We start from the raw sequence: 57,671 nt of genomic DNA on the forward strand, positions 1-57,671 counted from the left end.
CAGATCGGCCCAGGGATCATTCTCGCCGGAACGATCATCGGTTCGGGAGAACTGATCCTCACCACCGCGCTGGGGGCGGAATATGGATATCTGTTCCTGTGGCTGATCCTGTTCAGCTGCTTCATTAAGGTCTTTGTTCAGCTCGAACTGGGGCGATACGCGATCTCCTCCGGACAGCCGACTCTGGGGGCATTGAACAACCTGAAGGGCCCCCGGCTGGGAGCACACATCCTGGTCTGGTGGTGGCTGTTCATGATGCTGGCGACTCTGTTTCAGATTGGTGCGATGGGGGGAGGTGTCGGCCAGTCGCTGAATCTGGCATTCCCCCAGCTCGCGACCAGCACCGCCCATGCGCTGGGGGGAAGTTGGAGTGAAACGATCCGGGCGCGACCGGAGATCCCGTGGGCCTTCGTCACCTGTCTCGCGGCCATTGCCCTGCTCTGGAGCGGATCGTATCGCCGGATCGAGCACATCACGACCTTTCTCGTCGTCGGCGCGACCGTGCTGACGGTGACTGCCGTGCTGGCTCTCCCCTCCACCCCGTATCCCGTCAACTGGTCACAGGCTGCGGGAGGACTCATCCCTTCGGCACAGAACGCGAATCAAGCGGCGCTGCTCGCTGCCTTTGGCGTCTTCGGGATCACGGGCGTCGGTGCCACGGAGCTGTTCTACTACCCGTACTGGTGCCTTGAAAAAGGGTATGCCCGCGCGGTCGGCCGGGTCGACGACAGCCCGGAATGGGAACGCCGTGCGAAAGGCTGGATCCGCGTGATGTACCTCGATGCCTGGGTGAGCATGGTGGTCTTCACCATATCGACGGTCGCCTTCTACTTCATGGGGGCTGCCGTTCTGCACCCGCAGAACCTGCATCCCAAGGGACCGGCGATGATCGAGACCCTGTCGCGGATGTTCATCGATTCCATCGGCCCCTGGACGCGGGTCGTCTTCCTGATCGGAGCAGGCTCGGTCCTCTTCAAGACGCTCTATCTCGCCTCCGCAGCCAATGCACGGCTGCTGGCCGATTTTCTGAATCTGGCGGGCTTCGTCCGGCTCGGTCAGGCGACGCGCCGAGCCACCTGGATTCACTGGCTGTCGCTGCTGATTCCCATCGCCTCGCTGGTGCTGTTCCTGCAGCTGAAAGACCCCAAGCTGATGGTCGCGATCGGGGGTTGCGCACAGGCCCTGACGCTGCCGATGCTGTCGATCTCCGCGCTCTATTTCCGTTACCGCAAGACGGACCCCCGTCTGGCTCCCTCCCGGGCGTGGGACGTGCTGCTGTGGATCGCGGTGCTGTCGATTACCATCGCCGCGATGTATGCGGTGGGCCAGTCGACGCTGGGGCTGCTGCAGTTGCTCCGTCCGGCTGCCGCGTCGGCTCCGTGATGTATGGCGTCACCGTGAAGCGTGATCACGCAGGCAGAGCGAGACTGACAGACAGCCTGTCGTTGCGGATTACTGCTGGACCCCTTTGGTCAGCTCCATGAACGCCGTCTCGAGGTTCACTTCTTCTTCCCGGAACTGCTTCAGCTTGAATCCCTGTTCAATCAGCAGCGACGGCAGGAAGCTGTAATCGTCTTTGCCCGGTTTGAGTGTCAGGAAGATGGTATCTCCCTCGACATTGATTTTGCCGACATCACCGTGCTGTTCCAGCAGCTTGGCAGCCTGTTCGGTCCGCTCCATGACCTTGATCTCGAGCATGATCGCCTCGCGGGCCTTCCGCATCACTTCGTCGACGTAACCATCGACGAGCATCACCCCCTTCTCGATGATGCCGACGCGGGTACAGACATCAGCCAGTTCGGGCAGAATGTGGCTGGAGACAATGACGGTTTTATTCATTGCCCCCAGTCGACGCAGCAGGCCTCGCATTTCGATCCGGGCGCGGGGATCCAGTCCGCTGGCTGGCTCATCGAGCAGCAGCACCTGCGGATCGTGCAGCAGAGTGCGGGCCAGGCCGACACGCTGTGTCTGCCCGCGCGACAGCTGGCTGACCATGGCGTCCCGCTTGAAGGACATATCGACCAGTTCCAGCTTCTCTTCGCAGATCTTCCGACGCGTCGGCCCGTTGATGCGGTACGTCGACGCGAAGAACTCCAGATACTCCATCACCGTCATGTCATCGTAGACGCCGAAGAAATCCGGCATATAACCGACCAGCCGGCGAATCTCCTGCGGATCGGTATAGATCGACTGGCCGCAGACATAACATTCCCCGTAGTCCGGGTTCAGCAGCGTGGCGATCATCCGCATTGTGGTCGTCTTGCCGGACCCGTTCGGTCCGATGAAGCCAAACACATCTCCCGCCTTGAGCGACAGGTTGATTTCATTGGCAGCGATCAGATCGCCGTAACGCTTTGTCAACTTGATGGTTTCAATCACAGCTGAACTCTCTGTCTCGGAATCGGGCTGTCTCGGAATCGGGCGACGTTGAGCGGCGGACATCGCGGCTCAGTCGCGTGGCTTCAACAAATCGGGAGACGGGGCCGAATCGGACGACCGTACGCTCCGCTTGACCGGCAGGATGATCCTGACAAACGTATCCTGATTCTGCAGTGCGGGGACCTGACCGTCGACTTCCACCGTCGTCGGAGTCGACTTCAACTGGCCGAAGATCACCGCCCGATGCAGCACCAGCAGATCAGACAGATCAAACTTCTGCCGCTGCCCCAGGTTGAGTTTCGTATAGTCGGAACCGCCCGCCTGTTTATGGAACGTGAGCATCCGGGCCACGTTCAGCGGATCGCGGCTCATCGGGTCATACAGTTGCCGGGAGGTCATCTCCAGCAGGCGGCCCCGCAGCACGTTTGATCGACTCTGTTTGAGATCCCAGGTCTCCCCCGGTTTCAGTGGCGGGACGTCACCATTCGCATCGAGGCGAGGGAAGTAACCGAAGTCTCCATATGCCAGGAACCAGTTGGTAATTTCTCCGGAGAGATGGTGACTGAACGTCCCCTCCACCCGCAGTCCCCCGCTGTCGCTCAGGTCGGCGGTGGCGACGGCGTCAGGAACCGTTGAGACCGCCTCCCATTCCGCGGAGCAGCTGCCGATCGACCACACAGGTGTCGGCAGATTCTCGATTCCTGATCGATTCTCGGGAAAATTGTACGAGGGCTTTGAGGAGTCGATCCCTCCGTTGCGATACATGCCCCGGAAGCCCTCTTCCGGAATTCCGATCCAGCTGACCCGGAGCAGATCAGGAGCGGCCGACGCGGGGGCTGCGGCCGGCCGCACGGTGATGGCATCCCGGCGGGTTTCCGGACTGTAGAATCCGAACAGGGTCTGGGCACGGACGCTGTTAGTCGTGCCATCGGCATCGACGAGATCGATCTGCCGCGCGGCAAATGGCCGGGCATTCATTTCGTCAGCGCGGGAAATGGCGAAGATCGAGGCCAGTGCGATCCACACTGGCAGCGTGAACCAGGTCCATTCCGGTCGCTTCACCAGCTTGTGCAGCACCAGATAGTCGACCGGTCCGATCAGACAGGCGAACAAGGCGATCCAGCCCATCACCACCCAGTGCGACGGCCGGGAAACCCCTTCAAACTGGTCGAGACAATAAATCAGCTGGGTTTCCAGATCGCTGATTCCCGTAGGACTCACCTCCGCGTGGGACTCCACTCGGCGGTTTCTCAGGGATGCATTTTCCCAGGGGGCCGGCACATCAGCGAGAAATGCCGCAAACTCAGCCCGCGATTCCCAGTTCGACAACGGAGGTTGATCCAACTGCACAGCCAGCATCGTGACCTGCCCGATTCCATAAGCAGCCCGAATGGCCAACGGCCCGGTCAGACCCGTTGCCAGCACCCGCCCCTGTTGGGGATCGAGTTCCGCAGCCGGCAGATTCTCCAGAGACATTCGCAGGGCTGCCCCTCCCTTCAGAGCGGCGCTGAGTCCACCGATATTGCGAAGATCGGTCTGCCCGATGGGCCGCAGCGGAACCCAGCTTTGCAAGGGACTGTGCGCGAAGGCTGCGACTCCATCACCCACCGGAATCACCAGTCGCCCCCCTCGTCGCACCCAGGCCTGCAGGGAACGGGAGGTCGTCTCCGAGATTTTTGCGTCGGCATTCAGGACAACGACCTCGATTCCGTCGAGCTGTTCCGAGGACCAAATCTCTTCCAGCTGGGCTCCCGCCAGAATGACCTGCAGCAGATTGGGAACGAGTCGATTCCAGCGCTCGGGGCTCACTTCAAATGCGGGCTGATCGCCGACGACCAGCCAAAACGGATGCGATTGACGAAACGATTTGACCGATGGGGTCACACCCGGACGGGCGGTGACACTTCCAGCGACAGCACCGTCGACCATCAATTCGACAGTGATGCTCCCCTCCAGCTTGCCCGAGCGAAACAGTCCTCGCAACGGCAGCTTTCCGTTCTCTGGAACTGTTGCCGGGGCTCCCGGGAGAAGTGTCGCCTGTCCATCGGGGTCGGCGGTCCTGAGCACAGGAGTCACAACCGTCCCGGCGGGACCCGTCACGTCACACTGCCAGCCGGTCCAACATCCAACTTTATAGCGACCGTCAAAACTGATCCGCAGATTGTCCACCTGCAAAGCAGGAGGAGGGGCAGCGGCCAGACTGACCGTAGTGAACAGAAACAATCCCGCGAAATGAAACAATACGAGAAGAGTGCAGACGCGCCGCAGCCCCCCAGCCAGCCCCGGTAACGGGGAATTCAGAAACCAAAAGGCTGTTCTGGAGCGATCAGCTGCATGCGGACGGCTGGACATGTGGGATTGGATTACTCGACAGGATTGCGCATCTTGCACGGGCAAGTTCCGTGAAGTGGACCGGGCTACACCACTTCGCCCTGTGCCGAAATGAAAATTCGGCACCGATTTCTAAGTCGATGTTCCAACAGTTTTAGCTGAGCGACGTATTGGAGGGAACCGATTCCCTCGTCTCCTGGTCTCATTTTCAAATCCTCTCTCCCATTTTCAGTGATTCTGAGTTCTGTTTCTTCACAAATACCGCCTTCAGGATGATTTCGGACTGACCCAGTGCCCCTTGTCCGCCCCTTCCAGAGGCGGGGCACAGGCAGGAGAGGCTTTGACCTCCGGGGGGCATTCCGGTATGACGACAGTTCTTATCCCGGGCTGACTTCATGCATTTCCTCGCACTCGACGTTCGTGTGGCGCGTATGAGAAAACTCTCGCGACGGCTGCTGGTGCCGATCCTGTTTTTCTGCCTGCTGCCGACCGTCCAGGCTGCGCTGCAGGTGGAAAGAGCTCCCTCCTGGGGATTCGACGGCAAGATCCGGCTGCAGCGCTTCAATCTGCTGACGATTGAACTCGTCAACGCCTCCGAAACACCGTGGGAGGGAGATCTGCTGATCGAACCGGTGGTCGGACTTTCGGGCGGCGACATGCCGATCGTGCAGCCGGGCATGTACGTCGAACCGCACGGAAGACGTCGGGTCCAGTTCCTGCTCTACACCCCGCAGATTCAGCAGTATCGCCTGAAATGGGGCCGCAGGGTTGACGAAACCTATCTGATCGACGAGCCGACCGCCGCAACGGACCCGGCCGTGGTGGAGTTCATCCCCGAGAGTTCACTCACCTCGTTACGCAGTTCGTATCCCCGATTCATCGAGAACGATTTTCCCAACTCTGCTGCCGGGCTCGAAACCCTCGGGGGAGTGCTGCTGAATCACGTCCCCGCCTGGAACGAGGCACAGCAACGGGCCTTCCGGGACTGGCTGTGGGCTGGCGGCCGACTGGAACTCTTCCAGGGAGCAGACGGGCAGTTCCCGCAATTCGGTTCGCAGCTGGCGGAGTTGAATGATCCGACCGACCTGTATCATCCGGGAAGCGGGACCGTCGTTCGCCGCCACAAATCCATTCAGGGGGAAGCTCCCCCGCGTCAGCCACCGGGCCAGTCGAACTCTATTTCCTATTCTGAATGGTCGCTCCCCCAGACGATCCTCTCTACGCTGCAGTCCGTGACGAAACCGGATCACGACTGGTCAGCGATTTTTCTGCTGGCCATCGTTTACGTGCTGTTCCTGTTTCCGGGCTGCTGGTTGCTAGGCCGAAAGCGGGGAGACTACCGGATCGTGGTTCTGGCGGTGCTAAGTGTGGTCGCCCTCTTCAGTATGGCGTTCCGGAAAATCGGCGCTCGGGGCTACGGAGAAGAGACCGCCGTTGATTCCGTGGCCATCGCCCGCATGTCGGCTGATGACCGGGCGCTGGTCACGCAGTTTTCGAATCTTTTTGTGACCGAAGGTGATCAGTACCTCGTCACACACACCCAGGAAGGCCTGACGTATTCCAGTGGACAGCAACATGAATCCGTGCTGGGACGAGTGCTGAACCGCCCCCGGGGTTCGATGTTTGTCGACATTCCTTCGTTCTCGGGCCGAACATTCGTCAGCTGCGGTGTCGCCAGGGATCCCCTGCCCCGTCCAACGATCACCGCGTTTTCCCAGATCGGGACGCTGCTCGAGCTTCAGCTCGAGTTTCCGGACAACTCACTCTGGAAGGACGATTCAGCAGCCAAGGCCATTCTGATTCACGGCAACCATGTCTATTCCACAACCTTGTCGGGCAAGTCGTTCCGGTTTGTGACCGGTGGGAGCACCGATCTGGAAACCGCAATGGAAACCCGGCTGATGCACAATGCTTATTACGGCCGGTACTACGGTAGCCAGAATGACGAGCGGGATTTGATGTGGCCCCTCATCGCGCAGGATCTGGGCATCGACAGCGACGCCGAACGGAATACGTTTGAACTGCCGGACGACCAACTCGTGCTCTATCTGTGGACCCGGATGCCGGAGTCATTTCATGTCGGCGGGGAACAGTTCCCCAAACAACGGGGGCGGGTGCTCCATTCCTGGCGGCTCTATCCAGATGGACTGCAGCCTCCCCAACCGACCCCGACCAAAGAACGGGACGACGATGAGGCCCCCCCGGCTCCGACCTGACAAGGGTGTCGCGGCGGGAGTCGCCCGCTCTACCGCAAGAGCGCCGCACTCCGAACTGTGCCGCCGCAACAAGAGCGTCGACTCGAACACAACGACTCCGGCAACAGAGAGCATTTCTCGCAGCGAGGGAATTCATGGGACCGATCATCGACCTGAATAACGTGACACACACCTTCAAGCAGCATCGCGCTCTGGATGGAATATCGTTTCAGGTCCACCCCAAATCGCTGCATGGCTTCGTGGGCCCCAACGGAGCGGGCAAGACCACGACCCTGAAGCTGATCTGCACGCTGCTCCAACCACAGCAGGGCCGGATCAAAGTCTTCGACATGGACGTGCGTGAAAACGTCAAGGCGATCCGCAAGCGGATTGGTTACATGCCCGACCACTTCAGCATGTACCGACAGATGACGGTCTTCGAATATCTCGACTTTTTCGCCGCGGCCTACGGGTTCAACCTGGCCGCACGCAACCGGATTGTGGCGGACGTGCTGTCTCTGACCGATATGGATGGTCGCAAAGGGGATCTCATTCAGGGGCTGTCCCGCGGTATGCAGCAGCGGGTGAGCCTCGCCCGCGTGCTCGTCAACGATCCGGATCTGCTCCTCCTCGACGAGCCGGCATCCGGACTCGATCCTCGCGCCCGCATTGAGCTGATGGAGATCCTGCGGGAGCTGCGACGCATGGGGAAAACCGTCTTCATCAGCAGTCACATCCTGAGCGAACTCGCCGAACTGTGCGACAGTGTCACCATCATCGACCGGGGTCACACCAAATACAGCGGTCCCATGGAGGGCCTGCTGGACCAGCAGACCGAACAGCCTGTCTTCCGCATCCGGTTGAACACCGATCCGGAAACCCAGCTGTCCTGCCTCTCCGGGCTGCACGGGGTGCTGGGAGTGGAACCTGTTGAAGGGCGTTCGGAAGTCCGCGTGAAGATCGATCCGGCCCTGACCGATGGGGATCAGCTGCTGAGGCAAATCCTGAATCAGAATCAGTCCATTATCAGTTTCGGTCGGGATCAGCGCCAGCTGAACGAAGCCTTCATGGACCTGACCGAACGGGGGGTTCGGACGTGACATCCAAAACGTTCGCCTTGATGCGCAGAGCCCTGCAGGTCGAAACCCGCGAGGTCAAGCCCTACCTGTTTCGCGCAGCGCTCGCCACGGTGATCCTGACGATCCTGTGGTTCACCTGGATGGAACCTTTCTCCATCAATGCGCCGGGGCTGAGGCTGTTTGGCTGGATCGCCCATCTGAACTACTGGTTCATTACCTTTGCCGGAGGCTCGTTCTTCGCCTCGACAATTACCGAGGAAAAAGAAGAGCGGACCCTCTCGCTGATGAAAATGGCCGGGGTCAGTCCGCTGTCGATTCTCCTGGGAAACTGGCTGCCGCAACTGAGCAATGCCGCGCTGCTCATTGCCATCCAGATTCCCTTCACGGTGTTGTCGATCACGCTGGGGGGAGTGTCGTGGCAGCAGATCGTGGCGGTCTACGTCGCGCTCTTCGCCCACCTGCTGTTTGTCGGCAATCTGGGACTGCTGATGTCCGTGCTCTGCAACACGACCACCACCGCGTGTGGCTGGACAATGTTCATTCTGTTCCTCTTTCACTTCCTCCCTTATCCCCTGCAGGCGGGGGCCAACGAACTGATCGTGAACGGATTTCTGGTCACACCGATGGCGTGGCTGTCGTCCGTGTGCGGCACGCTGATCGACATGACCGCGATGTACCGCCTGTACGCTGCCCTGTCGACGGGGTTTAATGATCCGGCCCTCTCGTTTCAGGTCGTTTCGAACGTGGTCGCCGGGGTGGTCCTGTTCGGCATTTCGTGGATGATTTTCGAGCCCTGCACCCGCAATGAGGTCGAGCCGGGCCAGAGCCTTCCCTGGCATCTGGGCATCGGCAATCTGCTGAAGCGGCGCCAGGCCTCGCAGCCGCGGCGGGCCTGGGGATGGGCCATTGCGTGGAAAGACTTCACCATTACCTCGGGCGGCTTCCCCGCGACGATTTTCAAATTCATCCTCTACAGCGCGCTGATCCTCGGTTTCACGTGGCTGAGTGCCGACAACTACAACCTCTTCGCTGCCAGTCTGAAGTCGCTGGCCGGTATCGCGTTTGCCGTGGCGATTCCGGCCGCCGTGATCGAATTTCTGGTTCAGACCTCCCGGCTGTACCGTGCGGAACTTTCCGACAAAACCTGGTCAACGCTCTGCATGTTGCCCTATTCGATCCCGAAGCTGGCTTACAGCAAACTGGTTGGCGTGCTGCTGAGTCTCTGGCCGGCACTGCTGTGGATCTGTTTCGGTATTCTCGTCATCTTCCCCGATTTTCTCGAAGGCCTTGGTGAAGTGTTTTCTCGTATCGAAGGAATCGGTGCGATCACCTACGCCGTGTTGCAGGTGCTGGCCGGTTTGCATGTGGCCATTTACCTTTCGATCTCGACCCGCTGGGCGATTTGGCCGATCGCCCTGTTCAGCGGCGGACTGATCGTCATGCTGATCAATATGCTGATGATGGCCTGCCTGATGGGGGTCTTCAGTGGAGGGGGCGGTGATGGGCTACTGGCGATGCTTGATTTTTTCTGGCTCTGCGGAGTTATTTTTCTGCATCACCTCGTGCTCGAAAAGCTGGAGGAGCGCGCTGCGGAATCGTGAGACGACTGCCGGAAGAAGCCAATCTTTCAGTCGTGGGTGTGACCAATCTCGGGGAGATTGCCTTCCGCATCGAACGTCATTTCCGACGGACCGGAAAGAACCTCAAACGGAAAATCGGCCCCTTCGCGTAGAAAGGCATCACTGACCATCATCTCCGCCAGATGCAACGTATCGGCAATCTGAATGATCCGCGCATCGGGCGGCTCAGTCAGACCGATCGTCAGCATGGCGTCTTCAATGGCCAGCCGATCGTTGACATAAGCAAACGGCAGCATGCAGGCGGTCGGATGGCTGGAGGTCATCGCGTTGATACGTGTCGTCTCCAGATTGAGCTTGTCGACGCAGCGACGGGTGGTGAATTCCGCAATGCCGATCCCTAACCCGTTCCCCTTGGTTTCATACGTGAGATCGCGAACAAAGATCCGCTTGCAGTTGACGCGATCATGCTCGGTGGCGACGTGGTCGTTGTACTTGCGACCGACGATGTTGGTATCCATTCCGGTACCGCTGATGTTCTTGCCGATCCGGTCGATGACCAGCAGATCGATTTCCGTGAAGGGCAACTGCGGCATCCAGGCGAGCGCCTGCTGCAGCAGCTGTTGCTCGCGTTCGTAAAACCGCTCGGGAGGAATCGCCTCAATCAGCGCGGTTTCATCGTACGAATTCTCGACGATCGCAATCCCGGCCACCACGCGACACTTCTCGATCACCGCCGACGAAACGGCCTTGATGATCGTTCCGAACGGGTAGTTCCGGATCGCGCGATGATAAAGCAGCGCCCCGGTATGCTTGGACAACCCGATCAGCATCATTTTGTGCAGACCCGATTCAATCTCCCCCACAAACGTCGTATGCGGCTTCACCCGGTTCATCACAATCAGATGATCGGCCGAGCAGGCATGCTTGTCGATATGCACCGGCAACCCCTGCGCAGTCTCGGCGACGACAACCGTCTCCATGGAAGATCGGATTTCGCAGCCAAGAAACTCTTCGGTCACGCCGAACCCGGCCAACACCGCCCGTTGCCCTTCCGCAGTCGCTCCCCCATGACTCCCCATCGCCGGCACCACGAACGGCACCGCCCCCAGAGCTTTCATCTCGTCGACAACCGCTTTGGCCATCACCGCAATATTGGCAATGCCGCGGCTGCCGACGGTCAGGGCCACGGTCTGACCGGGCCGGATCTTCCGCTCCAGCGACAACGACTTCAGCTGCCGGGAAACTTCCGCAGCCACATCGTCGATGCGCGGCCGTGGGAACGTCTGACGGATGCGATACATTTTCGGCAGCAACATCACTTTTCCTTACGGCAGGCAGCACATCAAAACAGCAGTCAATCGCAGAGGACACCACGCGGGAATCTGACGAAAGCCGATTGAGGGGAACTGCGGTTCTCTCGCGGGAGTGGTCCTCCCCATTTAAGATAGCCGCATCAGGGCTCTCTCACCAGAACCGGGGGAGATCCGCAGAGGGGCGGGCTGCCAACTTTCCTGAGAGCAGGTGACTCTTGCCCAGTCCCCGCGCGGCAAGCCTTTCGTATGGCGACAGGCTGACATCCGCGTGGCGAGGACGGGGCAATCTAAAGTCAGTATGCTCTCGATTTGCACGCAATACCTAATCGACCTGAAGAGGGGCTCCATGAAACTGGCGACATTACAGACCGCATCCGGACCGGAAGTCGTGGCTGTCGAGACCATCGGCGCGGTCCCGCGGTTCATTCCTTTGAACCGGATCGATACCACGCTGCCCCGCTCCTTACGCAGTCTGCTGGCGGAAGATCCCGATCTGTCTCGCAGCCGCAGAGCGCTCCAGCAGGGTCTGGCGTCCCATCAGACGGTTGAGGGGCAGCTGCTGGCTCCCATTCCGGATCCCGGCAAAGTGCTCTGCATCGGGCTGAACTACCGCGAGCACGCTGTCGAGTCCCGGATGGAAATCCCCTCGGAACCGATCTGCTTCAGCAAGTTCAGCAGCGCGGTGATTGGTCCTGAAGAGGCGATTCAGCTCCCCCCGGCATCGAACCAGGTCGACTATGAAGCTGAACTCGTGGCGGTGATCGGTCGCCGGGCGAAACATGTCTCCGTTGGAGATGCACTGAGCTACGTGGCTGGTTATTGCAACGGCAACGACGTCTCCGCACGCGACTGGCAGATCGGTCGACCGGGCAAGCAGTGGCTGCTGGGAAAAACCCCCGACACCTTCGCTCCGATCGGACCGTGCCTGGTGACCGCCGATGAAGCGGGCAATCCACATGATCTGGCCATCTCGCTGCGTCTGAATGGTGAGACGATGCAGCAGTGTACGACGAAGGAATTTATCTTCGGTGTCGATGCCGTGATCGCCCACGTCTCTCAACTGATCACGCTGGAACCGGGTGACTTGATCTTTACCGGCACCCCCTCGGGCGTCGGTATGGGTCGATCTCCACAGGTCTGGCTCAAAGCGGGCGATACGGTCGAAGTTGAAATTGAGGGACTGGGCACGCTGCGGAACCCGGTCACCGGCTGAGCAAACGGCAAACGCTGTGGAGAGCCGCACGCTCTCCACAGTGCATTCGCCACGAACCCTACTCGTCGGTCCCCTGCTTCAGCGCATTCCGCACGGCATGCGCTGCTGCCTCATCGGTTGTCGGCGGACGCATGACGGATGTTCCCGCTTTCAGTTGTGGGCCGGTCTTGTGCGCATCGAGAATTACCTGCAATTCCTCGGCGTTCATAATTTCGCGCTCGATCAGCTCTTTGGTCATCTGCTCCAGCACGGCCCGGTTGGAACGGAGAATTTCCCGCGCCACCGTCATCGCTTCATCAACGATACGACGAATCTCGAGATCAATCTCCCGCAGCGTGTGCTCGCTATGAAAGTAATCGGCCCCTCCCTGCGATGAGCCGCGTAAAAACGGCGAGCGTTTCGATTCGCGATAGTTCACCCGCCCGAGTTTGGGGCTCATCCCGAACTCCATCACCATCCGACGGGCCAGCTCGGTCGCCTGCTCCAGATCGTTCTGAGCTCCGGTCGATGTCTCCTCAAAGACCGCTTCTTCCGCAGCAATCCCCCCCAGGGCGACACAGATCCGGTTCTGGATCTCGGTCTGGGTAATCAGATGCCGATCATCTTCCGGTCGCTGCAGCATGTACCCAAGCGCACCGAACCCGCGCGGAATGATGGAAATCTTGTGCACCGGATCGGTCTGCGGCAGGCTGCAGGCGACGAGAGCATGTCCGCATTCGTGATAGGCGACGCGTTGCTTCTCGTCTTCATGAATCAGGCGCGACGACTTTTCCAGTCCCGCTATCACCCGCTCGATCGCTTCTTCAAACTCATGCATGGAGACGGCGGTCTTGTCGGCACGGGCGGCCAGCAGAGCCGCTTCGTTCACGAGATTCGCCAAGTCCGCACCGACGAAGCCCGGTGTCAGCTTCGCCAGCCGGGCCAGATTGACGTCGTTGTCCATCTTGATCTTGCGTGAATGGACCCGCAACGTCGCTTCCCGTCCCTTATAGTCGGGCCGGTCCACCAGCACGTGGCGGTCGAATCGTCCCGGTCGCATCAGCGCGGGATCCAGTGTCTCGGGCCGGTTTGTCGCTCCCATCACAATGACACTCTGGTCGGAGGAGAAGCCGTCCATCTCCACGAGCAGTGCGTTCAACGTCTGCTCGCGCTCATCGTGTCCCCCTTGGGAACCGCTGCCACGCACCTTGCCGAGGGCATCGAGTTCGTCAATGAAAATGATCGCCGGTGATTTCTGCACCGCCTGCGCAAACATGTCTCTGACGCGCGCAGCTCCGACACCCACAAACATTTCAACGAAGTCCGAACCGGACAGGCTGAAGAACGGAACGCCTGCCTCGCCTGCCACCGCCTTCGCCAGTAACGTTTTCCCCGTTCCCGGCGGACCGACGAGCAGCACCCCGCGAGGAATTCGTCCTCCCAAAGCCTGATATTTCCCCGGTGTCCGCAGAAACTCCACGATTTCCCGCAGTTCCTCAACCGCCTCTTCAATCCCCGCGACATCATCGAAGGTGATGCGGACATCATCGTCTGCATACAGCTTGCCTCGGCTGCGGCCGAATGACATGGCCTGTCCGGGGCCTCCCATCCGCCGTAACATGAGGACAAATGCCAGCACGAGTGCGGCGAACAGCAGGATCGTGACGACGTTGCTCCAGGATGTCCCCTGAGTCGTGCCGTCGTAATCAATGTTGTTCTTGCGGAGCAGCGATGTCAGATTGGCAATTTCTTCCGGAGGAAGTCCTCCCCGCGGAATGCGATAGCGGACGCGTGGTTCTTTGGACGTCTCAGCCGCGTCTGCGGCTGCCTCGGATGCGGGAGTCCCAGATTCGGCTTCGGCCTTCCCGGAATCGGGAGTCTTACTGGGAGCAGGCTGGTTCTGATAGGTGATGAACTGCTCGCCGAATTTCAGTTCGTGAACGTTCTCACGACTCAGCTTGCCCGATTCGATCCCGGCGACGAATTCGCCAAATGAAATTTCTTTGGCCAGTGAAGAGTCGTACAGCCAGGCCCAGCCGAGTGCCGCGACAATAAAGCCGATCAGCAAATACCAGAATGTTGCCCCGTTCCCCTTGTCCTTGCGTCTGGGGCCGGGTTTTCCCTCGGGCGGAGTTGTTTCAGGGGAGGGTTGCCCGGTCGCCATAAAATGCCTCAGGTCAGATTGTCGGAACTGTCACTTCAACTCTATGGGCGATCTGTCGGGGGGTCAATGATTTCAACTTCCCGCTTCATCATTCATCTTGACCCGGACGGCCAACTTGGCCACATTCCAGCTGTCGAAAATTCCCCTCGCTCTCTTTTCCGAAAGCGGAGTTTTCAGTCGCTGCGAAGCGGTTTCGCAAGGAAAATTGCTGTCACCCCCCCGTTGAAAAGCGCCGCATCTGTTTACCGGCGAGAACGCGCGTTGTCGCGTTGATTCTCGGGACGACATCCAATATGACCCGTAGAGGTCACAACCAGGTCTTGTACTTTGGTGGGATTTCATCATGAGCTCGTTTGAAGCTGCAGATCGATATTTTCAGCAGGCCGCTCACATCATGGGGCTGTCTGACAACATGTCGAAGCTGCTGTCGACCCCACTTCGCGAAGTCAAGGTCCAGATTGCTCTGGAGATGGACGACGGCCAGATTGCCACTTACATCGGCTATCGCGTCCAGCACGACAAGGCCCGCGGTCCGATGAAAGGGGGCCTGCGCTATCACCCGGAAGTCGACGGGGGTGAGGTACTGGCACTGGCCTCGCTCATGACCTGGAAGACCGCCGTGGTCAACATTCCTTACGGCGGCGCCAAAGGGGGGATTGCCATTAACCCCGCCAAGTTCAGCCAGGGCGAGATTGAACGGATCACCCGGAAGTTTGTCGACGAGATCCACGATGTGATCGGCCCCGACAAAGACATCCCCGCCCCGGATATGGGAACCAACGCCCAGACGATGGCGTGGATCATGAACCAGTACGAAAAATATCACGGCTTCAATCCCGCCTGCGTGACCGGCAAGCCGGTGGAACTGCATGGGGCCGATGGACGTGAAGAAGCCACCGGCCGGGGTGTGGCGGTCATTACTCATGCGGCGCTGGAACGAATGAAACGTCCCGTCGCGGGAGCCACCATTGCCATTCAGGGTTTCGGCAATGTGGGGAGCCACGCAGCCCGGATCCTGCATGAAATGGGGGCAAAGATCGTGGCCATTACAGACGCCACGGGGGGCGTGCGCAATGCCGAGGGGCTCAATATCCCCGCCCTTCTGGAACACATGGCCTCCAAGGGAAGTCTGGCTGGCTTCCCGGAAGCAGAGAAAATCACCAATGAAGAACTGCTCGCCTCCGCGACCGACGTCCTCATCCCAGCAGCGCTCGGCGGTGTGTTGACCAGACAGAACGCCAGCGCTGTGCGGGCCAAAATCATCGTCGAAGCTGCCAATAACCCCACAACGCCGGATGCGGACGAGATTTTCGCCCAAAAGGAAATTCTGGTCGTCCCCGACATTCTGGCCAATGCCGGCGGTGTGACCGTCAGCTATTTCGAGTGGGTCCAGAATCGTCAGCACTTCCGCTGGGAACTTTCGGAAGTGCGAAAGCGACTCGACAAGATCATGGGAGACAGTTTCGACCGGGTCTGGAAGATAGCGGAAGAAAAGAAAGTCTCCATGAGAACCGCCGCCTACGTGTTGGGAATCGGCCGCGTCGGCCGGGCCACGGTTCTCGCGGGGATCTGAACTGACAATGGATTCATCATCCCCTGACGTTGGGGGGCAAATGTCTGTCGACCTTTTGTGATGACAGCACGGCTGCAGACAAGAACCTGTTTCATCCATTTCGAATTGCAGGCTGACCCGTCGCCTGTCACGCGTCGTCGCCCCCTTACACGGCACGAGACCCACACAGCGAGGGGACAGTCACGAGTAACCGAGTCGAGAACTGACACAGTGTTGTGCCCCCCGCGGGGGTTGCATCTGATTAAGGAATTTGCCTCGTGGAAATACCAGCCCACTATCAGCAGCAGATCGCCCGTTCACCCCTGCTGCAGGGATTCACCCCAGACGAACTGCGGGCCTTTACCGAACGGAGTCAGATGGAAGGGTTCACACCCGGCCACGAGATTCTGACCGAGGGGAACCTCTATCAGGGAATCTGGGTGCTGCTGGAAGGGACCTGCGAGGTGGTGAAACGGGGTCCTCATCGTGACAGCCGGTTGGCCGTCCTCGAGCCGGGGGCCGTCTTCGGAGAAATGTCGTTCCTGCAGGCCTCAACGCACTCCGCTTCCGTCCGTGCCGTCGACCGTGTGGAAACCCTGCGGCTGATGCGCGGGCAGTACGACAAGCTCGTCGAAGCCTGCCCATCAGCCGCGATGAAGATCGCCGCCAACCTGGTGCGGATTCTGTCGGACCGGCTCCGCCGGATGGACGAGTGGACCTGCGAGCTCGTTGAACACGAATGCGACCACCGTCGGCATCAGGAGTGGCAGGAGTTCCGCTCCAAGCTCTACACCAATCTGTATGAGTGAGTCGGAGTCGCACTCCCACGAGCCCACTCCGGCTCAGGCCTTGCGAATAAAGTGTTCGGCGTAACTGCGCACCTGCCGACCGTTCAACACATGAAAGATGCGCAGCTGCTGCAGCGCTTCCTGACTGAAATGCGCCAACGGCACATGAATCAGCCGTTTGCCGTGTCGCTTGGCCAGTCGCCTCCAGCCGACTCCCGGAGCGGCCTGCGAGAGCACCGCAATATGTCGCTCCTTCGCATAAGCACAAGCCGCCGCCAGCAGCCGTTCTTCCAGCGTGTCCGCAAAATCAAACCGCCGATCGCGCCAGATATCCGGAACCGGTCGCGGCGGAAACAGGAACATCGCTCCGCCGTACGTCGCCATGGCGATCCCAGGCCCTACCATTTCGTTTTCATAGCTGGTCGCGAAAAACGAGAGGGTCGACTCGTCATGATGTTCCGCGTGCCAGGTGATCCGCCACGGATAGGCGCGGGGATCGGCGGGTGAGTCAAACAACATCAGCACACAGTCGAGGCTCCCGCGGCTCGGCGGCAGCTCTTTGACATACAGCTCACCTGTATGCCAGTTGCGAAGCGTCTCGCGGATATCCAGACCGTCTTTCAGACTGGTGGAAAACTTCTCGACTCGTGCCAGATCGTTCCCCAGCATGGAGAGAGCACGATCCTTGACGTGTGTCCGGAACCGTTCAATCGCGATGTCTTCGGGTGGCCAGCTGCAGTGGTTGTATGGGTTCCAGCGCATCGCCCAGCGCTGCTTGTCGATCTCCGGGGGCTTGCGATTCAGCTGACAGGACCGCCAGCTGATGGCCTGTCCCGCCAGCCGGTTCTTGAGATCGAGCAGGCTGCCATCGGGGAGTTGCCCGCGATCGATCGACATCTGCATTTCGCCCAGCGGGAGTTCGTCGACAAACGGATACTCCCGGGCCACTTCCGCCACCGCGATGGCAAACTGATCTCCTGCCAGCTGCTGCGCCGCTGTAATCAGTGTGTACAGATCGGGTGTCATCCGACGTTCAATCAGGCAGAGATTGCGCACATATTTCAAATAGGTCGCCAACAAGTGCGGCGTGATTTTCCGTCCACGATTCTTTAGCTCTGTCCGATACTTTTCGCGCGCCACCAGCAGCAGCTCTTTCACGCCATCGACAGAGAGATTCTCATCGCTGTCGAGACTGAAGCGGGTCTGCTCATATTGACCGGTGATAAACGGCAGTTCCCCCAGCACAAAGATGAGCGTCGCCGGATGAATCCGAAACAGATCCGGTTCCTGAACCGCCGGTTCCACCCCATCGACCGCCTGTGGATGCAGATACGCATCGCGCAGCCAGGGCCAGTCCGTGACCGAACAGAGAAACAGAATCGACTCGTATTGCCGCTCCAGCTCCCGCAGTCGCTCGGCCATGAAGGCGATCCGGGCGCGATGTTGTGCCGAAACCGGAGGGGGTGAACTTCCGAGAACCGCCGCGGCAAACTTTTCCAGAGCAACCCGCTTCAGCGCGTACGGATCGGGAAGAACGTTGCTGCGAGGCTCAAAGGTCTCGACCTCCAGATCGATGAACACACGCGGAATGTGTTCCTGCATCGCCACTCGAATGGCGGCAATCACCGGTTGGCAGGGATCAATCGGAACGTAGCTGCCGACCCGCGTCGAGACTGGCTCGTCCCCCCCTTCCGGTGACCACGACTGCTCCGCGAAGGGGCTGGTCTCTTGCTGAATGGCCACCGTGATGGTGGGCAGCACGTGCACGCCCGCCTCCACGACTTCCTGAAACGAAGGGGGAAGCGGGATCGCGAGACAGTCGAACTTCTCACTCAGCATCACATTGCGAACTTCCACCGCGAAGTCGCCACTGCCGTGAACCACCGGCAAACAGTGAATGCGGGGGCTGAATTTCAGTATCTCGTGCATGCGATTTCTCGAAAAGGATCATCCCATTCTAGAACATTTTGAAGGGGGATCTACCCGCCCCCGTCAGAGGAATTCGGGTTTCGCCACACGTCACGTGGCAGCAACGATTGGAACACTATGTTCTGTGCATTGCCTGCGTAGCGTATTGCGCACAAAGAGGATCAGCACTCGGCGTCGCGAGAGGAGATGACACCGAGTGAAAACTTTTTACAGTCGATTTTACAGTCGACCTGTCGCACGATAACGATCAATCTGGTCCGGATGCTGACTCGCCACATCCAGCAGGTCCCAGACATCCTCCGGCTTGAGGAACAGCCGGATTTCCGACTCCTCCATCATCTGCGCACCGGACTGCAGCGACTCAATCAGCAGACAACTGCGGGTGCGGACCGCACGCGCCAACCGCGAGCGGTATTCGATCAGTTCTGCTCGCAACGACTCTTGCCACTCCCCCAACGAGCGGAACGTTCCCTCCCGAACCCCGGAGACCAGCCGCAAGACTTCGGCAGTCGTGAGCAGCGCGGACTCCCTCCCTGCCCAAGGCTCAGAAGGAACGCGAATCAACAGCGGAACATGTGCCACCGGTTCCGCCACCGAGGCCAGCCAGTCAGGATGGGCCTCTTCAATGAGCTGGTCTTCACCGCGGGCGGCGGTCACAATCAGGAACTCCCCCTCCCGTCCGCGGATTGACTCCTGGAGCCACGAGTCGATACTCCGCAGCCCCGAAGTTCCCTCGGTTCCTGCCCCCAACACAGAGACCGGACCGGGAATGGAAAGGATCTCAATGCCGTCCCCCCACTGAGCCAGCTGCTCTGCCAGCGACGGGCCGTCCGGGTCAACGAAATACTGGTCGCACGTCAACGACTCCATGGCCAACCGGTCGAAGGTGGGGGTCGCCTGCTGGTGGTTGCCATAACACCCGAGGGACGCAGCTGAAAGCTGTTCGAAGCTGATCAGGGTGACAGGCATCATGGATCGGCACGTTGATGCGGATCGCGTTCGAGAGTTGAACTGTCGAACAGACAGTCCAGTGCCAGCCACAACGCCCGCGAATGTCGAAACATGATAATTGGAAACAGAATGCTGAAGGCCCCCAGCGGCCACACCAGGTGAGCACTGGCAATCCCCAGGTGAATTCGCCCCACCATAAAAGCGATCGTGGTGATCAGCGCCGTCGCACCATAATTCACATACATCGACCCCAGATAAAACCCAGGCTCGGGATTGAACCGGAATCCGCAATCCGGGCACTTGTCAGGCATCAGGAAGAACGAGCGGAACAGCCGCCCCTGGCCGCAGCGTGGACACCGCAGTCGGAGAGCCCGCCCGAGCAACTCCTCGCTGGATGGACGAGGCAAGCCTCCCGGCAGTGGTCCGTACGACTCCGAATTGTGGTCTCCCCCCTGGGGAGCGGGGACGCTCATGATCCACTCCATTGCAACGGGTTCCGCTCCACTTCACTTGCCCAGACCTTCACTCGTGGAAACTCCCGCTGCAGTCGGGCGGCCAGCCATTCGATCCCGGGACGCTCCGTAGCATAATGCCCCGCCACGACCAGACCGATGCCCAGCTGACGAGCTTCCAGCGCCGTATGGAAGCGGGTTTCCCCGGTGATAAACAGTTCACACCCGGCCTGATGGGCATCTTTCAGAAATTCTCCCGCTGAGCCGCAAGCCACCGCGACCTGATGAACCATCCGTGCGGGATCGCCCACGAACTCGAGTTGAGCCACCTTCAGCTGATGTCTGACGTCGGCCAGCACCTGATCGCATCGGCGCGGCTGAACGAGCTGACCATAGCGGCCGCTCCCCATACTGGCATCGACGCACTCCGCTGCGGGGCGAAGCGGCACGATCTCTCGCAATCCCAGTAATTCCGCCAGTTGCTGATTGATGCCCGACGGTGCGCTGTCGTAGGCGGTATGCGGACTGTAAACAGCAATCTCCGCACGGATCAGCTTCAGCAACATCGCCCCTTCGGCCGTCGCCGAAGTCAGCCGTTGGACGGGCCGAAACAGAATGGGATGATGAGCGACAATCAGCCGGGCTCCTCCCTGTACCGCTTCGTCTGCCACATCCTCCGTGAGTGTGAGGCAGGTCAAGACTTTGTCGACCGGCTGCTGGGCCTCACCGAGCAGCAGGCCGACATTATCCCAGCTCTCGGCCAGTTCCAGCGGAGCCAGTCGAGCCAGAAAATCAGTGATGCGTGCGAGCGATTCCGGCATGAATTTCCCCGAACAAGAGCAGGTCGCCCCAGAGCATTTTTGACTTGGAATTGTCTCGTCCCGACCACGTGGAAGTCAGCATTTCATCAGACGAAACGCTGCCTGCGCGGGCACGGGAACGAGCAACCTCCTCCAGTGTCCCTCATCTCCTCAAGGTTTACCAGTTCGGCGATGACCCGCCGCCGTACCCTGCGGTTTGTCCCTTCCGCCGAAAGGGAGTGCAATCAGCGGGCGACCTCACCTCAATTGTAGCGGTTGTAACGATTGTTGACGCAGAGGATTCGTTGCGAAAGGCCCACGTCGAATGGATTCCCGCAGCAGCCGGTTTCCTGGCCTACGTTTGATTACAGACTGAATCTGTTCAGGATCGTTCCCGATTCGCGGGCTTCGGGGACCGGATCACATTTTCCGCGAAGAGCGGATGGGCACGATTCCAATATCCCTGCCGCGCGGGGACAGGCCCAAGCAACATACCTCATTCCCGATGCACATCCAGGCGACGACGCCAGCGGAGGCGTAACCCATGTGGGCTGATTTCGGATCCACTTCGCGCTATTACCTGAAATTCTACCAGAGGTCATTCATGGACTTCTGGGATAATCTGACCCCGACGCAGTACGGCTATATTCTGGTGGGTGTCGCCTTTGCGGGCTGGCTGATGATGAAGTCCGCCAACCGCAAATAGTGGATCGCAGAGAGCATTCGCGGCAGCATCCCCCGGCTCTCAGCATCAGCGGGCGAAACCTGCTGTCAGTGCATCGACTCGTCGAGCGAATCTTCGAACGCCGAAGGGTCGACAGAGTGCTTTCTGGAAAGCCGGTAAAAGGCGACGCTGAAGCCTGTGAACAGTGATGCCGGCATCGAGAGCATAAAGAGAATGCTGTACATGTACGCGCGGGGCCGGGCCAGCACCGCGGGATCGTCCGAGTCTTCGTGTGCGACTTTGCACATCGGGCACGCGCTGGCGGGCGTGGTCCACGCGGCACCGCCCCACAGGAGCATCAGCCCGAGAAATGCAACTCGAAGATGTCGACGCATCCGACACTCCCCAGTGGGTGATCTACCGTCCTGACTCAACAGCCCTGCCCACAGCTTACAGCCTGTACAACATCCAGTAAATCATAACTCCCGTGACCGACACGTACAGCCAGATCGGAAACGTCACTTTGGCCCAGCGGCGGTGGGATTCCCAACGGGCCTGTAGCCCATTGCGGATCGTCACGATGGTCAAAAAGGGGACGGCAGCCGCCAGCACAACATGTGTCCACAGGATGCCGAAGTACGTCGACTTCAGCGACGCGGGTCCGGAATAAGGTTTCCCGCGAATTCCCGCATAGGCATTCAGTGAATAGTGATACAGGAGATAGCTCGCCAGAAAGGCCATCGATACGCCAAAGGCGGCGAGCATCAGCTGCTTGTGAAGCCGGGTGTTCCCCGCCTTGATCCCCACAAATCCGGCGAGTAACAGCAGAGTGGCAACGCCATTCAGGAAGGCATTCACCTCCGGCAGTCGACGAGCCCACTGCGGGAGCTTGTCGAGCGGGTCAGCCGGTTCGGCCGCGGGTGCGCTCTCGCGGAGCTTCTCCAGTGCCGCCAACGAATCGAGCGTGGCGGGTCGGTACTTCAGCGGCGTCTCGATCTGCCCTTTCAGAACACGCTTCAGCGTTGTCAGTTCGGATTCGACTCCGCTGTTGTAGCGGCCGAGGATCTTGCCATCCGCCCCGACATGCACCAGATGATTGTTGTGGGCGAACTCCATCCCCGGCTTGCGTGCGGAACCGACCTCTTCCCAAGCCTGAACCTTCAACCCCTTCCGGATCAGATCCCAGACATTCTCCGGAGTCCCCGTGACGAACTTCCAGCGATCGCCATCCGCCTTCCAGATGTCGGCGTACTCCTTCATGACCTCGGGGGTATCGTTTTCGGGATCGACCGTCAGCGTAAAGAACCGGACATCGGTCCCTTTGAGCTCTTCGTTCAATTCCATCATCCGCCGACAGGTCTGCGGACACTGCATGATGCAGCGTGAAAAAATGAAGTTGGCGATCCAGGGTTTCCCCAGCATCGATTCGCGCGTGACCGGCTGGCCATTCTGATCAACGAGGGTGAACTCACCCACCGTTTCCGGATCCCAGGGGACCGCCGGGGAATCTGGTGTCAGCTGCACAAACGGCGGAACGGCATCCGCTCCGTTCAGGTCATCCGGTGACTCACGCTGCGCACAACCGGCTGTCAGCAGCAGGCCGCACAGCAAGCTCCAGATTCCGGGGGACTTCCAGATTCTCATATCATCGGGACTCTACAAAAACTCGAACTCACTCACCTGCCGGGCGGTGCATGACCTGCAGCAGTCACTCTCCGACCGGCGACTTCACACACCCTCATGTCACGGCGGGATCGCGCCGTGTGAACCAGATATCCAGCAGCAGGCAAACCGCCGCGAATCCCACGGTCACCAGCAGCGACAACCAGATCGGAGGGAGCGTCAACGACGTCGCGCCCCCGCTGCTCAGACAGGCCCGCAGACCGGCAACACCATAGGTCAATGGGTTCAGGGCGATAATCCACTTCATCCAGGCACTTCCCGTTCCCGGAAAAAAGGCGCCCGACAGCAACCACATCGGCAGCAGCACAACGCTCATCACCCCGTGATAGCCCTGCACCGAGTCGATCTTCCACGCAAAGAGGTATCCCAGCGCGGTTAGTCCCAGCGAGATCATGGCGAGGAAGAAGACTGCCCCGGCAACATGCAGGGGAGAAATGTTCAGACTCATCGCCGGTGCCAGACCAACGAAATGCAACAACGGAGCGATGATCAGAAACAGGAAGGCCTGCAGCAGTGCGAGGAAGGTCCCCCCCAGCACTTTCCCCAGCACGATCGAGGCGCGGGGAACCGGGGCGACCAGCACACCCTGCAGAAAGCCTTCGTTGCGATCCTGAATCACTGAGATCGACGAGAAGATCGAAGTGAACAACACGATCAGCACCGCGATTCCCGGGAGAAAATACTCCTGAAAGGACATCGCCGAGGAAGGTGACTCTCCCAGCTGAAACGAACCGGCGAGCCCCGCCCCGAACAGGATCCAGAAGATGATCGGCTGGCCGATCGCCCCCATCACACGCGACCGCTGACGGAGAAATCGTACCACCTCGCGGACTGCCAGTGTCCACGCCGGCAGCCACCACCCCTGGGTGGCGTCTGACTGTCCGACGGCATTTGTGTTTGCAGACATTGTTCAACTCGATTATGGATTCCGCGGTCGGCGGAGCCCCCGGCTCCCGTGCCGCATGGTGGATACTGTGACCGTGGTGACTTTGGCCGTATTGACTCGTGCCGAGGTGACTGCGACCGCGGTGTCTTGTCTTCGCGAACATCGGGAGGGAGGGGACTCCCGCCGGTGATGAGTGGCCACAGGGTCGAATCGACTCACTGCTCCCCTGGACGGCACTTATTTTTTCTTTTTGCCTGCGGGCTTTTCTTCTGTCTCCGCTTCCTGCAGTCGACGGCCGGTCAACTTGATGAACACATCTTCCAGCGTCGGCTTGCCGAGTGTCAGCGAACGAAACTCACCCGGAAAACTGGTGGCAATCTGCCCCAGCAACTGGTGTCCCTCTTCCCGCTCGATCCGCAGCACGTCGCCGACCCGCGTGACCGACAACTGGAAGCGATCCTGCAGTTTCTGGCTCAGTTCCCCGGGATGATCGGACTGAATCGTCAGGCTGTCTCCCCCGACCTGTTCCCGCAGCTCATTCGGAGTCCCTTCCGCAATCAGCTTGCCGAGGTCCAGAATCGCCAGGCGGGTGCAGCGTTCGGCCTCTTCCATCAGATGCGTGGTGACCAGCACCGTGACCCCCGATGAATCGCGCAGAGCCTGCAACGTCGTCCAGAGATCGTGCCGGGCTCCCGGATCGAGTCCGGTACTCGGTTCATCGAGCAACAGAATCTGCGGCGAATGCAGCAACGACTTGGCGATTTCCACCCGCCGCTTCAAACCGCCCGAAAGTTTCTCCGCGAAGTCACGGGCCCGGTCCGCCACCTTCAGTTGTTCCAGCACTTCGCTGATCCGCTGCCGCAGTCCGCTACCCCGCATGCCGTAGAGATGTCCCTGATGGACCAGATTCTCCTGCACGGTCAGTTTGCCATCCAGACTGGGTGACTGGAAGGTGACGCCGATCAGCCGCCGGACGCCATCGGGATCGGTCGCCAGATCCCGTCCCCCGATCCGGGCCGAGCCCTGCTGCAGCGGCAGCAACGTCGACAGCACCCGGAAGAGAGTTGTTTTGCCGCTCCCGTTCGGACCCAGGAGACCAAAGATCTCCCCCTCCGGAACCGCGAAACTCACCCCGTTCAGCGCGACTCGCTCACCATAGCGGAACTGCAGATCTTCAACGTGCACAGCGGGGGGCATGAGTTTATCGACCAATCAAAACGTCAGTGAACGGGAGGAACTCGCTTTGAACAGGCCACGGATTGCGACCGGGTCTGTCCCCGATGGAAGTCATCAGGTTAGCAGATCGGCACAGGTCCGTCTGGTCAGGGAGCCGGCCTGGCCCGTGCGGCAGACCGGAAAGGGACAGCGCTCGACCGATGCGAGCAATCAATGCTGTTTGGCAGGAGCGGGGGCGTCTCCGGCGGCTTCGTGCGAGTCGCCGTGAGCAGCGCGGTAAGCTTTTGCCTGAGGAGCTTCGTTCGTGTAGTAATGGAGTGCCATATCCGGAGCGAGGGCCGTCATCAGCCCCACCGCCAGAATCGCCGTCGGTGCGAGAATAATGAACTTCCACCGCCCCTCAAATTTCAGGTGCATGAAGTAGGTCAGCACGAAAAGTGCCTTTGCAGCTGCGACAGCCAGCACGAAGATCACCAGCAGCCACGGGGTCAGATGGACGACGTCGAACACGACGGAGAGTGCCGTGCAGACGCAAAGCGCCATGAAGATTCCGAAGTAATTCACGTGCGGATGGGATTCAGAATGTGCGTGATCCATGGCCTGCTCTTGCTCCCGCGACGACTGGATTCACATGACTTGCGATCCCGTCAATCACTCTGATTCGTCCCGATGTCCTGAGTGGCCTGCTGGGACCTCCAGCCGCCACCTTCCTTCCGGAATCCTGAGTCCGGAAATCCACTTCCCTCGTAGACCTCAAATATTTCCCGGAATGATGTACAGCAGCGGGAACAGGAAGATCCAGACCAGATCCACAAAGTGCCAGTACAGGCCGCTGTTTTCGACCCAGTCGCGCCACTTGTGGTTGAGCCTATTGCCTGCCCACAGAGCCATCCCGAACAGAATCATGCCTACGATCACGTGAATGGCGTGGAACCCGGTCATTAGAAAGTAGGTCGACGCAAACAGGTTCCCGTAGACAATCGGATGATGCAGCGTGACCGATTTCAGCAGCTTCGCGTATTTGTAGGACTCGTCGCCGATCTCTTTTTCTTTCACAACCTGCCACTTCCCCTGATCATTGCGGATGGCGGCTTCACCCGGTTCCAGCTTCGGGAAAACGCTGGCTGCGGCCCCAGCGGCGTGACCAGTGTGAGGAGTGGCAGCGTCGGCCTGGGCCGAAGCGTGATGCCCTTCAAAGTCGGCGATGGCAGCGGCGTTGGCCAACACTCCGGTGATCTGCTGATCCCCGACGGTGAAGGTGCCGTAGTGGTGCAGGTCGTACATCAGCTGACGGGCCTGCGGAAAGATCATGGTATTCGCCGAAACCTGATCGCGGTATTTCGCGAACTCGGTGTTCAGATCGTTCCAGGCGGCCAGCTGGGCCTTGCGGTCGCCGGTTGCGGTATCCAGTTCCTGCTGCAGCTGTGCCTGCTTGATGTGCAGCGGCTCTTTGCCGGGAATCAGTTTGTTCAGGCGGGCATCGAGGGCCTGCTGCCAGTCGTGCTGCAGAATTCTCAGGGACTGCAGATCGGTTTCGGGAATCTTCCCCGGGAGAATGCGATGAGCAAACTTGCCGTAATATTCGAAGCCCTTGATGCCCAGAAACAGGCAGGCGAGTGCGAACGTCAGGATCAGAAACTTGCGGGCGCGGTCATACTTACCCAGGACCATCGCTTCATGGGCGACTACCACGAAATAGCTGGAGGCCAGCAGCACGAACGTGTTCAGCCCCCCCGCCCAGATTTTGATATGCGTCACGTTGGTGTCGGTCGGCCAGCCCGGCGAACCGAAATACAGCACGATGTATGTGCCGATGAACGCCGTGAAGAACATGATCTCGGTGCCGAGGAACAGCCACATCCCGAGCTTCGAATTCGGAATCGGCAAGCCCATTTTGACAGCCGGAGCGGCGTGACTGTGTGACATCGGCGATTCACCCTGGAGGCAGAGCCTCCGTGATCGAGAGTTCAGTTCAGCAGCCGCAGGTGATCCCACGTCAGTGTGAGCAGCACCAGCGGCAGATACATTAACGACACCCAGAGAACTCGTCGCGCTCCGCGGCGCGTCTCATCCCCCTGAAACAATACCGACGATCCCAGATACAACAAACCCAGTACGACCGCGACCGCTCCATAGACATTCCCGGCCAACCCGAGACGGCAAGGGAGCAGACTGATCGGAATCAATGCCAAGGCATATCCGGTCGAGACCGCGCTCAACACTCCGGGCCGACCACGTCCCGGAACCATTTTCAGGCCGGCCGCATCGTACTGGTCCTTGTAGATCCAGGCGATTGCCAGAAAGTGGGGAAACTGCCAGACGAACAGAATCGCGAACAGGCTGAACGCCCCCCAGTCGAGGGGAGCACCGGATGCCGTCCACCCCAGCACGGGGGGGAGCGCACCGGGAATCGCACCGATCGCAGTGCACAGTGTCGTGTAACGTTTCAACGGCGTATAAACAGCTGCATACATCACGATGGTCAGCAGGGTCATCGCCGCTGTCAGCAGGTTGACCATCACCGCGAGATAGGCCACCGAGACCACCCCGCACGCCAGACCGAACAGCAGCACTTCCACGGCGGACAGCCGGTTTGACGGGAGCGGACGGGTGCTGGTCCGCAGCATGTAGGCGTCGGTGTGCCGCTCCAGATACTGGTTCAGCGCACTGGAGGCGACGACCGCCAGCAGAATCCCCAGGCTCGCATGCAGAAATCCGGCGAGCTGCCAGACTCCGCCGCTTCCGAGCAGATAACCGACGCCGGTCGCCAGCAGCACCATCAGGGCAATGCGGCCCTTGGCCAGTTCCAGATAGGCCGACAACCGGGACGTTTCCGCGGCAGGGGAACAGTAATCGAGTGTCGCGGTTTCGCGTTCACGAGTGACCGGAGGTGCGAGAGTGCTCATCGAGCCCCTCCCTGTCCGGCCAGACCACTCGAGGCGGGACGGAGCACGACCTGCGGGGCAGTTTCAGGCTGTGTCAGCCCCGCCACGCGGAAAACCTTTACCAGATGTACCACCGCCGCCATCATCACCAAAGTTCCCCAAACCATATGCGTCGTACGCAAGCTCACTTGCTGAATGGAGTCCGCAACGGCCACGTAGCCGAGCCGGGCAAAGCCATATTTCGCCACCCACGCGGACAAACCCAAACCAATTTGGCCCAGCGTCGCCACAAATAGCAAGGTCGATGACCACTTTAACCATTTCCCGGAACGGGACCACGCCACAAATAAATTCACACTGATCAGAACCAGAGCCAGAATTCCCAGCCCGAGGTGTTCATGGAGGGCCGAACCGCGGTGCCGAATAAAGCTTCCCAGCACGTATTGCAGGGAGAGAACCGCCACAACGGCCACCGCCATCGGCTTCAGCAGTCCCGGACCGGTCAAGGACGCATCAGCGGATGCCTGTTCCCACTTCCGGCTGGTCACCGCAGCGAATGTCCCCATTAGTGAGAAGACCGCCGCGGCAAAGATCCCATGCAGCATGGCCAGTCCCCGCTCATCCAGCTGCACCCGCATCCCTCCCAGCAGTCCCTGACAGATCACTCCCAGCAAAATTGACGCTGCCAGGGATCGGACCCACATTCGCGATTCCACACGCCAGGTGTAGATCACCAGCCCGATCGACCAGATGCCGATCAGCATTCCGGCCAGCCGATGCCCATGCTCCAGGAACTTGTCCCAGTTCCGGGCGAAATCGCGCAGCCAGGGATACGTCACCATCAGATAGCCGTCTGACGTTGGCCAGTCGGTGAACGCCATGCCGGCATTCTTGGTGGTGACAAGGGCCCCGAACGTCAGCGTAATCAACGCGATGAAAATCTCGCTGACAGCAAATCGATGGAGTCCGGGATGAAACTGTTCACTCTTCATTGCACTCAAATCAAACACTCGGACAGACGGGCCGCATCGGGCAGCGGCGATTCATGAACAGGACTCAAGACTCGTCCCTTTGATGCCGGGGTGGTTCCGTCTGCGGCCAGTAATCGGAGTCGTGGTTCGGGTCGGAATACTCATAGGGTCCACGATAACAGACGGGCGGAACATCGAAATTCCCGTGGCCCGGGGGGGACGGCGCGGACCATTCCAGTCCGTTGGCATGCCACGGATTCCGGCCCGCCTCTTTCTTCGAGAACCAGCTCAACACGAAATTCCCGATCAGCAGGAACTGGGCGACCCCCATCAGGCAGGCGCAGACCGTCATGAACTGATTCATCGGCAACAGGTGCTCGAGGTACGGATACAGATACGGATTGGCATAACGTCGCGGCATCCCGGCGATCCCCAGCAGGTGCATGGGGAAGAACGTGCCGTTGAAGCCGATGAACGTCAGGAAGAAGTGCAGCTTGCCGACGGGCTCATTCATCAGTCGACCGAACATCTTCGGGTACCAGAACTGGATGGCACCAAACACTCCGAACAGAGTCGAGCCAAACAACACGTAATGGAAGTGCGCCACAATGAAATAGGTATCGTGAATGTAGATATCCACCGGGACAGCGGCCATGAAGATGCCGGACAGTCCCCCGACAATGAACATCGACACGAAGCCGACACAGTTGAGGAACACGGTGTTAAAGACCGGGCGGCCCCCCCAGATCGTGCCGATCCAGTTGAACACCTTCACCGCGGAGGGCAACGCGATCATGATGGTCGACACCATGAACGTCATCCCGAGTGCTGGATTCATCCCCGAGGTGAACATGTGGTGCCCCCACACGATGAAGCCCAGCCCGGCAATGGCCGCCATCGAATAGACCATCGGCTTGTAACCGAAGATCGGCTTGCGACACATGCAGGAGAGCATGTCGGAAACCATGCCCATCGCCGGCAGCAGCATGATGTACACGGCCGGATGCGAATAGAACCAGAAGAGATGCTGCCACAGCAGCGGCTGCCCTCCTCCCACGGTCGGAGCGGCATTGTTGACGACGATTTCCGCGGGAATGAAGAAGCAGGTTCCGAAGCTGCGGTCAGCCAGCAGCATGAACCCCGCGGCCGTCAGCACCGGCAAGGCGAAGGCCTGCAGAATCGCTGTAATAAACATCGACCAGATCGTCAGCGGCATTCGGAAGAGAGTCATCCCCGGAGCGCGCATGTTGATGATGGTGGTCATATAGTTGACCGACCCCATCATCGACGAAACTCCCACCAGCGTGACGGCCATCAGCCACCAGAACTGGGCCGCCTCGGACCCCGGAGCCGCCTGCGGCAAGGCCGACAGCAGCGGATACGACGTCCACCCCGCAGCCGCACCGGCGTTCATTCCCCCCTTCACGCCACTGAGCGCTTCACCTCCCAGCCCCATTGCCAGTCCAAAGCAGAAAATGGCGGGCCACATGAACCAGTAGCTCAGAGCATTCAGAATCGGAAACGCCATATCGTCCGCACCGATCATCAGCGGGATCAGGAAGTTTCCGAAGGCCCCTGCCAGCACTGGGATAATGACCAGAAAGATCATCACCGTCGCGTGCATGGTAAAGAGCATCGTGTAGAACTCGGGAGAGATCTGCCCCCCCGCAGCGATATTCTTGGCCACCAGTTGGCCGAAGATGGGCATCGACTCCCAGGGAAAGGCCAGTTGCCAGCGCACCCCCAGCGCCAGGGCTCCCCCCACCATCAGCATGACCATCGTCGTCAGCAGAAATTGAATGCCGATGACCTTGTGGTCGGTGGAAAACAGATAGATCTGTTTCAGCAACGCCAGATGATCATCGCTGTGTGCGTGATGATGATCATCCGCGGTTGCGGGATTGACGGCGATGGAACTCATTCCTGACTCCAAATCCTGAACGCCGGGCGTTCGGGTCGATTTCTCGGGACCGTGCGAAGATCCCGGTCACCTGTTTTGTACTGCAGCAGACCAGGCGTCAGTCCTCCTGACCGCTTGTGGTTCTGACCGCCTGCTCACACTCTGGCGAAGGGTCTCGCCAGTTTATTCGTCCGTCTTTTCGGGACGAATTCCGTCAAAGTTCTGTTCCTGATGCAGCGCCCGCAGATAGTCCAGAAACTCCGTTTCCGAGTCGGCCACGAACCGGGCTCGCATCTTGTAATGCCCCCACCCGCACAGTTCCGCGCAGAGCAGCGTATACGTGTCGCGGCGATCCGCCTGAAACCAGATGGGGATGCTCAACCCCGGGACAGCGTCCTGCTTGACGCGCAGGTCCGGCAGAAAGAACGAGTGCTGCACATCCTGGGTTTTCAGATTGATCATGACCGGGGAACCAAACGGCAGATGCAGATCGTTCACGGCATAGAGGTCGGTCGGCTGCGGATCGGGCATGAGTGGCAGGAGTCGCCCTTCGGCGTCGAAGCCCGGATAACGAATACGCCACTCGAACTGACGAGCCGTCACTTCGGCCAGGGCCAGACTGCTGCGGGGCCCTCGCTGCTGATGCAGTCGGGTCAGCACCGCCTCCATCTTGTCCCGGGGGAACATGTCCTTGACGCGATAGGCCGCCCAGACGTCCATCTGATACAGCGCGATGAACAGCAGCACGAATGCGGGCACAATGCTCCAGATCACCTCCAGCGCATGACTGCCGTGTGAGAACCAGGCCTTTCCATCCACATCGGGATCCGTCCGGCGGGCCCCGGTGAACAGGACGTAGCCGAGTCCAATCTGAGTCCCGATAAACGTCAGCGAAGTAATCCACAGGATCAGGTAGAACAGGTCGTCGATCCGGCGGCCCAGCGGTGAAGCAGCCGGTCCCGGAAACCACCAGCCCATTTGTGGCGCGATCCAGCAGGCAATCACCGCCACAGTTGGCCAGAAGACAAAGAAGATGCACCAGAACCACTTCACGTGATCAACCTCGTTGAATTTCCGAAACTCACGGATTGCGGCCGGCCGCTGACGATCCATTCATTCCCGCTGCAGGACGAACCGTCCCGCCCGGCTCGTCGTCACTCTGCCCTGACTTCGTCCCGCGTCGTTGCGTTCACCACCGAACCGCGAAACAGTGTCTCACCGCGCCCCCTCGCAGCTTGGCATCACGACTTCACATTACTGCGAGGCAACTTCCTTCAGTTCTCCAGTCGGGGCCGCCTCCACAGCACCCGCCCCGGCCTGCTTCGGCTCAAAAGGGACGTGGTAAATGTAATTGACCAAATCCCAGATGTCCTGATCTTTCAGCTTGGCGCCGAAGGCGGGCATCGGTGTCCCCTTGATCCCCGCATGCACACGATCATATAGGTCGATCGGTCGACGTCCCCCACGGAAGATCCCGGTATGCAGATTTCTGGGTGCGATCGGATGCCCCCACGCGTCATACAGCCCCGGCCGGGCGTTATCGAGTCCCGTCTCGATATCTTTCGTAATGGAATAGGTCTGCGGACCGTCACCGAATCCCGCCTCCCCATGGCAGGCGACACAATTCAGGTCCGGCGAGAGATACAGCTTCCTTCCCCGGGCAATCGACGCCGCGTCAGCAGAGACGCGGTTTTCCTTGGGAACCACGACCGCCTGTTCCTCCTGAGCGGTCTTCCAGCGGGTCGCGATCAGATCAACAATGCTTTTCACCTCGGCCGGAAACTCATCGGGATTGCTGACGTTGGCGATGAACTCCTGACGGATGCTCTGTGAGGTCTCCACATCTTTCTCGCCAGCCTTCTTCTTCTCGCGGGCGCTGGCCAGCCGTTCGGCAATCGCTTTGTTCGAATAGCCGTCGGAGAGGAACTTCACCAGCTGATACTCCACCTCTCCCCGCATGGCGAGCCACAGGACGTATTCCACAATCGCGTGGTTCTCTTCAGGAGAAAGCAGCTTGAACGACGGCATATAGGTTCCGGGAATGCCGTTTTCGATCACCCGTGCGAGGTCTTGACGACTCGCCCGTTCCGCCGCATGGGTCGACGTGAACTTGAAAATCCCCTTCCGGTAATCGCGCGGCAAGGGGTTGAGGTACTGCGCGGTTGGCCCGGCACCGTCTCCACCGACTCCGTGGCAATGCAGGCAGTGCTGGGCATAGAGAACGCGCCCTTGCACCAGCGTCTGACCTGGGCCGACAACGACCTTGGTTCCGGCAGCCACATCGGCAGCAGGCTTCTTTTCGAGAGTGGCGGTGTGGGTCTTCTCGTTCCAGGACTTGACCCAGGCAGAGTGCGGTTCCTGCTCGGCTCCGGAACCCAGGAACAGCAACTCGGTACCCGCACCGACTTCGCGGTGCGGTTCCGTCAGCTCCAGTGTCACCCGGTCCCCTTTGGCCTCCGTGACCGCTGCCTCCGCCAGATGCGCATCCAGCGGCAGCTGATCCCAGACCACCATGTCGGTCGGTGTGCCGAAATGCGTCTCCAGAACCTTCCGCACATATTCCTGTGCGTAGGGCTGCAGCTCGTCATATTCGGAACGATGCGAGAACTGCGGCTTCCCGCAACCGGCGAGCAGCAGAGCCAGAGAACAAATTGCGACACAGGTTCTCACGAGAAAACCTCAACCTCATACGTTACTGCGCCAGCTTGGACGCATCGACTTCAAAAATTTTCTCGACGACGTGACCCGCTTCGGCATGCACCTTGAAGGACCGCTCCACATACCCGAGCTTTTCCTGCCAGACGATGAACTCGAGATCCCCCTCGGGAAGATCTGCGATTTCAAACTCTCCCTGCTCGTTGGTCAGGGCCGCCCAGTTGTGATCGACCGGCAGAATCCACGCGGTCATCCACGCATGAAAGTCACAACTGACTTTGGCCGGAAGTGCTTCCGGGACTGCGAAAGTAAACTCCAGTCCCTCTTTGTCTCCCGCCTTGACCGTCTGGTTGAAGGAGGCCGCTCGCCCCGTGATATGTACGTTGTGAGCAACGCTGTCCGAGTTCTTCAGACGAATCGTGCTCCCCGTCCGCATGATCTGGGCATGGGGTTCATACACACAGCCATGCTGGTCGAGTTCCGCATGCGATTCCACCGCAGACGACACCGCCCCCCTGGGAGCCTTCTTCAGATACACGAATACGTTCTTGAGCCCCCCCTCCGGTCCCACAACCGCGACTTGCGAGGGGATTTCATGCCTGGTACAGACTTCGTCTTTAATGCCTGCCTGCCCCTGAGAGATGAGGGGGGCGATCTTGGGAGGAGTCCCTTTCACCACGACCTTCCCCTTGAAACGGGCCGGGCCACTCCCTTTAGTGACGGTCGCCGCGGACGGCGCTGCAGCCGGCGCCGCTGTGGGGACGTCTTTTCCGGCGGCAGCTGTCCCGGCAGCTTGCCCCCCGTCGTCAGTCTTCGGAGTAGCCTTCGCAGTGGCCTTCTCCGCGTCGGCAACCGGTTTTTCTTTCTCGGGGGGCTTGGGCTTGGTTGGCGGACCGACCGTGATCTTTACATCCCGTTCACTCACGACCCGCGTCGGAGTCTTCTTCGAGCTGGGGGCGCAGCCGACAATTCCTGCCAGCAACAGCAGTATGCAAAAACGTTTTGTCAGGAGAATTGTCATTGTTCTGAATCACTGACTTCGTGGGTGAAACTCAATCTGCCGGTCCGCCCTTGTCCGTCCCCACGACGAGGGTGATCTCTCTCAGGGAGCGGCCAGTGCCGCTGCCGTGACTTCAATGTTTTTTTCCGCTGTCCCGTCTGCGGGTATCTCGATGGCCAGACTTTTTTCGAGGTAGCCCAGCTTTTCATGCCAGAACACGAACTCCATCTTTCCGGCAGGGACGTTTTCAATCACGAAGGCGCCGTCAGCGTCGGTCAGAGCTCCCCAGGGATGGTCGAGAGCCAACTGGTATCCCTGCATCCACGCATGAAAACTGCAGGTCACAGACGCCGGGTTCCGCTCGGGACGCTGGTACTTCATCTCGACGCCCACCTTGTCACCCGCGGGGATGGACCCCGAATCGTACGACGTTGAGAAGCCGGTGATTTTGACGTTGTGTGCCAGGGGATCCGAATTCAACATCTTGAGTTCCCGGCCCACCTGGATGATTGAAGCGTGCGGCACGAAACGACAGCCGTGCTGATCCAGAATCAGGGGGTCGGCCGGTGCCGGAGGAACGTCGACGTTGGGAACTTTGCGAAGGTAGACAAACACGTTGGCCAGTCCGCCGTCGGCACCGACCAGCACTTTCTCGTCGGGAACCGCCTCGTTCGCACAGAAGGCATCCTTGATCGCCTGCCCCTGCGCAATCAGCGGAGGAAGTGCCGGAACTGTTCCGTTCACGGAGATCCGCCCCTTCAAGGTGCCGAAGCTTTGAATCTTTTCCCCCGCCGCAGCCCCCGCAGTCCCGGCGTCGCCACCGGCGGCTTCGGTGTCGCTACGCAGCAGCGTCACCTTGACCGGTGCATACGCACCCCCGCCCAACCCCTGCCGGCGAACTCCCGGTTCGGAGTCACAGCCTGTCAAGGTTACCAGCGCGAGGGTCAGACTGAGCCCGGTCGCTAATCGGAGGGACTGATCCATAAAGGTCGATTCGATCACTGCGACTCTCCTGCCTGCAGGGTCGCATTTTCCGGGACAAGTTGGGGGATCGCTGTCTTTGCGGTTCCGGGAGCCGGAGCGGCTGCGCCCCCCTCATCGGGAGCGCCGGGGGGATTATAGGTCGTGACGCCGTGCGCTTCGATCAAAGCGGTGTAATTGAACAAGGCATCGACGACCGCCTGAGCCTGACGCAGGTTTTCACCGGCGAAGAGCTCGGTCATCGAGGACTTTCCGCCCGGCGGGAAGTTCACCGGCATCGACGTATAGGGTAGGACCCACTTGGGGTTATTGATCCACAGCTGCACGTACTCAGGCTGCAGTCGCCGTTCCACCCGCTGCAGGTTCGGACCGCGCTTCACCTGAGAAGGGTCTGTCTCAGTTACGGGATTTCCGCCGACCGAGTGGCACTTGCGACAGAGGGGACCATTCAAAACCAGCCAGGAGGCGTCGAGATAATTCTTCTCTTTCGAGTCCGGGAAATCGTGCAGGTACTGCTGTTGTTCCGCCTGCTGGACCTCGGGTTGACGCGGCGGGACCGACTGATACGGGAACGGTGCCCCATCCACGGCGGCGAAGTAATTCGCCAGTGCCCGGGCCTCATCGTCATCCATATTAAACCGCGGCATCCTCAGGACCGTCGTGAACCGCAACTGCTCCGGGTTCTTCAGGAACTGGTACAGCCACGGGGTCTGCACCTTCTTCCCTTCCATCACCAGCGGAGGAGGAGCAGCCTGCCAGGCTTCATTAATGTCCTTGACACCCCGTTCGTTCCCGACCAGCTGTGGAATCAGCCATTGCGCGAGGTCGCCACCCCGGCCGTTGGTCCGGGAGTGGATATTCGGAACGGCCACCGGCAGCGGCTGTCCGGGGAGCATTGTTCGTCCGTCACCGAGATCCACCGCATCCCAGAGTACAAAAGAGTACATCTGGTCTTCGAGCGCCTCTTCAGGATCGGGAAGTGCCTGCGGATACCCGGTCACGCGGAGAATCTGCTCTCCGCCCGGCATGGTCTTACCGGTCAACCCCTTCAAGGGGGGCTTCAGATGCTTGAGGAGATCGAAGGTCTTTTCTTCTCCTTCTGCCAGGGCAGGAACATTCAGGTTGTCGAGCTCCACGCCGAATTCCCAGACCGGCATTTCCAGCATATGACAGCCGGCACAGTTGTACTTCGTAAGCAGCCGCTCCCCTTCAATAATCGCACCCGCGGCACCATCCGGCTGGTAGATGTAATTCGTCGGTGGTGGATCGGCAACGAGCCCCAGTACGAAGGTGCTCACGGCTTCAATATCGGTTTCGCTAAAGGGGAACTTGGGCATCCGCAGCCGCTCGTCCCATCCTTTGGTTTCGGTCTTCATGTAATCATAGCTGCGGGGCTCGCGAAGCTTCTGCCACAGGAAGCCCGCACGACCGTGGTTGATGGCGCTGCTGTAGAGAGCGGCCTCCGTCAGCACGGTTTCACTGACCCGATCCCCCCCCATCTTGTCGTGGACAGCCTTTTCAAGTCGCGCGGCGGTGCTGGAACCATCCGGCTCCCCATGATGATGCAGGAACTCGTGGATGTGCTCGAAGGCCAGCTTGGACGTATCCTTGCGGCCCCAGTCCTGCAGGGCAGTCCCGATCGGGCGAGCCGTTTCAAACTGTGGAATGTCGTGACAGCCGTAGCAGCCATAGCGGGAAATCGTACGACGGCCCACATACTGCATCTTGCGGCGGGTCCATTCCTCATCGCTGACCTGTTCATCCAGACTGCGGGGGGCGAGTTCAATTTCATCCCCCTTAATGAAGTCGCTGAGGCTTTTCCCCTCGGCGTACATCTCGGCATTGACCGGATATCGCTTGTCGACGAAGACCCCTTCCAGTCGCAGTTTGGTCAGTGACTTGGACAGATACAGCCGCACGAGATCATCGAGCGGTGTACTGATGACGAGCCGCTTCTCCTTCACCGCACCATTGCGGGAGACGGAGACATTGACGGTCGTTCCGGCGGCAGCCTTCGTTTCCAGATCGTGCAACTGCCGCGCGTTGGTCAGAGTAGTTCCGTTCCACGAGAGGAGCACATCCCCTTCGTCGATCGGTTCGACGACCCATTTGTCACCCACCTGAACTTCGGCCCGTTTCGCGGGGCTGCCGTCGATCACTTCTTCAATCGTGATGCCGTTGAGTGCCGGAACCTGCTGGGCCACTTCATCCGGTCCGAACTTTTGGCCGGTGACCAGTCCCGAGTAAGAAGCCGCCTGGGCCAGTGCGGGGAATTCTCCCGGTCCACCCTGCAGCAGATACTGTGCGATGTCAGCGGCCGGGTCGATCTGCGTTCCCCCCTCTTCATAGGGAGTCAGGAACAGGTCCGGCATTTTCGTACGGGCGTGATACCGGCTCGGTTCACGAATCCAGGTATAGAGCCAGCGGAAGCCCTCCTCACCCGGCTTGAGCTTTTCGTGGACCCGGGAGAGGTCGGGACCGAAGTCTTCGTGAATGCCCGCAAACTCTTCGCCTGACTTGCTGTGGCAGGCCAGGCAGCCCCGTTTCTTGAAGAGCTGCTCACCTCGCTCGGCATTCGGCACATAGTCCTGCGCTGGCTGGTCGAGAGTGATTGCTTCGGATTTTGCAGAGAGGAACGACGCGATCGCCGCCAGTTCGATGGGCTGCATCAGGGCCGCCATTTCGTCGTGCTGATTCGAGAGCCCAAAGAATTGCGGCATGCGGGTGGTGGGGCGGAACCGCTTCGGCTCAGCGGTCCAGTAGGCGACGAACTCCGGAGTTGTTTTGGAGTCGATGTGCCGCAGCGACGGTCCGACTTTCCGCATCAGCCCCGCATGGAGATTCGGGTCGGCGGCGATTCGGGCCGCTTCCTCAGCCGTCTGCGGTTCCAGCCGCATATCCGGCCCAATCGACTTGTCGCCGTCGAACCCATTGATCTCGTGGCAGCCGAAGCAGCCGTATTCGCGAATCAGGTTATAGCCTTTGAAAACCTTGGGGGCGGAGTTGCCGAACTTCTTGTTCACCCCCAGCTCAACCACGTTGTGATGGCAGCGCAGGCAGGAAGATTCGACGAACTGCTTCGAGAACATCGGGTATTCCCAGAAGTGGTTCGGATGCCAATGCTGCTCGTGAGCCCACTTCTCGGCCACCACCGGGTCCGACGGCGTATGCTCGGCGGCCTGAAAGCTGGTGCCTGACCCGTTTCCATCGTGACAGATCGTGCACCCGAAGCTGCCGACCGGATGGGGGCTTGTGGAGGTCAGGTACAGATCGCCGTTGGGGTGCGAGCAGAACGGCTCGGCATATTCCCCTTGCGGATAATTCGCGACGTTCCCCGCACCGAATTCGGAGATGTTGACGTGGCAGGTCCGACAGCGATCAACTCGCGAGACCCGGGCCATTCCCAGTTGCTGCTTGAGTTCGGAAGGCCAGTCGTACTGAATTTTGAGATGCGGATTGAAGCCGTTGATAATTGGCCATTCCTTGAATTTTCGCTTCCAGGCAGCCAGCGGATCATCTGGCCGGAGCAGTTTCCGCTGCTCGTAGAGAGCAGTCAGATCGGCTTGCAGCTTGACCAGTTCCGCCTTGGCGTTGTCGTAGTCGGCGCTGGCGGCCTGCAACTCGTTCTTCAACTCCTGATGGGCGGTCTTCGCTTGCTCCGCCTCGAGAGCCATTTTACGGGCGAGATCTTCCTGAAGGGCGAAGTCTTCGCGGCGCCGGACCAGGACTTCCTCGGCCACCTGATCGCGCACGGCAATATCGAAGTCGGCCCGGGCTTTGTCCCGCTTGGCGTTCAGACCCTTGGATTCGCGAGCCAGGAATTGCACGCGACCTTCCAGTTCACGCAGTTCGCGGTCTTTCTCGTTGAGCCCGGCCTCTTTCGCTTCCCATTCCTTCTGCGCAGCAGAAATCTTCTCGGTCAGCGCTTCGACCTGTTCCTGGTGTTCGCCGTCGTTCAGGTCTTCAATCTGCCGATCCAGACGATCGACACGCAATTGCTCAGCCTGCGCCTGCAGCTGTTTCCAGCCTCGGGCTTCGTCCTTGTACATCATCAACAGGGTGCAACCGAGCAGCACAATCGCACTGACTGCGAACCATTTGTGCATCCGTGGCAAACTGCGCCAATATTCGTCGGTTGCTGGCATGTTGTTTTATGAAGCAGGTCGTGCTTGGTCTTCAACGATTCGGGAGCGGCCGGGGCAAAGCCTGACCCGACAGCTCGCGACCATCTGCTGACTAAATATTAAAAAACCATTCGGGAATCGCGACGATGTATTTCAGGTTGAACGTCCACCGCAGAATCATCTTCAGCGGAAGTGCAGCCATGAACAGAATCAGGTTCGCGAGCACCATAAAGCGGATGAAACCCATCCGCACGAAAAATCCACGCATGAAGGTTCGCGCCAGCAGCGGCGGAATGGCAAACAAGTACAGCACCACCAGCAGCAGACCCAGCCACTCCCGCTTCAGGATCACCATTGCCTGCACCAGAAACGGGTCATCGCCATTCGGGCGGGGCAAGGGGAGTCGCAGCGTATCCAGCCAGAACCAGTCTGACAGATTGATGTTGTTGAGCACCTCGAGCTTGTGCACGTCCCAGTATTCGTACAAACCGAACATGTTCCAGTTCGGACCCCGGATGAAGGTTCCCAGCACAATCATCGCCACCCAGAGCGGCAGAAAGCCGAACAGGAACGTAATGACCGCAAACTTCCGCTGATTGAATGTGTAATAGCCGTTTCCGGCCTTGTTGAAGTCGATATAGGGGACCGCCATCAGCCCCACGAGAATGATGCTGGGCAGAACCACCCCGGCCATCCACGGGTCGAAGTAGACCAGCATCTCCTGCAGACCCAGGAAGTACCACGGGGCCTTCGACGGATTGGGCGTCTTCACGGCGGAAGCCGGTTCTTCCAGCGGAGCCGGCAACGCGACCCCCCAGACAATCAGCAGCGCTGCCACGAGAATCATGCAGATCATTTCGGTGTAGACCAGATCGGGCCACACCAGCACCTGCTCGGTCAACTCTTTTTTCTTGACCGGCAGCCCTTCGGCAATCAGCCTGTCGTTCTTGCCCGCCTCATAGAAATAGAGCCAGGTAAAGAAGCCGACGAGAAACAGCATCCCCACGATCGGCACGTTGTCCGGCTTGCCGACAATCTGCCGGAAGTCGTAGTCTGTCATACTGAACGCCAGAAACAGCACGCTGACGTTAAACAGAATCCAGGCGCGCGTCGGCTCGACCCACCAGTTTCGCAGCCAGATCATCAGACCAAACAGCACCATCGACACGATAAAGTAGCTGATGGGATTGGCGATAATGCTGTCGACCCACAGCTTGAACCACAACGGCAGGCGGAGCAGAAACGTGTCAGCATTCCCCCGCACGGTGAGGTGCACGAAAGCGAAGATCATCAGGCCGACGGTATACAGCGCCCAGACACTTGCCTTCGGAATATGTTCCCAGCCGAAACACCACTCGAAGTGGCCATCTTTCTTGAAGCTCTGCACTGTCCAGCCGAGATTCAGAAAGAACATCAGCAGGTACAGCCATCCCAGGCCGTTAATGACGCCGACGGTAAGATCGGGATGAAATTCCATATCAGTGATCTGCCCGATTCCGATTCGCCGTAACGATTGTGTCCAGACCTGCCTCGCGCGACCGCGACGAAGCTGTTTACAGGGGTTGGCTGATCCCGCCGTCTTTGCGGACCCGCCAGAAGTGAATGGCAATCAGCATGGCCACCACCAGCGGAATGGCCACACAGTGCATGATGTAAAACCGGTTCAATGTCTCTTCGCCGACGTTCCGGGCCCCCAACAAGAGGAACCGGGCATCGCTGGCCTGAGTAATCAGGTCATAACCTCGAATATTCAGCAGCTGAAAGCCGGGCCCTTCATGCCCCAGAAAGGGAGTCGCACGCGCCATGTTTGAACCGACAGTGATCGCCCAGATTGCCAGCTGATCCCAAGGCAGGAGATAGCCGGTAAACGAGAGAAGCAACGTCAGCACCAGGAGCAGCACGCCGATGACCCAGTTGAATTCCCGCGGCGGCTTGTAACTCCCCGTCAGGAACACGCGGTACATATGCAGCCACACGGTAATCACCATCGCATGGGCACCCCAGCGGTGGATTTCCCGCATGATTCCCAGAGAGGTGACGTCCCGCAGGTTCCCGATATCCGTAAAGGCCCATTCCAGGGTCGGCCGGTAATAGAACATCAGCAGCACGCCGGTGAGCGTTTCCACCAGAAACAGGAAGAACGTCACCCCCCCCATACACCAGGTGTAGGAGAGAGCAATCCCCCCCTTCTGCACGGAGACCGGATGCAGGTGCAGAAAGAAGTTCGTCAGCACGACGACAGCGCGGTTCCGGCGGTCATAAGGCGCCGGATGCCGAAAGACACTCCGCCAGATCTGCGAGTTGCGAATGTATTCCGTGACCGACATCGAGTTGCCTTGCGGAGATCCAATTGACTACGGGAAAGAAAACGAGCGACCAGGAACGAAAGTCAAACGATCTCGTAGAATGATTTGGTGTCGACCCACTGCCCGAGTTCTTCCTGAAACTTGACGCTCTTGTCAACTTCCAGCGTTCCGTCTTCCGACAATCGTAAGCCAACACGTTCCAGCGGACGGGGTGCGGGACCTTCGAAATTGATCCCCGAAATGTAGAAACCCGACCCATGGCAGGGGCATTTGAACTTCTGCTCCCCTTCCAGCCAGTTCGGCGTGCACCCCAGGTGGGTACAAACAGATGAGAGGGCGTAGACAATATTCTTTCCGTCGTAGGCGTCTGAATGCACGATCCAGATTCCGCGACTCGCCTTGTATTTTTCCGACACCGTTCCCGGGGGGAAATCAGACGCTGGGCCAACCTTGAACCGGCTCGGTGGCTCCAGCACCATGTTCGGCATCATGAACCGGGCCATCCCCAGACCCCACAGACCGGCGATCCCGGCCACAGCGGCCCAGGCCACAACAAAGGGAGCCATCAGGAAACCCGTCACCATCGAGAATGCCGATCGACGGGAGACAGCTTCTTTCCCACCCGCTTTTGCAGGAAGCTTCGGCTTGGCCGGAGTAGCAGGACTCGCCCCTTTGGCGGCCACAACGGGTTGACCAGCACTGGCTGCCGTGACCGCGGCGACCATATCCTTCAGCGCAGGACGTTCGCCTGCCGGTGAGGTAGCGGGAGGAACGGCTGTCCCAGAAGCGGGCGCTGCAGCGGAAGCAGCGGCCGGCGACGGAGCACTGGTTCCCGCCCCCGCTTTGCCTGCACGGGCAGCAGCCAGAATCTCTGCGGTCGACTTCGGAGCAGCAGGAGCGGCCGCTGGCTTGCCGGCTCCCGCAGCACGGGCCGCCGCCAGAATCTCGGCAGTCGATTTCGGTTGAGCCCCAGCCGGGGGTGCCACAGCGGATGGCTCAGCGGGCGCCTCAGACTTCGCGGCGCCGGCTTTGGCAGCCGCAGAAGCGCGAGCCGCTGCCAAAATCTCGGCAGTGGTCTTGGGGGTCGCTGCGGGAGCAGGAGTGGCCGCTGGACTCGCCTCGGAGGCAGCCGGCGCTGCGGGCTCTCCCGGAGTCGCCTCTCCACCGCTTGCTGCACTGGAGCTGGCTGCACTGGAGCTGGCTGCACTGGAGCTGGCTGCACTGGAGCTGGCTGCACTGGCTGCGGCGGCAGCTTCGGCCTTCTTTTTCCGGGCCAGCGCCAGGATTTCTTCGGTCGTGAGTTTTTTTGGTTCCGCCATAGTCAGCAGCAGCGTTCTAAAACCACGTCCCTCTTCCCTGAAATCCTTTCCCGGGAGCTATCCGGGGTGGATCATGGCAAGTGCACTGGGGGACGGCAAGTTTGGGAGCGCACTGACACTTGATTTCTCAGAAAACGGAAGCAGACTCCGATGCGTTCGCGTATCCGTCGATCCCTGACAGACTTCAAGCATCCCCGTGTGCCCGGTGACCGAGCGCCGAGAGCTCGCGCACGACATCGACATCCGATTCCCTTAAAGCATGAGCAGACAATGCATTGAATGCAGCCTCGCCACCGACCTGCCCCAGAGCCCAGACGACCGCGCCCCGCACGATCGCCGACTCATCCTGCAAAGCATCAATTAACACAGGAACTGTTGTGGGATCCCGGCGATTGCCCAGAACAACCGCCGCATTGCGGGCCATCCCTTCCCGACCGGGGCGAGCGAGCGGCGTTTTGCCGAACCGAAGTCGAAACTCCCGGGCGCTCAATCGCAGAAACTCTTCCGCCTTCACTTCCAGCAGTGACGCATCGGGAATCAGCTCAGCGGCAGTCGCGGGCGTTCCCTTCCGGTTCCACGGACAGACCTGCTGGCAGACGTCGCAACCGAACATCCAGTCCTGCATCCCGGCACGCAACCCGGACGGGATGGGACGCTTGCGAAGCTCAATCGTCAAATACGAAATGCATTTCGAGGCATTTAAGACATAAGGAGCCTCAAAAGCATCGGTGGGACAGGCCTCCAGACAACGTGTGCAGGTGCCGCAGTGACTGGTTTCATGCGGTGCGTCGGCGGGGAGTGCTGCGTCCGTCAGGACTGCCCCGAGAAAGAAATAGCTCCCCCGGTGCTTGTTGATCAGCATCGTATTCTTGCCGAACCACCCGAGCCCTGCCCGTCGGGCAACATCCCGTTCCAGCAGGGGTGCGGTATCGACAGCCACCCGCGTCTGACATCCGGGACGGTGGTCATGCAGCAGGTCCGCGAGGATGCGCAGCTTCGAGCGAAGAATCTCGTGATAGTCTCCGCTCCCCTGAGCGTAGGCAGCGATCCGTCCCGGAGAAGCCGCATCGCGGGCACCAGGCCCATAGTTGAGAGCCGCCATGATCACCGTCCGAACAGCGGGCAGAACCCCTTCCGGATGGGCGTACGCCGCTTCCCGACGGGCGAGGTACAGCATTTCCCCCTGAAATCCCGCCTGCAGCCACGACTGAAAGTGTTCAAGTGTCAGCGGCCGGGCAGCGGGGGCGATCCCCATCAGCTCAAAGCCGAGTTCGCCTCCCCGTTCCTTGAGAAGTTGGGCCAGTTCGGAATCCGTGAGCGAACCATCCGTCGCGGTGTCGTCAGAGGAAACTGTCATCGCGCGGGAAGTTCTCCTCCTCCGCAGCAGGGTCCGCCGGTCGTGGCCGGAATCAACTGCTGGCACTGCGATAGCGGGAGAGCGACCACGTGAAAATCTGACGGGAGACCACCAGCGCGATCAAAGCGGCCAGTGGCGCAATGATCAGGACGATGGCACTCGGCTCCAGCGCTTTTTCCAGCAGAATTCGTGACGGCACCGTGACAACGAGCAGGATCGGCAACACGAACGACAGCGTGAACCACAACAGGCCCCCATCAAACGACTGTCGATAAAAATTCTGCGGATAGCGGGCGAACGAGGTGACGTAGAACCAGAAGTCGTAGAGCCCCTGATTCCGTCCCATCCAGACGCTGGTACTCGCCAATGCGATCATCAGTGAATAGAAAAATGTGACTCCGACCGCCACATACAGCAGGTACATGCCAACGTGCCCCAGAGTGATCGTCACCGCCAGTTTGCTCAGCGAATACCACAGCAACGCCAGCGACAGCAGCACCTGATTGACCATCGCATAGTCGACCGATTCCAGTGACACCAGAAACTGGGTATCGATTGGTTTCAGCAGGACAAAGTCCAGATTGCCGGTGCGGATCAGCTCGCTCAGGTTGGCGATGTTCGACATGAAGAATGCTTCGACCAGGGCGTTGATCAGCATGCCGGTCGCCATGAACGCGAAATATTCATAGCGATTCCAGTCCTGAATCATCGGGACTTTGCTGTAGATGATCTCGAACAGCACGATCTGGGCTGTAAACCAGAACATCCGGGTGATGACTTCGATCACGAAGTTGGCGCGGAATGTCAGTTCCCGCACCAGCGAGTTGCGGGCAAATGTCAGCCAGACCCGAAGGTAGCTCGGGCGGGAATGCAGCCTGGGTTCCATCTCCGCAGTATAGCGCCCCGAACGGCGCTTCAGCTACTACGCCGGCCGCGAATGCGGGTCAGTCCGCCGGCCGACAGGCTGCGGCTTATTCCCAGACTTCATTCGAAGCCGTCGTGATGCGGGCCTCGCGCTGATCTTCGGACTTCTCGAACGCCTGCCGGTGAGCCCGGATCGCCTTGAGGCCTTCGGCATAGCAGACGCGATGATTCAGCCGCAGGGCCTGCATCGCCAGTTCTTCCGCCTCGCTGTACATCTGCCGATGATCCGCTTCGACAGCCAGATTGAAGAGCGCCGCGTGGTTATGCGGATTCACCTGCAGCGCATCACGCCAGCGTTGTTCCGCAGCCTCCCAGTCACCCGCTTCCGCGAGCTTCGCTCCCAGTTTGACCTCTCTCCGTCCTCGCACCCACAGGTCGCAGGTCGCCAGTTTGATCTGACAGGTCGTTTCGTGCGGTGCCAGCATGGCTGTCAGGTCATTTAAACAGCGCTGCAGCAGATTGTTGAGAATGTCTTGCTCAGAAGGAAACTGCTCGACTCCCCCCATCGACCGGTCTTCAAACCGATGTGAAAATCGACGCGAGACCAGTATTTCCCCGCTCCGGACATCCACCAGCTGCACAGCGATGGTGACCACCGCCCGACGTTCCACAATTTCCCGCCCTTCGATCAGCATCGCCGAAGAGTGGGCATAGCCGCGCTGATTCGCATCCCGGCCGATGCCGGTTCCCATATTCATGCCGGAATTGGGAAAGTGCTGATCTTCGCAGCTGTATTCGATCACCTCGCCCCGAATGACCGCATCCACACTGTGAGCGCTGGCCACCGCCAGCAGTTCATCGGCGGGGCTCTCGGTCGGTTCGGCGTAGGCCGCCAGCTGGACCTGCGTTCCGAGTTGCTGCGATTCGACGACGGTATAGAACTCGTTGGTCCCCAGCTTTCCGGCCAGCACCCTCGCCGCGTGCTTCCCCCCTTCGCCGGCAAAATCGAGCACGACAATTCGCTCGATTCCCGAGACCTCGATCTCGGCCGGTTCCCAGGTTTTGACGATGGCGGTATGGGCGCAGCTGCTGCCGGTCAGCAGCAGGCAGGCCAGCAGAATTCGCCGCAAGGCTGCGAACACGGGTGAGCGGTGTGCAGCCCCTGCACTGTTCAGCTTCATCCTGTTGATGAAAGGGCGCATCCCTGACCCTGCTTCGGATCGTCGCGCAGACAGCCGACGATCAACTTCCTAAGTTCATCCCTGCGAACAAACGAACGGTTCGCTCCCCTGTGCCTTGCACTTTCGTGCGGGCCACTCCTAGATATCGGTTTGTTTTGCTGCAGATTTTCCCGTTTTTGCGAGAAAGCGGATGTCCGTCATTTTCCAACAGAAAGATTCGCCAAAATTGAACACTCCGCCGGAAAAGGATGTGGAGTTCAATCGGCTCCTCGTTGGTCTGCTGGCTCTGGCAGCTCTTGCCGGTGCGGTGCTTTTCGCCCTGTTTGGTGATGCTCAGAACGATTTCTGGTGCGGCAGTCTGATGCGGGTGGGGCTGGTGCTGGGAGCCTTCTGGCTGGCGCTTCCAACACGCGGACGCGCCGCCGCATGGGCGAAGATTTCCCCCTGGTGGATTGTGGGGATCGCCGCCGCACTGTTTTTTGTCGTGAGAAATCCGCGAGCCTGGATTCCGCTGGCAGTGGCCAGCGTCAGCGTGCTGTCCGTCCTCAGGCTCCTCTCCGGTGGACCGCGCCGCCGCTGACACGTCCGGTTGCGTCAGGGAGCTTGAGAGTCAACGTTCCGTTTTCACCCCGGGATCGCGGAGACATTCCGTGCACCTGGGACGGCCGCGCGGATGCCGAAGGGGGACGTCAGGCGTGGCTCAGTACAGCCGCCTGTTCCATCTCCAGCAGACGTTGTTTCATCTGCAACCCCTGTGGAGCGGAATATCCCCCCAGTTTTCCCCCTGCTCCGAGCACCCGGTGACAAGGAATGAGGAGCGGAACCGGATTTTTCGACATCACGGTGCCGACAGCGCGGGCAGCCCCGGGAACACCCGCCATCGCCGCCACCTCGCCGTAACTGGCTGTCTCGCCGAATCTGAGACGCTGCACGATCTTGCGGACCCGCTCCTGAAAAGGGGTTCCCGCAGCCAGATCGAGCGGAATCCTCGAGAGATCGGTGTCGAAACCGCTGGCGAAATCCTGCAGCCTCCCCTGTGCGTCCTGCAACCAGGCGGGGGCAGACGGTCCGCCCGACATGCGCTCCCCGAGGCGTTTTGCGGCTTCTGCCCGCGTTCGATTTCCGAACGTCAGAAACGCAATTCCTGCGGGAGTGCTCTTTATTCCGAACCAGCCCAGTTCCGTTTCAAAGTAAGTTGCAGTTTGCATTGCCGGAACCTCGAAGAGGAATAACGCCCGCCGGATTGTTGACTCGGGCAGGCAGGCAGAAATCTGCACATTGCCCACAATGAGTACATCTGTACAATACCCGACTTTTCTCGAATTTTAAACCTCCGCAGTTGTTGCCAGTCGTCACAGCTGAGACGCTGAAGTGCAGTCTGCGACATCAGCTGTGTGAAAAGGTCTGTTGAATGGACGGTTACGACACGTTGGCTGACGTTCACTTTGTGAACCTCAACCTGAACACCGAGATGCAACTCCCCTCCCAGCGGGAGACGGTGCTCGAATTCTTCGGACGTGTGCAGAAGTCCTATCCCTCCATGCGGAACTTCTATACCCGCGAAAGCGGAGACTTTGTTCTCGAAGAGGACAAGGATCAGCCGCACTACCGCTGGATGGCACTCGAACCCCGCCGCATCTGCAGCGGTTGTGTGAATCCACCGTCGGTCGATGACGCCATGGAGCAGCACCTGCTCTCCCTGCAGCTCGCACCTTACATGCTGTCACTCAGCCCGCTCGACTGCGAAGCGCTCGACTTTCTGTTCGGCTTCGATTTCGTGTACCAGGGAAATCACGACGAGGTTGTCGCCGAGGCACTCGGAATGGGCTCCGCCTTCGAAGGGCTGTTGGGAATCGAAGGAGGGAAGCCGCTCAACTTCGAACCGAATCTGACGATCGCACTCACCGACGACTGCCGACGCCAGTGCCGCATCATGGTGGAAACCCGCACCAATGCGTATCAGGTCCGTCGCAACGACTACCCGGAAGACTCGATCAGCGTCTACTTCACTGTTCGGCAATACGGCAGCCTCCCGCACGACGGCTCTTTTGAGGAGGCCTTCAAGGAACTCCGCATCGATGCGGAACGACTGTTAAAGATCCACGTGGTTGATCAGATTCTGAAACCCCTCGCCCTGGCGATTTCCCGACGTTAATCCAGCCCGCGGCAGGCAGCTTCCCGTTGCGAGTCGCACCGGGTCTGCAGCGGCCTCAGCTTCTTCGATGGCTTTGCTTTACCGGTTCATGGAGGAAAAGATGTTCCGTTACACCAGGTTCTTGTTGACGCTGTCAACGTTCAGTCTGGCTGCCCTGCCCACCACGACTCACGCCCAGGAAGTCGGCGAGACAGTCGTGGCCGTCCAGGATCTGGCACTCAAGGTCGACGACAAAGGAATTGGGACGATTGGCCGGCTGGAACTGCTGGCTGTGGAAGAGATCCAGGGGAATCAGATTCGTCTCAGCACGCCGGCGATCCCCAATCGGGCCGGGCTCGACGGCTGGGCTCCCCGTGCTGCCGTTGTCACTCTCGCCGACGCCCTCCCCCTCTTCACCGAAGAGATCAAGAAGAATCCCACCGCCTACAACTACAGCGTACGGGGACTGATCTACAACACGACCAACGAGTTCGACAAGGCGATCGCCGACTACACCGAAGCGATCAAACTGGAACCCAAAGTGGCCGCGTTCCTGCACGATCGGGGCTTCGCATGGGAGCAGAAGCGGCAATACGACAAGGCTCTCGCCGATTACGAAGCCGCCTTCCGTCTCGATCCTCAGAATCCCGAACCTCACAACGATGCCGCCTGGCTGTGGGCCACCTGCACCGATGCCAAAATCCGCGATGGCCGCAAGGCCGTCGAGCACGCCGGGAAGGCCTGCGAGCTGACCAACCATCAGGACTCGAACAACCTGGACACTCTGGCTGCCGCTTACGCAGAAGTCGGTGATTTCGCCAATGCCGTCAAATGGCAGACTGAAGCGCTCAAGCTGGCGGAAGAAGAGACAAAAGCTGACTGTCAGGCCCGGCTGCAGCTGTATCAATCGGGCAAGCCCTTCCGCGACACCGCACGGTAGTGCAGGTGGCTCTTTCCAGTTTCCGCAGCGTCCGAACTGCGCTGGACCCGAAGGACAGAGAGCGTGGCGAAAACGAACGCTGAGAACTCTCAACGCTGACGCGTGACATTTCGCCACTCTCGAACGCCCCTCAGCCCCGGCTCACACCGGGGCTTTTTTCGTGGCTGCAGGTCAGGAGCAAGTTCTTCAATCCGGTGGCCCCACCGCCAGCATTTCGTCCGCGACATGGAGACACCCGCGGAGTGACGACGAATTAAAAAACGCCAGAATGCAGCGGAAAGACGCATCTCCACTTTCCGAACTCTCCAGATTTTCACAGTGCATTCAAGGTTTCTTTGCTTACGGCGTTTCTAATCCGGGCACGATTGGCAGTTCAGAGGCCAACGCCATGCGGGTGTTGGCCGTTCCTCCATCGCATCGCACTCCCCGAGAGAAACCGACCTTAATGCCTCCTCTGTTGTGCAAACTCCGGGAAGGTCTGAAGATGTCTGACAAGGCGCGCACGGATTCACGCTGATTGAACTCCTCGTGGTCATCGCCATCATGGCGGTGCTGATCGCTCTGCTGCTTCCGGCAGTGCAACACGCGCGCGAAGCAGCCAGTGCCGAAACACTCTCAAGCAGCTCGGCCTGCCCCTTCACAACTATCACGACGTGTTCGGCACTTTCCCCTATGCCCGGGGTGGAACCGGCCATCCTGACGGCGGGACCGTGAACAAGACCGTCAACAATGTGAACCGCCCCAGCGGCTTCATCTGCCTGCTCCCCGATCTGGATCAGGTGCCGCTCTTCAATACGATCTGCAGCATTCAGACCATCGGCTCGACGACCTATCAGCCTTTTGGTCCGCAGCCCGACACCGTCGCCTACACCCCGTTTCTGACGCAGATCCCCAGCCTGCAGTGGCGTCGGACGGTCCCGTGGGACATGGACCTACGACAGCCCCATCAACTACCTGCTGGAGATCAATGCCGGGCTGAAAGAGTTCAATGGCGGCAGCAATGCCAGCTGGCGAGGAAACGGCTGGGCGAACGGCGTGGCGACTTACACAGGCATCAACACGATTCTCCCAGCGGGCAAGCAGAAATCACCGGGCCAGCACGGCAGCTTTTGGCAGTTAGCCCCGATCCCGGGGAAGTGTGGCGGCGTTTGTGTGGAAAATCTTTGTAGAACGCTTGGTTTTCTGCCGCCAGAACGCCAAGCGTCAGTGAGATTCGCTCTAGTTGGCAGCCTTCTGGAATGCCACTCGTACGGCCCTCAGGGGAAGCGGAATTCACCGGATTCAGTCCCGTGGAATTTCAGCCGGTTGTGGTGTGGAGATTCTCTCAAAATAGCGGCGGATCGGCTGGGCATATTCCCCGGTCGGCCGCCGCTGGGCCGACTCCAGCAATTCGGTGCCGAGCTTGCCGGGAAGTCGTCCCCAGTTGCGATTGGAGACCTGCCCCAGATTCGCTTCCAGCTGCGAGAGCAGATCACTCGCCTGTTCCCCCCGTGGGCCCCCACCGGGGCTGCTTCCCGACTTCTGACTCTCTTGTCCCGCGTTGCCTCGCTGTCCCCCCTGCCCCTGGGCACTGGCCGAAGAGCGGGGGCTCCCTTTGGAAGAGTTCCCGCCCCCCTTCCCGCCCGCACACTCCGCGGCAGACGCGAACGACTGTGCCGCCTCTCGCAAGGTTTTCGCAGGGTCACCAGACGACGACTTCTTTTTATTACTGAAAGTCTGGGGCGGTCTTGGGGACTGATTTCCCTCGCGAGATTCTTGCGTTCCCTGCGCATCCGAAGCCGGGCCAAGCTGGGCCAGCTGCTCGCCCGCTCGGCGCAGCTGCCGCGCGGCCGACGCAATCTGTTCACTCACCTCGGGAGGGAGGTGAGGGTTCTCAGCCGGGAGTGGCAGCTCGGAGGCTCGTCGTGTCGCGGTCGCCGCCTGTTGCAGTTTTTCGGCAGCAAGCTGTCGCTGCTGCTGTGAGCCTGACGCATTCCCCGCCTGCGACTGCTGCCGCGCACCTTCCATCGCGGCTTCGGCCTCACCGGCCAGCTGATTCGCTTTCTCCGCGGACTCCGCATGATCCGGCGAATTGATGATCGGCAACTGCAAGTCCTGGGTCGCCGCCTGCAGCTCCTGCCGGGTCGCGGACAGCTGACGCTGCAACTCTTCCTGTTGCTCCTGCTGACGGGCCCGCTCCGCTGCCGCGGTGACGGCTTCCTTTTCCTTAGAACTCCGCTCATCATCGGTGGGAGCCGGAGGGGCCTCCCCTTCTTCTCGAGCTGGTGAAGTCGCAGGGGGCGTCGGCTGCTCGGCCTCCTTCGTCCCTTGCAGTTCACGCTGCTGGTCAGCGAGCTGCTGGGTCTGATCGGCCACGCGGGTCAGCTGCTGCTGCAGCGCGGAAATGGCGCTCCCTTTCAGTTCCGGACGCTGGCTCGCCAGTTCGGCGAGTTGTCGCTCCAGTTGCTGATGCAATTGCTGCGACTGCCGATGATCCCGCTGCCACCGCCCGGCCTGCTCTTCGGGATTGTCGAGGTTCGCGCGTCGGGCCTCTTCCACATGACGTTCCTTCGGGGCCCGCTGCACCAGATCTTCCACCCGATCGGCGAGACGGCTGGTTTGATCGGCCAGGCGGCCCAACTCCAGCAGGTCCCGCTGCAGCGAGGCGATTTCCTGAAACTGACTCTGCATTTCCCCGGTCTTCTTCGAGGCCGCTTCCAGTGCCTCGGCGGCCTCGCCAAACGGTTGCGGCTTGTCGCGCAGCGAAGACTGCTGGGCCTTTTCGATCGCCTGCCGGGCCTGTGCAATCTGCTCCTCGAGCATCTGCTGAACCTGCTCCGCCAACGGCTCAGTCAGCGGCTGTTGCGAGAACACCTCGTCCAACTTCTTGTACTGTTCCTGCAGATCATCCAGTCGCTGCTGCAATCGCGATGTTTCCTCATCCCGCTTCCATTCGCGCTGTCGGGCGATGTCGGTTTTGGCATCGTTCTGCAGCTGCCGGGCCTGCTCCTGCAGCTTGTCGAGTTCGGCACGCAATGCATCCAGAACTTGGGCCAGCCGCTGCTGCTCCTCCGTCAGCGCGTGGTCTTCCAGCGGGCGGGCATTCCTTCGGAAAGTGATCTGGGTCGGCTGTGTCCAGGTTTCGTTCGGGTGCGGAACAGGACGATTATCCACAGCCCGCGCCTTGATGGTCATCACGCTGCCGAGGGGCGGATTGAATTGTGTCAGGTCCAGCGTGAACGAATGTGCGAGGCTCCGCTGCGGCAACTGTTGCTCCGGGACTTTCAGCAGACCCCGATCCCGGCTCGCTCCGAGAATCAATTCGTAGTGCAGCTCGACGTCGGTCAGCCCGAAGTCATCCCCTGCAACCACGTCGAAGTGCAGAATGTCATTCGGGCGTGCCTCCAGAGTTTCGCGGGCTCCGGCGATTCCGATCACAGGGGGCAAATCGGGAGACACGGTCAATCGGCGAATCGCTTCCTCGCCGGTGGTGAAGCCGCGTGCATCGGTTCCTCGTACCAGAAACCGGCCCGATCTTTCCCGAAGCGAAACGATCGTCTCCCATGTCGCCGATTTCCCATCGGCCGACAGAGGGAGCGGAACCCGCGCGGTCACCGGCAGGCCATTGGAGAGCGTGTCAGTCATCCCCGCAGCGGCAGGACCATCCAGCCAGAGCAGCTCCGCCGAGACGACGGGCAGACTGAATTCGGCCCGCAGCGCGAGGCGGCTTTGCTCCAGACAACGAATCTCCCCCAGCACGGTCGGCAACTGCACCGCGGCCTCCCCCGAGTACGCGGGAGGATCAATTTCCGCGGAGAGCCTGGACAATTGAGGTCGGTCCGCAACGTCGAGACGATAACGCCGGGTCCGGGCTCCACCGGCAGCCACATCATAGGTGAGCGACGACTCCACCCGGGACAAGGTCCCCACATAGGCCTGCTGCTGATCGTCCCAGTCAAGTCGACGACGTTGCACCGGCCCCTGGTCTGCAGTCCATTCCAGCCAAGCAGTCGGAGGGATCGTCCCTTCATAGAGCCGCCAGTGGATCTGCGTGATGAGGGTGACATCCTCACCCCGTGGGACCAACCGATCCCCCTCCACGACATCGAGCATCAGGTTCTGAATCCGCTCGTAATTGCCGAAGGGATTCAGAAACCGCGAGATCAGTACTCCATAGCTTGTTCCGGCGAAAATCAGCGGCAGCAGCAGGCTGCAGAGCGCAATCGCCCCGGCCCAGCAGCGTCGAATCGCGGGAGTTGCATTCACCGTGTCGGCGAAATCGTGCTGTCGCGAAAACTGCACCGTTTCCGCCAGCAGCCAACGCCGCATGACCGGCGACGACGAGGCTTTCTCCACCGCCGATTCCTCAGCCAGCTCCAGTGCGGAGATCAGCCGCTCATCGAGTTCCGGATGAACCGACTCCACATAGGCCGCCAGTTTCTGGTCTTCGATCCGTCGCCAGGCAGGCCCGAGGACTTTCACCGCCGCGGTCACTAGCCCACCGAACAGAACCGACAGACTCAGACCGACCCGCGCCCAGACCGGCAGGTCGATCAACAGGTCAATCACCAGCGCCAGCGCGAACAGCGTGGCCGTCAGCCAGAGCGTGGTTCCCACGCCGCCAGCCATCGCCACCGCCTTCCAGCGGGAACGCAAGCGCTGAATCTGGTCGGTTAACGCGGCGGGAATGCGCGGCGCACCGGGCATTGCTCTTCCCTTTCCAACAGACCGTGCGGGTCGGGCGTAAGGAATCTCGAAAACAATCCGGGAAGTCGACCTCCCCTGCGACCGACACCCCGGCAGTTCGTCCAAGGTTCAAGTGTACGCGGACTGGCGAGATTCCCGTCCTGTATTCTATCACGTTCAGGCTGTCCCTGTCAGGCGGCACGCCGGAGAAGCCCCATGCCCTCGCAGTCAATGCTGCCGCGACTCCTGTTTCTGGAGCTGTGCCTGCTGAGCTGGCTGGGGATGCAGATCGTTCATGAACAGGGGCATCTGGTCGCTGCCTGGGGAACCGGAAGCCGCGTGACAGCGGTGGTATTGCATCCGCTGGCGATCTCGCGAACGGATGTCAGTCCGAATCTCTCGCCGAGACTGGTGATCTGGATGGGCCCCTGCTGGGGAGCCGGATTTCCTGTCCTCGTCTGGTTGGTATCGCGTAAGGTCCTGCCCCGTCAGGCGGACCTGTTCCGTTTTTTTGCCGGATTCTGTCTGATCGCCAACGGGGCCTATCTGAGTTCGGGGCTCTGGTCTCCCGTCGGTGACGCGTGGGACCTCCGAAATCTGGGAACCCCAGTCTGGCAGTTCGGCCTGTTCGCCGCAGCCACGATTCCGGCGGGAGTCCTGCTCTGGGATGGTTTGGGAGGACGATTCGGGCTGTCCCGCCCTGCGACAGCGACGTCGCTTCGAGAACTCGGCGGGGTCACACTGCTCCTGCTGGGAGTGATTGCGATCGAACTGATCTGCTCCGGCCGGTGAATGGGGGAAGCCGCTCCGCTGCAGAGCAGCAGTTCACGCCTCAGCTTCCAGCGCGCCGGATCACTCGCCCCGTTTTTCCGCTTCGATGCGTCGACGCCGCTGTCGGAGCCGAGTAAACAATTGCTCGTAGCGTCGGGGGAGGGCCTCTTCGGAGCGGGTCACTTCCGCCTGCGGCAGCGGTCGTTCCTGCTCGGTGAACTCACGCTGATAGACAGCACCGGAGGGACCCACGATGTCGTACAGACGATAGGTCTCTTCGTAGTCCGGAATCGTCTCTTCCTGATCATCGACCTGCGACCAACTGGAGAGTTGCTGGACCTCCTGCCGCAATTGCCGCACGGTTTCCAGCAATTCCTGCTCGGGAATCTCGCACTGCTGAATGCAGGTGGCTGTCGCCGATTCGTAGCGCGGCAGCGCCTGCTCCGCAGCCAGTTCCTGCTCGAATGTGGGAACCTGAACGGAATCCCGCCGATCCTCCGGCAGTTCAAAGATCCGGTCCAGCGTGGCGTAGCGATCGATCACAGGTGCTTCGATCATGTCGGTCTCTGCCTCTCTTGATTCATCCATGATTTCGGGGAGCGCAGCGCTGGCGACCGTGGTCTCACTCTCTTCTGAGGCTGCTTCTGCATCCATGCCGGAACCGACTTCGATAACGGCATACTCCACTTCGTCCTCTTCGCCGGTCTCACCCTGATGGTGAAACGGAAGAGTTCCCCCGACACATTCCTTTTCCGGCTCCGGATCAGGACTTGGCTCGTGATCCGCCGGGTGTCGCAGGAAGTCGGGGATTACGAATTCGTCCGTCTCGAGCTGTGAGGGGTCAACCATCATCACAGCGGGAGCGGGAAGCGCGGGTTCATCATCCGGCAATGGATCTTCAGCAACGGAGGGTTCACCCGGCTCGGCAATCGATGCCAGCATCGAGTCGTTCCATTGCAGCGGGAGTTCTTTCAGATCGTCCAATGCGAGCCGGACGATGTTCGCCGTCACCGGACGGGCCTCATCGGCAAAGGCCAGCAAGAAGGAATGATCGGCCAGTTGAGAAAGGCATCGCAGATTGCCGTCGCTGGCGCGGCAGATCATCTCGAGCCCGGCATCGGTGACCAGACTGGAAAGGTCGGTCGCTCCGCATTCGAAGAGGCGTTGCGACAAAAACCGGGCGGACTGTTCGAAGGTCAGCGGGTCCAGACAGACATGTGCACCGATTCGCTGATTGAGTGCCGAGAGGGCCGGGTCAGCGAGCTTTTCTTCCAGTTCAAACTGGCCGCACAGCACCAGCCGGATCAGCGACTCTCCTTCCGGAGCATAGTCGGTCAGTGTTCGCAGCTCTTCAAACAACCGGAGATTGAGCAGATGGGCTTCATCAACAATCAGCAGCATTCCCCCGCCTGCAGCCCCCGCCTGCCGGGCCCGCTCGATCAATTGCAGGCGGGCCTCCTGTTCCGAAAGGCCGACGTAGCTGATCCCCAGCTCAAACAGAATCGCCTGCAGCAAGGCGCGGCGGGTCTGAAACGCGCCGGTGCTGAGGTAGATCGTGAGAAAATCCTGTTGCAGCAACCCGGCCAGTTTCTTGCAGATCAGCGACTTCCCCATACCCGGAGCGGAGGTGATGACACCGATCCCTCGCGCCTGGGAGACGCAGTTGATCAGCGAGTCCAGCGCTTCCTGGAACGTCGGCAATGCGACAAAATCGTCCGGATGAGGGACTGCGGAAAACGGCCGTTGCGTTAAGCCGAAGAACTGTTCGTACACCCGCCACCTCGTCCGTGAATCTGCACCGCCGGGGAAAAACGCATCCATGCCTGAACATCGGTCTCAGTCTGGCAGGCCAGCGCGCGCCGTGTCTCTTCCTTGATCGAAAAAAACACATCGGGTCGTTCAGCAAATTGAGGATTGTCGTCATAACCCAACCTGCCGAACGAGATCACTCTCGACGGGACAGCAGATTCTGCCTGTCCTGAATCCTTCTGGGCGAAGATGAACCGCAACTGACGAGCGGAACGGAATCTCTCTCACTGATGCGTGCTTTAATCTCGTCATGACGGACGAGGAACGGATGCTCTCTCCTGCCCCAGGCGGGAATCTCCAATCCGTTGGTCGTCGCGGCAGAGCACGACGGGTCCAATCAGCGCCTGTCTCTGCGACACCGGAGCCGGTCACTCCTGCATCGTTGTCAGTTGCGCCCACGGTCAGTTGCGCCCACGGTCACCCGATTCGCGTTTCAGTCGCCAGGCCAGACACACCACGGCAATGGCGGGAACAATCGGTCCCCGCATGCGGGCATCGCTCCAGTACACCAGATGCACCGCCGAGGTTGAGAGAATCAGAAGCACCGGCACGCTCCAGTGCCAGACCTGTTCATCCCGCCTCCAGGCCAGTCGCAACAGCTGTCCGAATCCGGCCAGCAATCCGATCCACAACAGCGAATAGTAAGCTCCGATCGTCCAGAAGACTGCGGGGGGAACTCCCTGCGTGGTGGGAGA

The 57,671-nt window shown here is 60.0% G+C and carries 44 protein-coding genes and 1 pseudogene (2 of these 45 cut by a window edge); 13 read left to right on the forward strand and 32 right to left on the reverse strand.

What is annotated here, in order from left to right; translation table 11 throughout:
• Positions 1-1,383, forward strand: the 3' portion of a protein-coding gene (locus SH664x_RS16150; RefSeq protein ID WP_437202629.1) for an Nramp family divalent metal transporter. It extends 96 nt beyond the left edge of the window; the window shows 1,383 of its 1,479 coding nt (coding positions 97-1,479); its start codon lies off the left edge, out of view; the stop codon is at positions 1,381-1,383.
• A gap of 69 nt (positions 1,384-1,452) precedes the next feature.
• On the opposite strand, the gene SH664x_RS16155 is transcribed toward SH664x_RS16150, so the two are convergent.
• Positions 1,453-2,379: an ABC transporter ATP-binding protein gene (locus tag SH664x_RS16155; RefSeq protein ID WP_437202631.1), complete on the reverse strand. Its 927-nt coding sequence runs from the start codon at positions 2,377-2,379 to the stop codon at positions 1,453-1,455.
• A 69-nt stretch (positions 2,380-2,448) separates the two neighbouring features.
• Positions 2,449-4,731: a hypothetical protein gene (locus SH664x_RS16160; RefSeq protein ID WP_437202633.1), complete on the reverse strand. Its 2,283-nt coding sequence runs from the start codon at positions 4,729-4,731 to the stop codon at positions 2,449-2,451.
• A 374-nt stretch (positions 4,732-5,105) separates the two neighbouring features.
• Here SH664x_RS16160 and SH664x_RS16165 point away from each other — a divergent pair, with 374 nt between their 5' ends.
• From SH664x_RS16165 to SH664x_RS16175, 3 genes are all read left to right on the forward strand, one after another.
• Positions 5,106-6,926, forward strand: a complete 1,821-nt coding sequence (locus tag SH664x_RS16165) for a hypothetical protein (RefSeq protein ID WP_437202635.1) — start codon at positions 5,106-5,108, stop codon at positions 6,924-6,926.
• Positions 6,927-7,060: 134 nt separating this feature from the next.
• Positions 7,061-8,005: an ABC transporter ATP-binding protein gene (locus tag SH664x_RS16170; RefSeq protein WP_437202637.1), complete on the forward strand. Its 945-nt coding sequence runs from the start codon at positions 7,061-7,063 to the stop codon at positions 8,003-8,005.
• Complete coding sequence (locus SH664x_RS16175; protein ID WP_437202638.1) at positions 8,002-9,585, forward strand: ABC transporter permease; 1,584 nt, start codon at positions 8,002-8,004, stop codon at positions 9,583-9,585. Before SH664x_RS16170 ends, SH664x_RS16175 begins: the two co-directional genes overlap by 4 nt.
• A gap of 26 nt (positions 9,586-9,611) precedes the next feature.
• On the opposite strand, the gene SH664x_RS16180 is transcribed toward SH664x_RS16175, so the two are convergent.
• Positions 9,612-10,880: a lactate racemase domain-containing protein gene (locus SH664x_RS16180; protein ID WP_437202640.1), complete on the reverse strand. Its 1,269-nt coding sequence runs from the start codon at positions 10,878-10,880 to the stop codon at positions 9,612-9,614.
• 343 nt (positions 10,881-11,223) lie between these two features.
• On the opposite strand from SH664x_RS16180, the gene SH664x_RS16185 reads away from it, so the two are divergent.
• On the forward strand, positions 11,224-12,090 hold the full coding sequence (locus SH664x_RS16185) for a fumarylacetoacetate hydrolase family protein (RefSeq protein WP_437202642.1): 867 nt from the start codon (positions 11,224-11,226) through the stop codon (positions 12,088-12,090).
• Between the two features lie 58 nt (positions 12,091-12,148).
• Here the strand turns inward: SH664x_RS16185 and ftsH are convergent, their stop codons facing one another.
• A complete protein-coding gene (gene ftsH / locus SH664x_RS16190) occupies positions 12,149-14,233 on the reverse strand; it encodes an ATP-dependent zinc metalloprotease FtsH (RefSeq protein ID WP_437202644.1) in 2,085 nt (694 codons plus the stop codon).
• 343 nt (positions 14,234-14,576) lie between these two features.
• Between ftsH and SH664x_RS16195 the strand changes: the two genes are divergently transcribed.
• Together SH664x_RS16195 and SH664x_RS16200 are read left to right on the forward strand one after the other, a co-directional pair.
• A complete protein-coding gene (locus tag SH664x_RS16195) occupies positions 14,577-15,806 on the forward strand; it encodes a Glu/Leu/Phe/Val family dehydrogenase (protein WP_437202645.1) in 1,230 nt (409 codons plus the stop codon).
• A gap of 257 nt (positions 15,807-16,063) precedes the next feature.
• Positions 16,064-16,594: a cyclic nucleotide-binding domain-containing protein gene (locus SH664x_RS16200; RefSeq protein ID WP_437202646.1), complete on the forward strand. Its 531-nt coding sequence runs from the start codon at positions 16,064-16,066 to the stop codon at positions 16,592-16,594.
• A 33-nt stretch (positions 16,595-16,627) separates the two neighbouring features.
• Here SH664x_RS16200 and SH664x_RS16205 read toward each other — a convergent pair whose 3' ends face one another.
• The 4 genes from SH664x_RS16205 to SH664x_RS16220 all read right to left on the reverse strand — a co-directional run bounded on the left by SH664x_RS16205 (position 16,628) and on the right by SH664x_RS16220 (position 20,726).
• Positions 16,628-18,502 carry a hypothetical protein gene (locus SH664x_RS16205; protein ID WP_437202647.1) on the reverse strand — a complete coding sequence of 625 codons (1,875 nt, stop codon included), beginning with the start codon at positions 18,500-18,502 and terminating at the stop codon, positions 16,628-16,630.
• Between the two features lie 219 nt (positions 18,503-18,721).
• On the reverse strand, positions 18,722-19,474 hold the full coding sequence (locus SH664x_RS16210; RefSeq protein WP_437202649.1) for a hypothetical protein: 753 nt from the start codon (positions 19,472-19,474) through the stop codon (positions 18,722-18,724).
• The gene (locus SH664x_RS16215; protein ID WP_437202651.1) at positions 19,471-19,926 is read right to left on the reverse strand and encodes a DUF983 domain-containing protein; all 456 of its coding nucleotides are present in this window, start codon (positions 19,924-19,926) and stop codon (positions 19,471-19,473) included. Before SH664x_RS16215 ends, SH664x_RS16210 begins: the two co-directional genes overlap by 4 nt.
• Positions 19,923-20,726 carry a Nif3-like dinuclear metal center hexameric protein gene (locus SH664x_RS16220; RefSeq protein ID WP_437202652.1) on the reverse strand — a complete coding sequence of 268 codons (804 nt, stop codon included), beginning with the start codon at positions 20,724-20,726 and terminating at the stop codon, positions 19,923-19,925. The genes SH664x_RS16215 and SH664x_RS16220 overlap by 4 nt, the downstream gene beginning before the upstream one ends.
• A 523-nt stretch (positions 20,727-21,249) precedes the next feature.
• On the opposite strand from SH664x_RS16220, the gene SH664x_RS16225 reads away from it, so the two are divergent.
• Positions 21,250-21,411, forward strand: a complete 162-nt coding sequence (locus SH664x_RS16225; RefSeq protein ID WP_437202654.1) for a hypothetical protein — start codon at positions 21,250-21,252, stop codon at positions 21,409-21,411.
• 65 nt (positions 21,412-21,476) lie between these two features.
• On the opposite strand, the gene SH664x_RS16230 is transcribed toward SH664x_RS16225, so the two are convergent.
• The 20 genes from SH664x_RS16230 to SH664x_RS16325 all read right to left on the reverse strand — a co-directional run bounded on the left by SH664x_RS16230 (position 21,477) and on the right by SH664x_RS16325 (position 46,678).
• Entirely contained in the window at positions 21,477-21,764 is a 288-nt protein-coding gene (locus SH664x_RS16230; RefSeq protein ID WP_437202656.1) for a hypothetical protein, read from the reverse strand.
• Between the two features lie 55 nt (positions 21,765-21,819).
• Positions 21,820-23,013 (reverse strand): DUF420 domain-containing protein, encoded by a 1,194-nt coding sequence (locus SH664x_RS16235; protein ID WP_437202657.1) that lies wholly within the window; start codon positions 23,011-23,013, stop codon positions 21,820-21,822.
• A gap of 94 nt (positions 23,014-23,107) precedes the next feature.
• Positions 23,108-23,959, reverse strand: a complete 852-nt coding sequence (locus tag SH664x_RS16240; protein ID WP_437202659.1) for an ABC transporter permease — start codon at positions 23,957-23,959, stop codon at positions 23,108-23,110.
• Between the two features lie 216 nt (positions 23,960-24,175).
• Positions 24,176-25,135, reverse strand: a complete 960-nt coding sequence (locus SH664x_RS16245; RefSeq protein ID WP_437202660.1) for an ABC transporter ATP-binding protein — start codon at positions 25,133-25,135, stop codon at positions 24,176-24,178.
• Positions 25,136-25,324: 189 nt separating this feature from the next.
• Positions 25,325-25,711 carry a cytochrome C oxidase subunit IV family protein gene (locus SH664x_RS16250; protein ID WP_437202662.1) on the reverse strand — a complete coding sequence of 129 codons (387 nt, stop codon included), beginning with the start codon at positions 25,709-25,711 and terminating at the stop codon, positions 25,325-25,327.
• Positions 25,712-25,867: 156 nt separating this feature from the next.
• The gene (locus SH664x_RS16255; RefSeq protein ID WP_437202664.1) at positions 25,868-27,040 is read right to left on the reverse strand and encodes a cytochrome c oxidase subunit 3; all 1,173 of its coding nucleotides are present in this window, start codon (positions 27,038-27,040) and stop codon (positions 25,868-25,870) included.
• 41 nt (positions 27,041-27,081) lie between these two features.
• Positions 27,082-28,020: a heme o synthase gene (gene cyoE / locus SH664x_RS16260; protein ID WP_437202666.1), complete on the reverse strand. Its 939-nt coding sequence runs from the start codon at positions 28,018-28,020 to the stop codon at positions 27,082-27,084.
• On the reverse strand, positions 28,017-28,991 hold the full coding sequence (locus SH664x_RS16265) for a COX15/CtaA family protein (RefSeq protein ID WP_437202668.1): 975 nt from the start codon (positions 28,989-28,991) through the stop codon (positions 28,017-28,019). The genes cyoE and SH664x_RS16265 overlap by 4 nt, the downstream gene beginning before the upstream one ends.
• Before the next feature lie 64 nt (positions 28,992-29,055).
• Complete coding sequence (locus SH664x_RS16270; protein ID WP_437202669.1) at positions 29,056-30,891, reverse strand: cytochrome c oxidase subunit I; 1,836 nt, start codon at positions 30,889-30,891, stop codon at positions 29,056-29,058.
• 162 nt (positions 30,892-31,053) lie between these two features.
• Positions 31,054-31,983, reverse strand: a complete 930-nt coding sequence (locus tag SH664x_RS16275; protein WP_437202671.1) for a cytochrome c oxidase subunit II — start codon at positions 31,981-31,983, stop codon at positions 31,054-31,056.
• A 141-nt stretch (positions 31,984-32,124) separates the two neighbouring features.
• Complete coding sequence (locus SH664x_RS16280; protein WP_437202673.1) at positions 32,125-33,540, reverse strand: c-type cytochrome; 1,416 nt, start codon at positions 33,538-33,540, stop codon at positions 32,125-32,127.
• Positions 33,541-33,562: 22 nt separating this feature from the next.
• Complete coding sequence (locus SH664x_RS16285) at positions 33,563-34,546, reverse strand: hypothetical protein (RefSeq protein WP_437202675.1); 984 nt, start codon at positions 34,544-34,546, stop codon at positions 33,563-33,565.
• Between the two features lie 81 nt (positions 34,547-34,627).
• Positions 34,628-35,527: a hypothetical protein gene (locus tag SH664x_RS16290; RefSeq protein ID WP_437202676.1), complete on the reverse strand. Its 900-nt coding sequence runs from the start codon at positions 35,525-35,527 to the stop codon at positions 34,628-34,630.
• The gene (locus SH664x_RS16295) at positions 35,524-39,651 is read right to left on the reverse strand and encodes a c-type cytochrome (RefSeq protein WP_437202677.1); all 4,128 of its coding nucleotides are present in this window, start codon (positions 39,649-39,651) and stop codon (positions 35,524-35,526) included. Before SH664x_RS16295 ends, SH664x_RS16290 begins: the two co-directional genes overlap by 4 nt.
• Before the next feature lie 91 nt (positions 39,652-39,742).
• Positions 39,743-41,107, reverse strand: a complete 1,365-nt coding sequence (locus tag SH664x_RS16300; protein WP_437202679.1) for a hypothetical protein — start codon at positions 41,105-41,107, stop codon at positions 39,743-39,745.
• Positions 41,108-41,183: 76 nt separating this feature from the next.
• Entirely contained in the window at positions 41,184-41,957 is a 774-nt protein-coding gene (locus SH664x_RS16305; RefSeq protein WP_437202680.1) for a cytochrome b N-terminal domain-containing protein, read from the reverse strand.
• 62 nt (positions 41,958-42,019) lie between these two features.
• Positions 42,020-43,255: a ubiquinol-cytochrome c reductase iron-sulfur subunit gene (locus tag SH664x_RS16310; protein ID WP_437202682.1), complete on the reverse strand. Its 1,236-nt coding sequence runs from the start codon at positions 43,253-43,255 to the stop codon at positions 42,020-42,022.
• A 184-nt stretch (positions 43,256-43,439) separates the two neighbouring features.
• Entirely contained in the window at positions 43,440-44,612 is a 1,173-nt protein-coding gene (queG, locus tag SH664x_RS16315) for a tRNA epoxyqueuosine(34) reductase QueG (RefSeq protein ID WP_437202684.1), read from the reverse strand.
• 52 nt (positions 44,613-44,664) lie between these two features.
• Positions 44,665-45,498 (reverse strand): ABC transporter permease, encoded by an 834-nt coding sequence (locus SH664x_RS16320; RefSeq protein ID WP_437202686.1) that lies wholly within the window; start codon positions 45,496-45,498, stop codon positions 44,665-44,667.
• Positions 45,499-45,583: 85 nt separating this feature from the next.
• Entirely contained in the window at positions 45,584-46,678 is a 1,095-nt protein-coding gene (locus SH664x_RS16325; RefSeq protein WP_437202688.1) for a CsgG/HfaB family protein, read from the reverse strand.
• A gap of 169 nt (positions 46,679-46,847) precedes the next feature.
• On the opposite strand from SH664x_RS16325, the gene SH664x_RS16330 reads away from it, so the two are divergent.
• Complete coding sequence (locus SH664x_RS16330; protein WP_437202690.1) at positions 46,848-47,237, forward strand: hypothetical protein; 390 nt, start codon at positions 46,848-46,850, stop codon at positions 47,235-47,237.
• Between the two features lie 109 nt (positions 47,238-47,346).
• On the opposite strand, the gene SH664x_RS16335 is transcribed toward SH664x_RS16330, so the two are convergent.
• A complete protein-coding gene (locus SH664x_RS16335; protein WP_437202692.1) occupies positions 47,347-47,865 on the reverse strand; it encodes a methylated-DNA--[protein]-cysteine S-methyltransferase in 519 nt (172 codons plus the stop codon).
• A gap of 203 nt (positions 47,866-48,068) precedes the next feature.
• Between SH664x_RS16335 and SH664x_RS16340 the strand changes: the two genes are divergently transcribed.
• From SH664x_RS16340 to SH664x_RS16350, 3 genes and pseudogenes are all read left to right on the forward strand, one after another.
• Positions 48,069-48,812: a hypothetical protein gene (locus SH664x_RS16340; protein WP_437202693.1), complete on the forward strand. Its 744-nt coding sequence runs from the start codon at positions 48,069-48,071 to the stop codon at positions 48,810-48,812.
• 100 nt (positions 48,813-48,912) lie between these two features.
• Positions 48,913-49,731, forward strand: coding sequence for a tetratricopeptide repeat protein (locus SH664x_RS16345; protein ID WP_437202695.1), 819 nt, complete (start codon positions 48,913-48,915; stop codon positions 49,729-49,731).
• A gap of 513 nt (positions 49,732-50,244) precedes the next feature.
• Positions 50,245-50,525 (forward strand): annotated as a pseudogene (locus SH664x_RS16350) (type II secretion system protein); the annotation flags it as partial.
• A 487-nt stretch (positions 50,526-51,012) separates the two neighbouring features.
• Here SH664x_RS16350 and SH664x_RS16355 read toward each other — a convergent pair.
• Complete coding sequence (locus tag SH664x_RS16355; protein WP_437202697.1) at positions 51,013-54,417, reverse strand: DUF4175 family protein; 3,405 nt, start codon at positions 54,415-54,417, stop codon at positions 51,013-51,015.
• A 195-nt stretch (positions 54,418-54,612) separates the two neighbouring features.
• On the opposite strand from SH664x_RS16355, the gene SH664x_RS16360 reads away from it, so the two are divergent.
• Positions 54,613-55,188 (forward strand): hypothetical protein, encoded by a 576-nt coding sequence (locus SH664x_RS16360; protein WP_437202698.1) that lies wholly within the window; start codon positions 54,613-54,615, stop codon positions 55,186-55,188.
• A gap of 60 nt (positions 55,189-55,248) precedes the next feature.
• Here SH664x_RS16360 and SH664x_RS16365 read toward each other — a convergent pair whose 3' ends face one another.
• Both SH664x_RS16365 and SH664x_RS16370 read right to left on the reverse strand, forming a co-directional pair.
• Complete coding sequence (locus SH664x_RS16365) at positions 55,249-56,940, reverse strand: ExeA family protein (protein WP_437202699.1); 1,692 nt, start codon at positions 56,938-56,940, stop codon at positions 55,249-55,251.
• 437 nt (positions 56,941-57,377) lie between these two features.
• Positions 57,378-57,671, reverse strand: the 3' portion of a protein-coding gene (locus SH664x_RS16370) for a hypothetical protein (protein WP_437202701.1). The gene runs 1,011 nt beyond the window's last position; 294 of the gene's 1,305 nt are visible here — the last part of the coding sequence; its start codon lies beyond the right edge, outside the window — the gene reads right to left on this strand; it ends in the stop codon at positions 57,378-57,380.

The sequence above is a fragment of the Planctomicrobium aquicomposti genome, from assembly GCF_051466325.1.
In the GTDB taxonomy this organism is placed as follows: domain Bacteria; phylum Planctomycetota; class Planctomycetia; order Planctomycetales; family Planctomycetaceae; genus Planctomicrobium.

What these genes read in the sequence shown, in the direction of transcription:
- SH664x_RS16160 (WP_437202633.1), bottom strand. Translation starts at nt 4,731, where the DNA reads ATGTCCAGCCGTCCGCATGCAGCTGATCGCTCCAGAACAGCCTTTTGG.
- SH664x_RS16165 (WP_437202635.1), top strand. Translation starts at nt 5,106, where the DNA reads ATGCATTTCCTCGCACTCGACGTTCGTGTGGCGCGTATGAGAAAACTC.
- SH664x_RS16170 (WP_437202637.1), top strand. Translation starts at nt 7,061, where the DNA reads ATGGGACCGATCATCGACCTGAATAACGTGACACACACCTTCAAGCAG.
- SH664x_RS16180 (WP_437202640.1), bottom strand. Translation starts at nt 10,880, where the DNA reads ATGTTGCTGCCGAAAATGTATCGCATCCGTCAGACGTTCCCACGGCCG.
- SH664x_RS16185 (WP_437202642.1), top strand. Translation starts at nt 11,224, where the DNA reads ATGAAACTGGCGACATTACAGACCGCATCCGGACCGGAAGTCGTGGCT.
- ftsH (WP_437202644.1), bottom strand. Translation starts at nt 14,233, where the DNA reads ATGGCGACCGGGCAACCCTCCCCTGAAACAACTCCGCCCGAGGGAAAA.
- SH664x_RS16195 (WP_437202645.1), top strand. Translation starts at nt 14,577, where the DNA reads ATGAGCTCGTTTGAAGCTGCAGATCGATATTTTCAGCAGGCCGCTCAC.
- SH664x_RS16205 (WP_437202647.1), bottom strand. Translation starts at nt 18,502, where the DNA reads ATGCACGAGATACTGAAATTCAGCCCCCGCATTCACTGTTTGCCGGTG.
- SH664x_RS16210 (WP_437202649.1), bottom strand. Translation starts at nt 19,474, where the DNA reads ATGATGCCTGTCACCCTGATCAGCTTCGAACAGCTTTCAGCTGCGTCC.
- SH664x_RS16215 (WP_437202651.1), bottom strand. Translation starts at nt 19,926, where the DNA reads ATGAGCGTCCCCGCTCCCCAGGGGGGAGACCACAATTCGGAGTCGTAC.
- SH664x_RS16220 (WP_437202652.1), bottom strand. Translation starts at nt 20,726, where the DNA reads ATGCCGGAATCGCTCGCACGCATCACTGATTTTCTGGCTCGACTGGCT.
- SH664x_RS16225 (WP_437202654.1), top strand. Translation starts at nt 21,250, where the DNA reads ATGTGGGCTGATTTCGGATCCACTTCGCGCTATTACCTGAAATTCTAC.
- SH664x_RS16230 (WP_437202656.1), bottom strand. Translation starts at nt 21,764, where the DNA reads ATGCGTCGACATCTTCGAGTTGCATTTCTCGGGCTGATGCTCCTGTGG.
- SH664x_RS16235 (WP_437202657.1), bottom strand. Translation starts at nt 23,013, where the DNA reads ATGAGAATCTGGAAGTCCCCCGGAATCTGGAGCTTGCTGTGCGGCCTG.
- SH664x_RS16240 (WP_437202659.1), bottom strand. Translation starts at nt 23,959, where the DNA reads ATGTCTGCAAACACAAATGCCGTCGGACAGTCAGACGCCACCCAGGGG.
- SH664x_RS16245 (WP_437202660.1), bottom strand. Translation starts at nt 25,135, where the DNA reads ATGCCCCCCGCTGTGCACGTTGAAGATCTGCAGTTCCGCTATGGTGAG.
- SH664x_RS16250 (WP_437202662.1), bottom strand. Translation starts at nt 25,711, where the DNA reads ATGGATCACGCACATTCTGAATCCCATCCGCACGTGAATTACTTCGGA.
- SH664x_RS16255 (WP_437202664.1), bottom strand. Translation starts at nt 27,040, where the DNA reads ATGTCACACAGTCACGCCGCTCCGGCTGTCAAAATGGGCTTGCCGATT.
- cyoE (WP_437202666.1), bottom strand. Translation starts at nt 28,020, where the DNA reads ATGAGCACTCTCGCACCTCCGGTCACTCGTGAACGCGAAACCGCGACA.
- SH664x_RS16265 (WP_437202668.1), bottom strand. Translation starts at nt 28,991, where the DNA reads ATGAAGAGTGAACAGTTTCATCCCGGACTCCATCGATTTGCTGTCAGC.
- SH664x_RS16270 (WP_437202669.1), bottom strand. Translation starts at nt 30,891, where the DNA reads ATGAGTTCCATCGCCGTCAATCCCGCAACCGCGGATGATCATCATCAC.
- SH664x_RS16275 (WP_437202671.1), bottom strand. Translation starts at nt 31,983, where the DNA reads ATGGATCGTCAGCGGCCGGCCGCAATCCGTGAGTTTCGGAAATTCAAC.
- SH664x_RS16285 (WP_437202675.1), bottom strand. Translation starts at nt 34,546, where the DNA reads ATGACAATTCTCCTGACAAAACGTTTTTGCATACTGCTGTTGCTGGCA.
- SH664x_RS16295 (WP_437202677.1), bottom strand. Translation starts at nt 39,651, where the DNA reads ATGCCAGCAACCGACGAATATTGGCGCAGTTTGCCACGGATGCACAAA.
- SH664x_RS16300 (WP_437202679.1), bottom strand. Translation starts at nt 41,107, where the DNA reads ATGGAATTTCATCCCGATCTTACCGTCGGCGTCATTAACGGCCTGGGA.
- SH664x_RS16305 (WP_437202680.1), bottom strand. Translation starts at nt 41,957, where the DNA reads ATGTCGGTCACGGAATACATTCGCAACTCGCAGATCTGGCGGAGTGTC.
- SH664x_RS16310 (WP_437202682.1), bottom strand. Translation starts at nt 43,255, where the DNA reads ATGGCGGAACCAAAAAAACTCACGACCGAAGAAATCCTGGCGCTGGCC.
- queG (WP_437202684.1), bottom strand. Translation starts at nt 44,612, where the DNA reads ATGACAGTTTCCTCTGACGACACCGCGACGGATGGTTCGCTCACGGAT.
- SH664x_RS16320 (WP_437202686.1), bottom strand. Translation starts at nt 45,498, where the DNA reads ATGGAACCCAGGCTGCATTCCCGCCCGAGCTACCTTCGGGTCTGGCTG.
- SH664x_RS16325 (WP_437202688.1), bottom strand. Translation starts at nt 46,678, where the DNA reads ATGCGCCCTTTCATCAACAGGATGAAGCTGAACAGTGCAGGGGCTGCA.
- SH664x_RS16330 (WP_437202690.1), top strand. Translation starts at nt 46,848, where the DNA reads ATGTCCGTCATTTTCCAACAGAAAGATTCGCCAAAATTGAACACTCCG.
- SH664x_RS16335 (WP_437202692.1), bottom strand. Translation starts at nt 47,865, where the DNA reads ATGCAAACTGCAACTTACTTTGAAACGGAACTGGGCTGGTTCGGAATA.
- SH664x_RS16340 (WP_437202693.1), top strand. Translation starts at nt 48,069, where the DNA reads ATGGACGGTTACGACACGTTGGCTGACGTTCACTTTGTGAACCTCAAC.
- SH664x_RS16345 (WP_437202695.1), top strand. Translation starts at nt 48,913, where the DNA reads ATGTTCCGTTACACCAGGTTCTTGTTGACGCTGTCAACGTTCAGTCTG.
- SH664x_RS16355 (WP_437202697.1), bottom strand. Translation starts at nt 54,417, where the DNA reads ATGCCCGGTGCGCCGCGCATTCCCGCCGCGTTAACCGACCAGATTCAG.
- SH664x_RS16360 (WP_437202698.1), top strand. Translation starts at nt 54,613, where the DNA reads ATGCCCTCGCAGTCAATGCTGCCGCGACTCCTGTTTCTGGAGCTGTGC.